The 57,671-nt window shown below is 55.6% G+C and carries 52 protein-coding genes and 1 tRNA gene (1 of these 53 running past the window's edge); 31 read left to right on the forward strand and 22 right to left on the reverse strand.

Translation table 11 applies throughout. The annotated features are described in order from the left end of the window. Nucleotides 1-818: 818 nt before the first annotated feature. The 5 genes from rho to JRF57_02095 all read left to right on the forward strand — a co-directional run bounded on the left by rho (nt 819) and on the right by JRF57_02095 (nt 5,880). The gene (gene rho, locus JRF57_02075; protein MBW2302480.1) at nt 819-2,066 is read left to right on the forward strand and encodes a transcription termination factor Rho; all 1,248 of its coding nucleotides are present in this window, start codon (nt 819-821) and stop codon (nt 2,064-2,066) included. Nucleotides 2,067-2,080: 14 nt separating this feature from the next. Then, nucleotides 2,081-2,317, forward strand: a complete 237-nt coding sequence (gene rpmE / locus JRF57_02080; protein MBW2302481.1) for a 50S ribosomal protein L31 — start codon at nt 2,081-2,083, stop codon at nt 2,315-2,317. A 608-nt stretch (nt 2,318-2,925) separates the two neighbouring features. Further along, nucleotides 2,926-3,993, forward strand: coding sequence for a peptide chain release factor 1 (prfA, locus tag JRF57_02085; GenBank protein ID MBW2302482.1), 1,068 nt, complete (start codon nt 2,926-2,928; stop codon nt 3,991-3,993). Nucleotides 3,994-4,051: 58 nt separating this feature from the next. Beyond that, nucleotides 4,052-4,948 (forward strand): peptide chain release factor N(5)-glutamine methyltransferase, encoded by an 897-nt coding sequence (gene prmC / locus JRF57_02090; protein ID MBW2302483.1) that lies wholly within the window; start codon nt 4,052-4,054, stop codon nt 4,946-4,948. 14 nt (nt 4,949-4,962) lie between these two features. Then, nucleotides 4,963-5,880, forward strand: a complete 918-nt coding sequence (locus JRF57_02095; GenBank protein ID MBW2302484.1) for a TIGR01212 family radical SAM protein — start codon at nt 4,963-4,965, stop codon at nt 5,878-5,880. A gap of 32 nt (nt 5,881-5,912) precedes the next feature. On the opposite strand, the gene fabD is transcribed toward JRF57_02095, so the two are convergent. The 5 genes from fabD to JRF57_02120 all read right to left on the reverse strand — a co-directional run bounded on the left by fabD (nt 5,913) and on the right by JRF57_02120 (nt 8,746). After that, nucleotides 5,913-6,857 (reverse strand): ACP S-malonyltransferase, encoded by a 945-nt coding sequence (gene fabD, locus JRF57_02100; protein ID MBW2302485.1) that lies wholly within the window; start codon nt 6,855-6,857, stop codon nt 5,913-5,915. A 230-nt stretch (nt 6,858-7,087) separates the two neighbouring features. Then, nucleotides 7,088-7,636, reverse strand: a complete 549-nt coding sequence (locus tag JRF57_02105) for a DUF507 family protein (GenBank protein MBW2302486.1) — start codon at nt 7,634-7,636, stop codon at nt 7,088-7,090. An 88-nt stretch (nt 7,637-7,724) separates the two neighbouring features. Next, complete coding sequence (locus tag JRF57_02110; GenBank protein ID MBW2302487.1) at nt 7,725-8,033, reverse strand: zinc ribbon domain-containing protein; 309 nt, start codon at nt 8,031-8,033, stop codon at nt 7,725-7,727. 12 nt (nt 8,034-8,045) lie between these two features. Continuing rightward, nucleotides 8,046-8,576, reverse strand: a complete 531-nt coding sequence (locus JRF57_02115) for a hypothetical protein (protein ID MBW2302488.1) — start codon at nt 8,574-8,576, stop codon at nt 8,046-8,048. A 93-nt stretch (nt 8,577-8,669) separates the two neighbouring features. Further along, nucleotides 8,670-8,746, reverse strand: a tRNA-Met gene (locus JRF57_02120). A gap of 235 nt (nt 8,747-8,981) precedes the next feature. On the opposite strand from JRF57_02120, the gene JRF57_02125 reads away from it, so the two are divergent. Continuing rightward, the gene (locus JRF57_02125) at nt 8,982-9,677 is read left to right on the forward strand and encodes a hypothetical protein (protein MBW2302489.1); all 696 of its coding nucleotides are present in this window, start codon (nt 8,982-8,984) and stop codon (nt 9,675-9,677) included. A gap of 100 nt (nt 9,678-9,777) precedes the next feature. Here JRF57_02125 and JRF57_02130 read toward each other — a convergent pair whose 3' ends face one another. Both JRF57_02130 and JRF57_02135 read right to left on the reverse strand, forming a co-directional pair. After that, complete coding sequence (locus JRF57_02130; protein MBW2302490.1) at nt 9,778-10,761, reverse strand: electron transfer flavoprotein subunit alpha/FixB family protein; 984 nt, start codon at nt 10,759-10,761, stop codon at nt 9,778-9,780. Between the two features lie 95 nt (nt 10,762-10,856). Then, nucleotides 10,857-11,651: an electron transfer flavoprotein subunit beta/FixA family protein gene (locus JRF57_02135; protein MBW2302491.1), complete on the reverse strand. Its 795-nt coding sequence runs from the start codon at nt 11,649-11,651 to the stop codon at nt 10,857-10,859. A gap of 440 nt (nt 11,652-12,091) precedes the next feature. Here JRF57_02135 and cobS point away from each other — a divergent pair, with 440 nt between their 5' ends. From cobS to cobD, 3 genes are read left to right on the forward strand one after another with little or no spacing between them, the layout of a single operon-like run. Next, entirely contained in the window at nt 12,092-12,865 is a 774-nt protein-coding gene (cobS, locus tag JRF57_02140) for an adenosylcobinamide-GDP ribazoletransferase (protein ID MBW2302492.1), read from the forward strand. Then, nucleotides 12,862-13,938, forward strand: coding sequence for a threonine-phosphate decarboxylase (locus JRF57_02145; protein ID MBW2302493.1), 1,077 nt, complete (start codon nt 12,862-12,864; stop codon nt 13,936-13,938). Before cobS ends, JRF57_02145 begins: the two co-directional genes overlap by 4 nt. Beyond that, nucleotides 13,931-14,920, forward strand: a complete 990-nt coding sequence (gene cobD, locus JRF57_02150) for a cobalamin biosynthesis protein CobD (protein MBW2302494.1) — start codon at nt 13,931-13,933, stop codon at nt 14,918-14,920. The genes JRF57_02145 and cobD overlap by 8 nt, the downstream gene beginning before the upstream one ends. 290 nt (nt 14,921-15,210) lie before the next feature. On the opposite strand, the gene JRF57_02155 is transcribed toward cobD, so the two are convergent. Then, the gene (locus JRF57_02155; protein ID MBW2302495.1) at nt 15,211-15,672 is read right to left on the reverse strand and encodes a Mut7-C RNAse domain-containing protein; all 462 of its coding nucleotides are present in this window, start codon (nt 15,670-15,672) and stop codon (nt 15,211-15,213) included. Between the two features lie 265 nt (nt 15,673-15,937). Here JRF57_02155 and murA point away from each other — a divergent pair, with 265 nt between their 5' ends. Together murA and JRF57_02165 are read left to right on the forward strand one after the other, a co-directional pair. Further along, the gene (gene murA, locus JRF57_02160; GenBank protein ID MBW2302496.1) at nt 15,938-17,197 is read left to right on the forward strand and encodes a UDP-N-acetylglucosamine 1-carboxyvinyltransferase; all 1,260 of its coding nucleotides are present in this window, start codon (nt 15,938-15,940) and stop codon (nt 17,195-17,197) included. 1 nt (nt 17,198) lies between these two features. Then, the gene (locus JRF57_02165) at nt 17,199-19,664 is read left to right on the forward strand and encodes a DNA internalization-related competence protein ComEC/Rec2 (protein ID MBW2302497.1); all 2,466 of its coding nucleotides are present in this window, start codon (nt 17,199-17,201) and stop codon (nt 19,662-19,664) included. A gap of 37 nt (nt 19,665-19,701) precedes the next feature. Here JRF57_02165 and JRF57_02170 read toward each other — a convergent pair whose 3' ends face one another. The 14 genes from JRF57_02170 to JRF57_02235 form a co-directional block, all read right to left on the reverse strand. Next, a complete protein-coding gene (locus JRF57_02170) occupies nt 19,702-20,331 on the reverse strand; it encodes a nucleotidyltransferase family protein (GenBank protein ID MBW2302498.1) in 630 nt (209 codons plus the stop codon). Then, nucleotides 20,328-20,897, reverse strand: a complete 570-nt coding sequence (locus JRF57_02175; protein ID MBW2302499.1) for an indolepyruvate oxidoreductase subunit beta — start codon at nt 20,895-20,897, stop codon at nt 20,328-20,330. Before JRF57_02175 ends, JRF57_02170 begins: the two co-directional genes overlap by 4 nt. Next, on the reverse strand, nt 20,897-22,762 hold the full coding sequence (iorA, locus tag JRF57_02180) for an indolepyruvate ferredoxin oxidoreductase subunit alpha (GenBank protein MBW2302500.1): 1,866 nt from the start codon (nt 22,760-22,762) through the stop codon (nt 20,897-20,899). Before iorA ends, JRF57_02175 begins: the two co-directional genes overlap by 1 nt. Further along, nucleotides 22,759-23,040: a hypothetical protein gene (locus JRF57_02185; GenBank protein MBW2302501.1), complete on the reverse strand. Its 282-nt coding sequence runs from the start codon at nt 23,038-23,040 to the stop codon at nt 22,759-22,761. Before JRF57_02185 ends, iorA begins: the two co-directional genes overlap by 4 nt. A gap of 312 nt (nt 23,041-23,352) precedes the next feature. Next, nucleotides 23,353-24,738 carry a TrpB-like pyridoxal phosphate-dependent enzyme gene (locus JRF57_02190; GenBank protein MBW2302502.1) on the reverse strand — a complete coding sequence of 462 codons (1,386 nt, stop codon included), beginning with the start codon at nt 24,736-24,738 and terminating at the stop codon, nt 23,353-23,355. A 750-nt stretch (nt 24,739-25,488) separates the two neighbouring features. Continuing rightward, nucleotides 25,489-25,872 (reverse strand): S-adenosylmethionine decarboxylase, encoded by a 384-nt coding sequence (locus JRF57_02195; GenBank protein MBW2302503.1) that lies wholly within the window; start codon nt 25,870-25,872, stop codon nt 25,489-25,491. 263 nt (nt 25,873-26,135) lie between these two features. Next, nucleotides 26,136-27,056 (reverse strand): hypothetical protein, encoded by a 921-nt coding sequence (locus tag JRF57_02200; GenBank protein ID MBW2302504.1) that lies wholly within the window; start codon nt 27,054-27,056, stop codon nt 26,136-26,138. A gap of 644 nt (nt 27,057-27,700) precedes the next feature. Continuing rightward, nucleotides 27,701-29,680 (reverse strand): PAS domain S-box protein, encoded by a 1,980-nt coding sequence (locus tag JRF57_02205; protein ID MBW2302505.1) that lies wholly within the window; start codon nt 29,678-29,680, stop codon nt 27,701-27,703. 163 nt (nt 29,681-29,843) lie between these two features. Continuing rightward, on the reverse strand, nt 29,844-30,563 hold the full coding sequence (locus JRF57_02210; protein MBW2302506.1) for an SPOR domain-containing protein: 720 nt from the start codon (nt 30,561-30,563) through the stop codon (nt 29,844-29,846). 283 nt (nt 30,564-30,846) lie between these two features. Beyond that, the gene (locus tag JRF57_02215; GenBank protein ID MBW2302507.1) at nt 30,847-31,602 is read right to left on the reverse strand and encodes a 1-acyl-sn-glycerol-3-phosphate acyltransferase; all 756 of its coding nucleotides are present in this window, start codon (nt 31,600-31,602) and stop codon (nt 30,847-30,849) included. A gap of 532 nt (nt 31,603-32,134) precedes the next feature. Continuing rightward, the gene (locus JRF57_02220; GenBank protein MBW2302508.1) at nt 32,135-34,351 is read right to left on the reverse strand and encodes a PAS domain S-box protein; all 2,217 of its coding nucleotides are present in this window, start codon (nt 34,349-34,351) and stop codon (nt 32,135-32,137) included. A gap of 10 nt (nt 34,352-34,361) precedes the next feature. Further along, entirely contained in the window at nt 34,362-35,138 is a 777-nt protein-coding gene (gene mtgA, locus JRF57_02225; GenBank protein MBW2302509.1) for a monofunctional biosynthetic peptidoglycan transglycosylase, read from the reverse strand. 21 nt (nt 35,139-35,159) lie between these two features. Further along, on the reverse strand, nt 35,160-35,888 hold the full coding sequence (gene mazG, locus JRF57_02230) for a nucleoside triphosphate pyrophosphohydrolase (protein ID MBW2302510.1): 729 nt from the start codon (nt 35,886-35,888) through the stop codon (nt 35,160-35,162). Continuing rightward, nucleotides 35,885-36,445 carry a CvpA family protein gene (locus JRF57_02235; GenBank protein MBW2302511.1) on the reverse strand — a complete coding sequence of 187 codons (561 nt, stop codon included), beginning with the start codon at nt 36,443-36,445 and terminating at the stop codon, nt 35,885-35,887. The genes mazG and JRF57_02235 overlap by 4 nt, the downstream gene beginning before the upstream one ends. A gap of 237 nt (nt 36,446-36,682) precedes the next feature. On the opposite strand from JRF57_02235, the gene JRF57_02240 reads away from it, so the two are divergent. From JRF57_02240 to ahcY, 20 genes are all read left to right on the forward strand, one after another. Then, nucleotides 36,683-37,951, forward strand: a complete 1,269-nt coding sequence (locus tag JRF57_02240; protein ID MBW2302512.1) for an HD-GYP domain-containing protein — start codon at nt 36,683-36,685, stop codon at nt 37,949-37,951. Then, nucleotides 37,908-39,386, forward strand: coding sequence for an MFS transporter (locus tag JRF57_02245; GenBank protein ID MBW2302513.1), 1,479 nt, complete (start codon nt 37,908-37,910; stop codon nt 39,384-39,386). Before JRF57_02240 ends, JRF57_02245 begins: the two co-directional genes overlap by 44 nt. 240 nt (nt 39,387-39,626) lie before the next feature. Continuing rightward, entirely contained in the window at nt 39,627-40,049 is a 423-nt protein-coding gene (locus tag JRF57_02250) for a YjbQ family protein (protein MBW2302514.1), read from the forward strand. Between the two features lie 123 nt (nt 40,050-40,172). Next, nucleotides 40,173-41,048, forward strand: a complete 876-nt coding sequence (locus JRF57_02255) for a PhoH family protein (protein MBW2302515.1) — start codon at nt 40,173-40,175, stop codon at nt 41,046-41,048. Nucleotides 41,049-41,103: 55 nt separating this feature from the next. Beyond that, on the forward strand, nt 41,104-43,578 hold the full coding sequence (locus tag JRF57_02260) for an HDIG domain-containing protein (GenBank protein MBW2302516.1): 2,475 nt from the start codon (nt 41,104-41,106) through the stop codon (nt 43,576-43,578). Next, complete coding sequence (gene ybeY, locus JRF57_02265; GenBank protein ID MBW2302517.1) at nt 43,523-43,924, forward strand: rRNA maturation RNase YbeY; 402 nt, start codon at nt 43,523-43,525, stop codon at nt 43,922-43,924. The genes JRF57_02260 and ybeY overlap by 56 nt, the downstream gene beginning before the upstream one ends. 2 nt (nt 43,925-43,926) lie before the next feature. Then, the gene (locus JRF57_02270) at nt 43,927-44,646 is read left to right on the forward strand and encodes a pyridoxine 5'-phosphate synthase (protein MBW2302518.1); all 720 of its coding nucleotides are present in this window, start codon (nt 43,927-43,929) and stop codon (nt 44,644-44,646) included. A 117-nt stretch (nt 44,647-44,763) separates the two neighbouring features. Further along, nucleotides 44,764-45,174 carry a holo-ACP synthase gene (locus tag JRF57_02275; protein MBW2302519.1) on the forward strand — a complete coding sequence of 137 codons (411 nt, stop codon included), beginning with the start codon at nt 44,764-44,766 and terminating at the stop codon, nt 45,172-45,174. A gap of 8 nt (nt 45,175-45,182) precedes the next feature. After that, complete coding sequence (tsaE, locus tag JRF57_02280) at nt 45,183-45,659, forward strand: tRNA (adenosine(37)-N6)-threonylcarbamoyltransferase complex ATPase subunit type 1 TsaE (protein ID MBW2302520.1); 477 nt, start codon at nt 45,183-45,185, stop codon at nt 45,657-45,659. 2 nt (nt 45,660-45,661) lie between these two features. Then, nucleotides 45,662-46,900, forward strand: a complete 1,239-nt coding sequence (locus JRF57_02285; protein ID MBW2302521.1) for an aspartate kinase — start codon at nt 45,662-45,664, stop codon at nt 46,898-46,900. Then, nucleotides 46,875-47,432, forward strand: a complete 558-nt coding sequence (locus tag JRF57_02290; GenBank protein MBW2302522.1) for a helix-hairpin-helix domain-containing protein — start codon at nt 46,875-46,877, stop codon at nt 47,430-47,432. Before JRF57_02285 ends, JRF57_02290 begins: the two co-directional genes overlap by 26 nt. A 60-nt stretch (nt 47,433-47,492) precedes the next feature. Then, the gene (locus JRF57_02295; protein ID MBW2302523.1) at nt 47,493-50,090 is read left to right on the forward strand and encodes a CHASE2 domain-containing protein; all 2,598 of its coding nucleotides are present in this window, start codon (nt 47,493-47,495) and stop codon (nt 50,088-50,090) included. Nucleotides 50,091-50,122: 32 nt separating this feature from the next. Beyond that, nucleotides 50,123-50,932 carry a serine/threonine-protein phosphatase gene (locus tag JRF57_02300; protein MBW2302524.1) on the forward strand — a complete coding sequence of 270 codons (810 nt, stop codon included), beginning with the start codon at nt 50,123-50,125 and terminating at the stop codon, nt 50,930-50,932. Nucleotides 50,933-50,998: 66 nt separating this feature from the next. Then, nucleotides 50,999-52,024 (forward strand): tRNA (adenosine(37)-N6)-threonylcarbamoyltransferase complex transferase subunit TsaD, encoded by a 1,026-nt coding sequence (tsaD, locus tag JRF57_02305; protein MBW2302525.1) that lies wholly within the window; start codon nt 50,999-51,001, stop codon nt 52,022-52,024. An 81-nt stretch (nt 52,025-52,105) separates the two neighbouring features. Continuing rightward, nucleotides 52,106-52,597 carry a DUF2062 domain-containing protein gene (locus JRF57_02310; GenBank protein ID MBW2302526.1) on the forward strand — a complete coding sequence of 164 codons (492 nt, stop codon included), beginning with the start codon at nt 52,106-52,108 and terminating at the stop codon, nt 52,595-52,597. Nucleotides 52,598-52,600: 3 nt separating this feature from the next. Next, the gene (gene rsmA / locus JRF57_02315) at nt 52,601-53,446 is read left to right on the forward strand and encodes a ribosomal RNA small subunit methyltransferase A (GenBank protein ID MBW2302527.1); all 846 of its coding nucleotides are present in this window, start codon (nt 52,601-52,603) and stop codon (nt 53,444-53,446) included. Nucleotides 53,447-53,566: 120 nt separating this feature from the next. Continuing rightward, nucleotides 53,567-54,211 (forward strand): deoxynucleoside kinase, encoded by a 645-nt coding sequence (locus JRF57_02320; GenBank protein MBW2302528.1) that lies wholly within the window; start codon nt 53,567-53,569, stop codon nt 54,209-54,211. Between the two features lie 51 nt (nt 54,212-54,262). Next, on the forward strand, nt 54,263-55,111 hold the full coding sequence (locus tag JRF57_02325; GenBank protein MBW2302529.1) for a pantoate--beta-alanine ligase: 849 nt from the start codon (nt 54,263-54,265) through the stop codon (nt 55,109-55,111). 214 nt (nt 55,112-55,325) lie between these two features. Beyond that, nucleotides 55,326-56,492, forward strand: a complete 1,167-nt coding sequence (locus tag JRF57_02330; protein ID MBW2302530.1) for a methionine adenosyltransferase — start codon at nt 55,326-55,328, stop codon at nt 56,490-56,492. Between the two features lie 43 nt (nt 56,493-56,535). Continuing rightward, a protein-coding gene (ahcY, locus tag JRF57_02335) for an adenosylhomocysteinase (protein ID MBW2302531.1) crosses the window boundary here: on the forward strand, nt 56,536-57,671 show its 5' portion. 190 nt of this gene lie beyond the right edge of the window; only the first 1,136 of its 1,326 coding nucleotides appear in the window; the start codon lies at nt 56,536-56,538; its stop codon lies beyond the right edge, outside the window.

A 57,671-nucleotide genomic window follows, 5' to 3' on the forward strand; every position in this document is an offset into this window, starting at 1 on the left:
CAAAATTTGTCATGCATAATCTGGGATAATGTTTCCCGGAGGAATGGATCCAATCCATCTAAAAGTGCTTACCCCAACCCGCAGTTTCTTTATTCAGAGTCATTTTTGGAGAAAAGGATAAGATGAAAACAAGAAAAAAGCTTGACTTTATTCGTATTTGACTTATAAGAATGGCAAGATAGAATGTATTCCTGCCTTATAGAGGATTCGGCCGTGCCGAATATCACTACTGGCTTCACGGGAAATCTGCTGCGCTATCTCCTAACATTCAAATGCCGGGTGATGAATGCTCATCTAGAAGCCTCCTTATGGTGAAATAGGGAATCCGCCAATAACTACTCTTCCAAATTCACTCAATCTGGAAGAACGGAGTTGATGAAACAAGCGGGGGTGGTGTCTATGGGGGCTAGCGGTTTTTGGTGTCCATGAGGACCAGCCTTTTATCGAGAGACCTTTGATTTGAAAACGTTCGATTTTGTTCAAGGTCAAGGAAAAGGAAGACGAAAATTTCAACCAATGGAATACCTTGAGTATCTCCTGGATTGAAATTTGTCGCGCTTCGCTTGTACTCCCCACCCTTAGGGCGGGTCCCTGGTTTGACTCTGGTGCAGCCTGTCCGCTGTTGTCTGGCGGACTTGCCCCGCCGTAGCCGTGTCAAAGGCGAAAGATCGGGCAAAAGTGGGGGTTTTGTAAAGGTCTCAGTGACGACCCATCCAAGAAATGGAATATCCCGGCCTATTTGAACATCCAGCGACAGAGGATTTCCTTAAAACGGCATTCTATCCAGCCGTTAAATTCTTAGGGAACGGAGTGACACGATGAATTTAGTTGAACTAAAGAAAATGAAGATCAGTGAATTGACCACCATGGCCAAAGACTTCGATATTGAAGGGGCCTCAGGGATGCCGAAGCAGGAATTGATTTTCGCCCTGCTCCAGGCCCATTCCGAAAAAAACGGGTTGATTTACGGGGAAGGGGTGCTCGAAACCCTGCCCGACGGGTTCGGATTTCTCAGGGCCCCTGATTCCAATTACCTTCCGGGGCCGGACGATATCTATATTTCCCCTTCCCAGATCCGTCGGTTCAATCTGAGGACCGGGGACACCGTATCGGGTCAAATCAGACCCCCCAAAGACACGGAAAGATATTTCGCATTACTCAAGGTGGAACAGGTAAACCACGAAGATCCTGAAATCTCAAGGGAAAAAATACTTTTCGACAACCTCACGCCCCTTTATCCCCAAGAAAGGATCAAGCTGGAAACCACCCCGGATAACTATTCCGCACGAATCATGGATATGATGACCCCCATCGGGAAGGGCCAAAGAGGGCTGATCGTCGCACCTCCACGAACCGGGAAGACCATGCTCCTGCAAAACATCGCCAACAGCGTCTCCGCCAACCACAAGGAAATTCACAAAATAGTGCTCCTCATCGATGAAAGACCGGAAGAGGTTACGGACATGCAGCGAAACGTGGACGCCGAGGTGATCAGTTCCACCTTTGATGAGCCCCAGCAAAGACATGTTCAGGTGGCAGAGATGGTCATCGAGAAGGCCAAGCGGCTTGTTGAGCACAAAAGGGATGTACTCATCCTGCTGGACAGTATCACCCGACTGGCAAGGGCTTATAACGCCACGGTGCCCCCGAGCGGGAAAATCCTGTCAGGCGGCCTGGACTCCAACGCCCTTCATAAGCCGAAACGCTTTTTCGGGGCGGCCAGAAATGTCGAGGAAGGGGGGAGCCTCACCATCATCGCAACGGCCCTTATCGACACTGGAAGCCGAATGGACGAGGTGATTTTCGAAGAGTTCAAGGGTACCGGAAACATGGAAATCCATCTGGACAGGAAACTCAGCGACCGGCGCGTCTTTCCCTCCATCGACATCAATCGCTCAGGTACCCGTAAAGAGGAACTCCTTGTAGACAAAGATGATCTGAACCGCATCTGGATCCTTCGTAAACTCCTGGCCTCCCTGACACCTGTTGACAGCATGGAATTTTTACTGGACAAAGTGAAAGGAACGAAGGATAATAAAAGTTTTCTAGCTTCAATGAGTGAGTAATGGTGAGGTGTAAAATGAAAAAAGACATCCATCCGGAATACCACGATACCATTGTACATTGCGCCTGCGGGAACGAATTTGAGACGGGTTCCACCTTGAAAGAGATCAAGGTGGAAATCTGCTCCAAATGTCACCCTTTTTTCACCGGCAAACAGAAACTGGTGGATTCCGCCGGGAGAGTGGAACGTTTTAAGAACAAGTATGCCCGCTTTGAAAAGATGAAGGCTTCGGAGAAGAAAAAAAAGGCTTAACAGCATGTTGAAACAGTAACGAGCGCAGTTGAGACAAGGCAAAGTGAGGCTAAATAGCGCAGTTTACATCCAGTAAATGAGCATTTTGAGCTTCAATTTAACCTAAGCATCAGCAAGCGCAGTAGTTTTTCAACAGCCTGTTAAACGGAAACAAGGCCCCATAGCGTTGCGAAACTCCAGGGCATCGAAGGGTCGGTCCATATCCCTTTCGAATCCCCATACTTTTAGGGGAGTTTTCCAGGATGGGTCCTGGGTACCGGCATTTTACAAAGGAGACCCTTCCAGCAGGCCCGCTTTCCCCGGTTTTTTTCCACTTTATCATCCCGTTGAGCCTGCCCTTTGACAAGGGAAGCCTGTTACCGGGGCGCCCCCTGGAAACAAAGCCCCCGATCGACTGAGACACCCGGCAGCGCGGCCGGGCCGATCCGGTTCGAGTACGAGGAGACCTTTGAAAAATGTTCAATTTTGTCCAAGGGTCAAGGAAGGCGAAAATTTTAACCGCAGGAATACATTGGAGTATTTCGAGGATTAAAATTTGAGCCTGACGCAGAGATTGGGCAAAAGGGGGCGTTTTTCAAAGGTCTCTACGAGGGGGAAACGGCTAAGGAATGTTTGGAAAAATCAAGGAAATCGAAGACCGCTACAATGTGCTTGAAAACGAGTTGGCCCGCCCGGAAATCATCCGCGACCAAAAGACCTATCAACAGTACTTGAAGGAACACGCACGCCTCTCCCCCATCGTTCAAACCTTTCGAGACCTGAATCGCCTGCGGGAGGAAATCGACGACAACAAGGCCCTCTTGGAAGATCCGGATCCTGAAATGCGGGCCCTTGCCAAGGAAGAGATCGAAGCCCTGAAATGTAAATCCGCAGAACTCGAAAAGGAACTCAAGGTCTTGCTCCTTCCCAAGGACCCCAATGACGAAAAAAACATCCTGCTCGAAATCAGGGCCGGCACGGGAGGAGAAGAAGCGGGGCTCTTTGCGCAGGAGCTCCTTAGGATGTATCTGCGTTACGCGGAAAGCAAGGGCTGGAAAACGGATATTCTCAACCAGAGCAACACGGGAATGGGCGGACTGAAGGAAGTGATCCTGCTCATCGAGGGAGAAGGAGTATACAGCCGCCTGAAGCATGAGAGCGGGGTGCACCGGGTCCAGCGGGTCCCGGAAACTGAGACCCAGGGGAGGATCCATACCTCCGCCGTCACAGTTGCTGTGCTTCCCGAAGCGGAAGAGGTGGATGTGGAAATCAACCCCGAGGATCTTCGCATCGATGTATACCGATCTTCCGGCCATGGAGGCCAGCATGTCAACGTGACGGATTCAGCGGTGCGGATCACCCATCTCCCCACCGGGCTGGTGGTTACCTGCCAGGATGAAAAATCCCAGCACAAAAACAAGGCCAAGGCCATGAAGGTGCTCAGATCCCGGTTGCTGAACATGGAACAGGAAGAGCAGCGCCGGAAAATATCAGCGGAGCGGCGGAGTATGGTGGGTTCAGGGGACAGGAGTGAAAAAATCCGGACCTACAACTTTCCTCAGGGGCGGGTTACAGATCACCGGATAGGGTTGACCCTTTACAGGCTGGAAGACATTCTCCAGGGTGAACTGGACCAGCTCATTGATCCGCTCACGACCCATTTCCAGGCAGAAGCCCTCAAAGAGGGCCGCCTTTGATCCTCGACCTCCTTGCCCGCTCTCCCTCCACAACCCTCCTTCCTTTAATCGAGGAACCATGAATGAAAAAACCTGGACCATCCAGGAACTACTGAAGGTCGCCTCAGATTTTCTTCAGAAAAAAGGGATCGAAAGCCCCCGCCTGAGCGCGGAGATTCTCCTTGCCCATCAACTGGGCATGAATCGGGTGGAAGTGTATCTCAACTTCGACCGGCCCCTCGATCCCTCGGAAATCTCCGGTTACAGATCCCTCGTCAAACGGCGATTGGAAAGGGAACCCATCCAGTACATCACGGGGGTCCAGGAATTCTGGTCCCTGGATTTTCTTGTGGAACCGGGGGTCCTTATTCCGCGGCCCGAAAGCGAATTATTGGTGGATAAACTCCATTCCTTGCACTCCGAAGGCCGGGTTCCCGGGAGCCCATCACCTAGGCTTCTTGACCTGGGCACCGGATCCGGTGCCCTGGCGGTCGCCCTTGCCCGTGAGATTCCGGGGGCTTTCCTGGTGGCAAGCGACGTGAGCTTAAAGGCCTTGCGGGTCGCCGGAAAAAACGCCAAGAGGCATGCTGTAGAAAACCGTATTCATTTCGTGGGGGGAGACCTGTTCCGCCCCTTCAAGGTCGGCTTGTCTACCTTTGATGCGATCGTGTCCAATCCTCCTTACATTCCTCATGAGACCTTTGATTCCCTTCCCCCGGAAGTCCGTGACCATGAACCCCGCCTGGCCCTTGACGGTGGAGAGGGGGGGATGATGTATATACGGAAGATCATCAACGAGGCTCCGGATTACCTGAGCCCTGGCGGATGGCTCCTCGTTGAAATGGACCCGGAACAGACCCGAGAGGCCCTTCGGATGATCGAAGAGGATCCCCGATACGAGGAGGTGATGCGTACGACGGATTACAGCCATCGTTTCCGGGTGGTATGGGCTTCCCGGAGAAGAGAAGATCCTTAGGAGGGGCAGGATAGGTGTCGGATAAGGCCTATTACGATTACAACACTTATCTCCGATCCATCTTCGGGGAACGGGTCCAAAAGATCCCCCTGGACGCAGGGATGGGCTGCCCGAATCGGGACGGGACGATCTCTGAAAAGGGGTGTATATATTGCGATTCCCGGGGATCGGGTACCGGAGCCTGGATCCGCCACGGCCTCTCCATCCCCGAGCAGGTTCGCCGGGGACGGGAGTTCGCCCTGAGAAGGTACGGAGCGAAAAAGTATATCGCCTATTTTCAGTCGTTTACAAACACCTATGCATCTCCGGACCGCCTGCGGGATCTCTATGATCAGGCCCTCGAATTTCCGGGCATGGTGGGTCTTTCCGTGGCGACGCGGGCCGATTGTGTCAACCGGGAGGTCCTTGAACTTCTCCGATCTTACCAGAAAGACTACCTGGTCTGGGTGGAATACGGCCTGCAATCGGCCCACGATGAGACCCTCTTGAGGATCAACAGGGGGCATGACCTGGCCTGCTTCGAACAGGCCCTTGCCCTTACGGCTGAGTTCGGCATACCCGTCTGCGTGCATGTCATTCTCGGTCTGCCGGGGGAAGACAAGGAGATGATGCAGGCAACCGCCCTTTATCTGTCACGGCAGCCCGTCCACGGGGTGAAAATCCATTCCCTTTACGTGGTCAAGGGGACCCCTCTGGCCCAGGCTTACGAGGCCGGGGAATACAGATGCCTGGAGAGGGATGAATACGTTGATCTTGTGGTGGATTTCATTGAGAGGCTCCCGGCCGGCATCGTGATCCAGAGGCTTACCGGAGATCCGATAAAAGCCGAGTTGGTCGCCCCAAAGTGGACCCTGGAAAAATCCATCACCCTCCAGCTTATCAGGGACGCCTTTGTGCGACGCCGCACCCGGCAGGGTCGGTTTTTCAGGTGATCAAAGACTTCGCTGCTTCCCCGTCAAAACCGCTATTTCAGTGCATCAAGGAGGGAATGAAGTCCTTTCGGGTCCCCCACGTTGTGGAGGAGGATGTCTTCCTGGTCAGGGGGAAGGATTTTCTTCACCAGCCCGGAGAGGACATTCTTGGGACCCACTTCAACGAAGGCGTCGATCCCCTCCCTGTGCATCCGGAGGATGATATCGTACCACCGGACCGGGCTTATGAGTTGATTGGCCATGAGGTCTTTGATTTTCCGGGGATCGGTCTCCTCTTCCGCGGTTGCATTGAAAAGAACAGGGCACCTCGGCTCGGAAAAAGAGACATCCTCCATGAAGCTCCGAAAATCCTTTACTGCATTTTCCATCAAGCGGCTGTGCCATGCACCGCTCACCTTCAGAGGAACGGCCCTGGCCTTCCTTTCCTTCGCCAGGACGACGGCGCGGGATACCGGGTCCCGTTCACCTGTGATCACGATCTGCTCAGCCGTATTGTGGTTGGCGATTCCCAGGACCCCCGTGTCCCTGGCCTCATCCACGATCATCCGGACCTCTTCGATGGGCAAGCCTATGATAGCTGCCATGGCCCCCGGATGGGCGAGGGCCTCCCGGTGCATCAACTCTCCCCGCTTCTGAACCAGGGCAAGGGCACCTTCTCGGGAGAGGACCCCGGCCGCCACGAGAGCAGCATACTCCCCCAGGCTGTGTCCAGCCACCACTTCAGGTCGGATTCCGGCTTGCAGGAGAGCGGCAAGGCAGGAAAGGCTCACGGCGGTAACGGCGGGTTGAAGGTTCACGGTGAGGGTCAGTTCTTCCATGGGTCCTTCGAAGCAGAACCTGGAGATCGGTTTCCGGCAAATTTCGTCCGCCTGCTCAAATACTTCCTTGGCCTCCTGAAAGGTCTCGGCCATATGAAGACCCATCCCGACATACTGGGAACCCTGGCCTGGAAAAAGAAATGCGATCTTTCGGGTCACGGGTTGTTTCCTTTCTTTTTATTGAGGGATATCGTTCTAAAAAAAAGAAGATATGCTCAATCATAAGTACTTAGGCGGGCCGGGGACCATCCAAGTAAATTTCCGGCAATTGCACATGAGGTTTCCTTGAAAAGCCCCGCTTCGGCGTCATGTCCCAACCCGGGGGGAATCCCTCGTGGCTCCAAACCTGGAGGTTGCATAAGGGACTGTATCGCCTTCTCCTCGAACATTCATCCCTGCTGGGGATCTCCCATCTTCTTTCGGAAAAGTTGCTCCAGGGCGATATCATAATCCTTGGAACCGGGGGTAAGGGCCTTGTTCCGGGCCAGGTGCTGGAGAATCTCGTTTTCGGTCCTTTCGAATTTCAGATTGATCTGCGTCACCACATTGTTAACCGTCTTGTAGATTTCGATGTCAGTTCCATAGACATCCACCACATTCGGATCGTTAATGACTACTTCCAAAATGTATTGGGTCAGGAAAAGGGAGATGGGGTTGGGACGGGGAATGAGGTTTCGAATAGGGGCCGTGAAATACTTGTAATCAAATTCATTGATCCTCAAATACTTCTTGAGGCCCTGACCCAGAAGCTCCGACAGGGCGCCTGGGTTGCTGGTCTCGACGATCTTTTCCATGAGCAGGGCCTGGGTCAACCTGCTCTGAATCTCCGGCAATTTGAATTTAAAGAACCTGTCCCGCTGAAAGGCCTCCTGTTTCTCTTTTCTCTCAAGACGGTTCAGGAGCTTATCCTGCACCCTCCCACTGTCGAATCTTCTCATAAGCCTTGATGTCCAAAACCAAACAGGGGGTCCTTCAGGTAAAAAAGGGCCCCCTCATTGAAAGAAACATTGGACTCCACCGAAAAAATCACTCCCCTGCGCCGGTGGAGGATGAAGGGTTCTTCGATGGCGAATTGCCGGAACCCTCTTTGGTCTTTGCCGTTGACGATGAGTGGTCCCCGGAGGAACTCTTTTTTCTCGTCTCGCCTCCCTTGTTTTTTGAGGCATAGTCGGTCACATACCATCCCGTCCCCTTCAGGTGAAACGTGCTCTGGGAAATCAGTTTCTTGAGTCTTCCGTTGCACGCTTCACATTTCGTGATGGGTGGATCGGATATCTTCTGAAACACCTCCAATTGAGCGCCGCACTTGGTGCATTCGTATTCATATACCGGCATTTGTAACCTCCTTTAACAGAGCGCTACGTCACAGATTCTATGGTGCCTGTAAGCCTCCAGCACATAATCCAAGCGGGGGAGGGACAAGCCCTTTAACACCCTGAAGGTGGTTTCATGAACAACGCTCTCTTCTTTTTCCCTGCCTTTGACCGGGAAGGTGAATCGCTGGCTGAAATTGCAAAACCGGACGATATGGACCAGTTCGTGCGTGAAAACATAGACCAGGAGGGGCAGCAACGTCAGCCTCTTATCCCTTCGTAACGCCCGCTGTATGATGTGGTCCTGAAGACAGATAAAATAAAAATCGCGCTCCTTGGTCTTCAGTTCATAGTGGCTCAGGGATCGCGATCCCTTCCTGAGCAAGGCAAAGGCATCGGGTGTGATCTCTTCGTCGCGCAAGGACCGGAGGGTCTTGACGTCGTAAGGGTGTCTTTTCCACTGCCCCAGTGAAAACTTGTAGAAATTCGTCACCCGGTCTTCGGCGATCTCGTGGGCCTCATTGACCCATTTCATGTCCTTGCTGTCAAAGGGCGAAAGATCCATCTTCTATGCCCCGACCTTTTGAACCCTTTTTTCACGGACAAGAATTTACGCCAGTGCTCCGTATCTTCTGTCTTCGGCCGAAAAAAATATACTTGGTGGCGGTGACTGGATTCGAACCAGTGACTCTGCGGATATGAGCCGCATGCTCTGACCAACTGAGCTACACCGCCAACGGCCCCTTAATGTATTCAAAACACCCTGTTTGTCAACGAAAAATCGCGGATTGCCAAGGAAACCTCTCTAAAAAAATAATGACGGATTTTACCCTTGTCAACGCCCCATATTCGGATCCCCGGAGGATGGGGAAAAGGTCCTTGACATGAATCGTCGAGAATTGTTAGGCATTCTTTCATACGGTTTTGCGGTCCGTGTACGAATCTTCTGGAGAAAAAAGGTGGAGCTATCATGGAAAAAAGAGGGATCATCACTGCCAGGACCTGCCCCCGTTGCGGTCACCACGAGATCGGCTACACGACAAGGGATGGGAACTTTCATCCTCTGCAACCGGGAATGATGATCGAGGTATTGGATCCCTCCGGAAAACCGGATTCCACTCTCCCTCCGACCCCGGACCCCTATCCCGCCGGCCTGATGAAGGACCCGGGGGGCGATGTCCTTCAGGGTTCCGAACCGATTCCCCCGGGGAAAGATTTTCGATCCTATTCTCCATGGTGCCCAGAGGAGATCAGGGGAGAGGCAAGGCTCCGGAAAAAGTACGGGATCCTGGTTCCATCAGATACCGCTATTGATGAGATCTCGCCTGAAAAATACCGAATGGTCTATCTTGAAAAACTCCGGTATCTCATCGAGAAAGAAATCTTCGTCCCCATTGCTGTTTTGCTCGACCGCTACTTCACCGCCCCCCACCTGGCCTCCGGAACACCGAAACAGATCTCTGAAGCCATGTGGAATGAACTTTCCGAAGTGCAGGAGCCTGTAAACCGAATGAGTGACTGGTTGATCCACGGAGACGAGGAAAGCTTCGTCCGCTTGATCCACCCCCTCTCGAAAGCTGAGCTGGGTAATGAACCGATCGACGACCATGGATTGAAGCTGGAACTGGAGGGCCTGACCCTGGAGGAATTCCTGGAACTACTTTAGCGGAAACCAGGTGACCTTGGGAGATACTAAAAAAGGAGCGGGGAAGTATCCCGCTCCTTTTTTATCAGCTTCTACCCCCCGGATGGGGAGCTAAACAGGATCAGAGGTATTTTTTCACCTCTTCAGTAAGCGGGGGAAGGACCTTGAAAAGATCGTCCACCACACCGTAGTCGGATTTCTGGAAGATGGGTGCATCGGGATCCTTATTGATGGCCACGATCACCTTGGATGTGCTCATACCTGCCAGGTGCTGAATGGCCCCTGAAATGCCGCAGGCGATGTACAGATTGGGCGAGACGACCTTTCCCGTCTGGCCGACCTGGTCCGTATGGTCCCTCCAGCCCGCATCCACAGCCGAGCGGGAAGCGCCGACGGACGCGCCGATCACGGCGGCCAGGTCTTCAAGGACCTTGAAGCCCTCGGGGCCCTTGACTCCCCTGCCACCGGAAACAATCTTGTCGGCTTCGGTGAGATCGATCTTGCCGCTCTCATCCCTGATAACTTCCACCACCTTGGTCTTCAGGGCGGCATCATCAAGGGTGACGGCCGCTTCCTGGATTTCAGCCGACCTGGATGAATCGGGCTCGTTAACGGCCATGACATTGGGCCTGGCGGTGGCCATCTGTGGGTAACCGTCCTTGAAGGTTACCTTGGCATAGGCCTTTCCGGCATAGATGGGTCGTACGGCGACCAGGTTGCCGTCTTCGATGGAAAATGCGGTGCAATCCTGTGCCATACCCACACCGAGACGTGCGGAGAGCCGACCTGCAAGATCCTTACCCTGTACCGAGGCTCCCATGATCAACACGGCCGGATCGTTGGCCTTGACCACTTCGGCCAGAACCGCCGTATAGGCATCCGTGGTATAGGGGTCCAGACGCGGATCCTCAGCCACAATGACCTTGTCGGCTCCGTATTGACCGAGTTCCCCTGCCTTGTCCTTTACATTGGCACCCAAAAGGACGGCAATCACCTCCTGTCCCAGGGCGTCCGCGAGCCGTCTTGCTTCGCTCACTACTTCATATGATATTTTACGGAGTTCTCCGTCTCTTTGTTCAGCTATCGCCATTACTCCTTGTGCCATTTTTCCGTCTCCTTGTATCACTTGAAATAAAGGTTGGAATTCCCGAGTTTACTGGGTCTTAAAACCTCTCTCGACCAGGAAAACCCACGGCTCTCTTAGATGACCTTGGCCTCCTCGTGAAGCAACTTTGCCAGTTCCGCCGCCTTGGCCTCCGGTGAATCGCCGTCAATGATCTTGCCGGCCTGTCTGGCCGGGGGAGGAGTCAGCTCAAGGATCTGTAGTTTCCTGGCTCCCTCGCCGAATTCAGAGGCATCCAGGCCGAGGTCCGCAAGGGTTTTCTCCTCAAGAGGTTTCTTCTTGGCTTTCATGATCCCGGGCAGGGAAGCATATCTGGGCTCATTCAGACCTTTCTGGGCGGTAATAAGGGCCGGGAGGGATGACTCGATGACCAGGGTCTGTCCTTCTACGGGCCTTTGCACCTTGACGCTCTTTCCGTCTTCGGCCACCTCCACCTTCGTAATGATGGAAAACTGGGGAATATCCAGGAATTCGGCCAGGGCGGCGCCCACCAATCCGTTGTCCTCATCCACGCCCCGCTGGCCCGTAAAGATGATGTCAAACTCAAGCCCCTTGATGGCGGCCGCAAGGGCCTTGGCCGTGGCGATGGAATCGCTCCCCTCAAGGGCGGGATCGCTGATCAGTACGGCCTTGTCGGCCCCCATGGCCAGCGCGGTACGAAGGGATTCCGTTACCCTCTTGGGGCCCAATCCGATCACCGTGACTTCCCCTCCGAATTTTTCTTTGATTTTCAAAGCTTCTTCGACGCCGAATTCATCATAGGGGTTCATCACCCACTTGATATCGCTTTGGTCAATGCTTTTTCCATCCGAAGCGATCTTGATCTGGGTCTCCGTATCCGGAACTTGTTTTATACATACGATGATGTTCACTTTCGTCTCCTTTCCTTCCTGTTGGGTTTATGGATTGACCCTTCCAACGCTGTCTGGCGAGGGTACCCGCCCCGAAAAGAGGCAGGCCTGAAAACCGTTAAAAATCCAGCGGCGAAGGCATATCACATTTTTCCACTGTTGGCAATACCCAAAATCCGGAATGCCTGTGGTTCCTCCACCACCCACCTCTCACCACAGACGCCCGGAACGATCCCGTCCCATGCCCCACACTTCATTAAAGGGACCCTCTTTACCCGGCCCTTCAATGGAGCTTTACTTTGCCCTCCTCCTTGTTATAAATAGTGTCCATCCATAAATGGCCCTTTTCCCCAATCTCTGCGTCAGGCTCAGATTTTAATCCTCGAAATACTTCAATGTATTCCTGCGGTTAAAATCTTCGCCTTCCTTGACCTTTTTTCCCTTGAGAGGAACACCTGTTTATGCGCGGCCTCGTTACGGCCCTCCGAACCCTGACGGTAATACCCGTACCGGGGAAGGAGGGCGAGCATCTCTCCGATTCCCTGCCTTGGTTTCCGGTTGCAGGCTTGGCTCTGGGCGCCCTTTTTTATCTTCTCGCCCGCCTTTGGCTGGAGATATTGGGTGATTCCTGGTCCTCCGGAGGCGGTGCGCTCATCCTGTTTGAAACCATAATCCTTACAAGGGGACTCCACCTCGACGGACTGGCGGATTGGGCCGACGCCCTGGGCATCCGTAAAGGAAGAAAGCAAAGACTCGCCGTCATGAAAGATCCCCATCTGGGAAGCTTCGGGGTCCTGGCCCTCATCAGTCTTCTTCTCTTGAAATGGGCCGCTCTTTCGAGGTTGCTTGCCTCAGGGTCGATCCTCTGGCTGTTGGCGATCGGAACCGTTTCAAGGGGCATGATGGTCGAGTTGATCACCACCCTTCCCTATGCGCGTTCGGGGGAAGGCACGGCTCGTCCCTTCCTGGAGGGTGCGCGCCCCAAGCACAGGTTCCTGGCCTTCTCTATCACCCTTGCCCTTTGCCTGTGGCCGGGTCCGGTGGGTTTGGTGCTCTTCGGAGCGGGATGGATCGTCACCCACATCATGAGATACTTCTATAAAAAGGGATTCGGGGGAATCACGGGAGATCTACTTGGTGCCAACTGCGAAATCGTTGAGACGGTCCTCCTTTTCCTTTGCGCATTGCCCGGGGAACGACTGCTTCCCGTGACAGGCTGGAGTTGGCTGCAATGATGGAAACGATAAAACCCCACAAGCATGGGGGGCTGGAAGGTCTCTGCCTGGAGAACCCGGTGCTTGATTTCAGCGTAAACCTCAACCCCTTGGGGCCGCCGGAGATCATCCGCCGATGCTGGAAGGAATTGATCCACGGCATTGAGGGTTACCCGAGCCTGGAAGGCCGGGGAGTGAACGACTACTTCGAGAAGAAGTTCCAGCTCGATCCCGAAGGCGTTCTGGCCGGGAACGGCTCGACGGAGATAATCTACCTCACCGCCCGCGTCCTGGGCGTCAAGCGGACCCTGGTTGTCGTGCCCTCCTATTACGACTACCAGCGGGCATCCCTCCTGGCGGGAACCCGGGTCCACCTGTTTCCGCTCCGGGCCGATGAGCATTTCTCCCCGGACCCGGAGGCCCTTTCCGCGGCCCTCCAAGAAGCCGACGCCCTTTGGTTGGGGCACCCGAACAATCCCACGGGGAGTCTTTTCCCTGAAAATCTGCTCCATGAGCTTGCCGGGGCCTACCCGGAAAAGTGGATCATCGTGGACGAGGCCTTCATGCCCTTTGCGGAGAACGGGAAGGTTCGGAGCCTGATTCGGGGACACCTGGAGAAAAACATCCTGGTGATCCAGTCCCTCACGAAATTTTACGCCCTCGCCGGGTTGCGTCTCGGGGCGATCGTGGCCCACCCTGAGGTCATCTCCCGCCTGAGGGCGGCCAAGGAACCCTGGACCGTGAACGGCCTTGCGGAGCGAATCGCCCCCTTGCTCCTCCGATGCCCGAAGTACGAGGAAAGGACCCGTGTCCTCGTAGGCAGGGAGCGCCGCCGCCTCTTGAGGCACCTTTCCTCCCTGCCCGGCCTTGAGGTTTATCCTTCCGCTGCAAATTACCTCCTGTGCCGGTGGAAAAGTACCCCGGGATTCGAGGACCTGCTCAAGCACCTCCTTGAGCGGGGAATCTACGTGCGGGATTGCAGGAACTTCACCGGGCTCGAAGACCGATACTTCCGTATCGCAGTCCGCCAACCAGGGGACAACGACCGACTGATCTCCGCCCTTTCTTCCTTCCCCGGGATGGAAAATGGCTGAAACGATCGCGGTTCTTTTCTCGGCCTACCTGCTGGATCTTGTTATCGGAGATCCCGTGTATTCCGCTCATCCCATTCGGCTCCTGGGATACGGTATTTCACGCATGGAACGGGTATTGCGGGGTCTCGGTTTGGGGGGAAGGGGGGGAGGGATTCTGCTCGCAGGAATTATGGGGATCTTCTTTCCCGGAGCCTGTATCGGTCTCGAAAGACTTTTCTCTTGCCTCGACCCATGGATCGGTGCCCTGTTTAAGGTATACCTCTGTTATTCATTCCTGGCCCTGGGCGACCTATTCCGCCATGTCAGGCCGGTTATCGGTCACCTTTCCCTGGATCACCTTCTTCTTGCCAGAAAGCAAATCAGTCTCGTGGTAGGGCGGGAGGTGGACCGGCTGGACAAGTTCGCCGTCGCGCGGGCGGCCGTGGAAACGCTGGCCGAAAATTTCGTGGACGGGTTCCTTTCCCCACTGTTCTGGTACCTGGCAGGAGCCCACATTTCCCTTCTCACCCGCACCCCTCCCTGCACGACCGCCCTTTTTTTCATGGCCTTGTTCAAGACGGCCAGCACGCTGGATTCCATGGTCGGGTACCGGAATGAACGTTACCGGCATTTCGGATGGGCCGGGGCAAAGTTGGACGATGCCATGAATTTCCTGCCCGCCAGGATCTCCCTGGGTCTGCTCTTTGCGGGTGCGGTGTTTTCGGGAGCGCGACCTGTCAAGGGATTGAAAACAGCCCTTCGAGACCGGTTGAAGCATGATTCTCCCAATTCCGCCCACGCGGAAAGTTTCCTGGCCGGAGCCCTGGAGATCCGCCTGGGCGGCCCAACCCGGTACCCGGGAGGTGTCAAAAACCGGCCTTGGCTGGGAACCGGGACGGAAAAGGTCCAACCCGCTCATATAAAAAAGACATTGACCCTCCTGACCTTTTCCGCCTGGATATCCATTTGTATCGGCATGGTTCCTTTTCTCTTGGTGTATTGAAGTAGCCACTCCCTGGGGAGGCAAGTGAATCCCACCGTTGTCGGGATCTCTTCCTGAGCAGCGGTTTTTCAGCCCCGGGGCGTGATGTTTATTCCCCCGGCTCACTCCGAGACCTTTGAAAAACGTTCAATTTTGTTCAAGGTCAAGGAAGGCGAAAATTTTAACCGCAGGAATACATTGAGGTATTTTGAGGATTAAAATTTGAGCCTGACGTAGAGATTGGGCAAAAGGGGACGTTTTTCAAAGGTCTCACTCCCTCTCTCACAAGCAAGATAGAACCCGGGTGAAAATCATAGTCCCCAACGGCGGAGGGTCTCCAACATCCGTTGCCTATGGGTTCCGGGCCAGAAATAACGGCCGCAGGATGGACAATGGCGGAGATCGTCCGTGTATGTATGGAATACATATTCCGGAACACTTGCGCTGGCCGCCTCGGGATCGGCCCGCTCCAAAGGCGCGTTACAGGCCAGGCACCGGGTGAACCTACTCGAAGGGGCCAGAGCAAGCAAACCCGACGCCTTCATCTCCCTGAGCTGTTCTCCCACGTGATTTGACCTGATCAGGAAAGCGCCGGGGAACCTTTCCAAGATCACCAAACGCCGGGAAAGAAGAGTCCTCCCCTCTCGGATGCATTCCAAGGATAGCTTCTCTTCAAGACGGCCGTAACGGGTATCGTAGCCCAGGACCCGCAGCCACTTGGCCAGCTTTCCCAGCATGACGTCCGCCACAAACCGTGGTGCTTCAGTCTGCATCGATCCCACCTCTCTCCCTCCAAATCCGTTGACGGGGATCCCGGATTCCTATAGATTACTTCTTCCTAAACTGAGGGTTTCAAAATTTTGATGATTTGAAAAAGATACATATGGCATGCTCTTGACTTTACAGGTTGAGACCTTTGAAAAACGTTCAATTTTTGTTGGTTCCTCGACGTTTTGTGTGGATTTGATCCTTCTATAATCAAATCCACACAAAACGTCGAGGAACCCTTCAAGAAAACCGGGGGAGTTAAGCGATCCAATGGACAAGATACTCATAGAGGGAGGGATCTCCCTCCACGGAACCGTACGGGTCAGCGGCGCGAAGAACGCGGCCCTCCCCGTCATCGCCGCCTGTATCCTGAGCGGCGGATGGCATCGGCTTCTCAACATCCCCCGGCTGAGGGATATCAACACGATCAAACGGATTATGGCGGAGATGGGGGTCGAGTTCAAGGAAGAAGACGGCGCCCTTTGCGTGAATACCGACAACATCCGGGAATGCGAGGCCTCTTACGACCTGGTGAAAACCATGAGGGCGTCGATCCTCTTGCTCGGCCCGCTCCTGGCCCGCCTGGGAAGGGCGAGAATATCCATGCCGGGGGGCTGCGCCATAGGGGCCCGGCCTGTAAACCTCCATCTAAAGGCCCTGGAGGCCATGGGTGTAGAAATGTTCCTGGAGCACGGGTACATCAACGCCAGGGTGGAGAAGCTCAAGGGGGCCAATATCCTCTTCGACATTCCCACCGTTACCGGGACCGAGAACATCATGATGGCCGCAGTCAAGGCAGAGGGGGAAAGCGTGTTGGAAAACGCCGCCAGGGAACCCGAGGTGCAGGACCTGGCCGATATGTTGCGGCGAATGGGTGCCCGGATCCAAGGAGACGGAACCGACACCATCGTAATCCAGGGCGTGAAGGAATTGAAGCCGGTTGACAGCCACAGGATTATTCCGGACCGGATCGAGGCCGGCACCTTCATGATCGCCTCGGCATTGACGAAGGGGGATATCCTTATTGAAGGATGCCGCCAAGAACACCTGATGGCCGTCATGGAAAAACTTAGGGCGGTCGGAGCCGAAATCGAGGTTTTGAAAGAGGGGCTGCGGGTCAAGGGGCCCGAAACCATCGAGAGCGTGGATATCCGAACCATGCCCTTCCCCGGTTATCCGACTGATCTTCAGGCCCAGTTCATGGCCCTCATGTGCGTGGCCCGGGGATCCAGCATAATCAAGGAGACCATTTTCGAAAACAGGTTCATCCATGTGAGCGAATTGCGAAGGATGGGGGGGGACATTGAAATCAACGGCAACCAGGCCCTTGTAAGGGGCAGGAACCATCTTCTCGCAGCCCCTGTGATGGCGACCGATTTGCGGGCGAGTGCATCCCTTGTGCTGGCTGGTCTGGTTGCAAGGGGAGGGCGAACCGAGATCAACAGGATATACCATCTGGACCGGGGCTACGAGGCCCTGGAAAAGAAGTTCCAGAATCTAGGTGCCAGGATTTGGCGAGTAAGGGCCTGATATGGCTCGACGTCCCCTGGTTCCGCTGCTGGCGGCCTTCCTCGGAGGAATTCTCACCGCCCACTCATTCCCCGCCAAAGGCGATTTCACCACCCTTGCTGCAGCGGGGATCTTTACCATAACCCTGGCAGGCCTTCTCTTTCTGCGCTCTTCCCTGAAATTTCCCGCCTTCCTCGTGCTCTTCTATCTCGCGGGCATGATCCTGGATCTCCAACAGCACCGGGAATCCGTGCTTGCCGGCTTTGCGAAAGGCCGTCCAAGGATCATACTGGAAGGCGTCGTCCTGGAACCTCCCAGGTGCGATGATAAAACATCGAAATTCCCCCTAATGGTCGAGCAGATTATTTTCCCCCGGACCACTCCGCTGACCCTCCATGAAAAGGTTCTCGTCACCATTTACCGGGACCCTCCCGGCCTGGCCCCGGGGGACAGGATACGCTTTCCCGCCGGCCTGAGATCTTTCAGAAATTTCAACAACCCGGGCGGATTCGATTATGTATCCTATATGGAAAATCGGGGTTTTGCCTGCAGCGCCTCGGTGAGCAACGGCCGATTCGTAGTCCCGATGGGCCGGGGATCGCTCGGATTCGTCGGGGACGTGGCCGAGTGGGCCCGAAGACCCCTCCGGGAATTTTTCCGGGCACACCTTCTCGAAGAACAACAAGTCCTTTTTCGGGCCCTCATCCTTGGGGAGCGTCAAGATCTTACCGCCGAGGTGCGGGAACCGTTCATTCGATCCGGCCTCGGACATGTCCTGGCGGTTTCCGGTCTCCATATCGGGCTGATCGCCTGGCTGTTTTTCAAGTTGACCATACGGGTTCTCTCTTTTTCCTATCGTCTCACCCTGAAATGGGATCTGCGCAGGGCCGCCGCCCTCATGACAGCGCTGCCTGTCATCCTGTACGGGGGCCTGGCCGGCTTCCAGGTCTCGGCCCAAAGGGCCATGATCATGGTCCTGGCCTATCTTTTTTCCCTGGTCATAAAGAGAGAAAAAGAGGTCTGGTCCACCTTGGCCCTGGCGGCTATGGTAGTCCTGGCCATCAATCCTCACGCCCTTTTCAGCATCTCTTTCCAGTTCTCCTTCGGGGCCGTCGTCGGTATCCTATGGCTGGGCCCCCGCCTCCATGAACGGCTGAACCCGTTCCAAGTGTCGGAAGGCAAGTCCCCGAAGATCCGGTCCTTTTTCGCCTCCATCTCTTTGCATTTCATCGGATTGACCGCCGTATCGATCGCCGCGACCCTTTTCCTGGCTCCCCTCACGGTTTTCTATTTTCACCGGATCTCTCTTGTGGCGATCCCCGCGAATCTTACGGTGGTCCCTCTCCTGGGATTCTGGATCCTCCCCTCGGGCCTTCTGGCCGCTCTGTTTTTCCCCTTTCTGCCCTCCGTCTCCATCCTGTTCCTTGCACTCGCCTCCCGGGGAATAGATTGGGCAATGAGGATCACGGAATTCTGGGCACGATTTTCCTGGGCCGATCTTTGGGTCATCACCCCGAACCTCTTCGAATTGGCCGTCCTCTATGGCTTTCTGTTCTGCCTCTTTTCCATAAAAGGCCGGAAATGGGCAAAGGTAAGTCTTGTGGCCCTTGGGCTCCTCCTCGTGGCGGACGCTGGTTACTGGATCCACCGGACCCGTTTCAACCCGGACCTGAAGATCACCTTCCTTGACGTCGGGCAGGGAAACGCCGCCCTGATCCAGTTTCCGGGAAAGGAAAGAATGCTCATCGACGGCGGTGGTTTTCCCAGGAGCTCTTTCAACATAGGGAAAATGGTCCTGGCGCCTTTCCTGCTCCGCTCCAAGATCCGCCGGATCGATTACCTCGTTCTGAGTCATCCTCAATCGGATCACATGAACGGTTTGCGCTTCATAGCCTCTCATTTCCACCCGCGGGAATTCTGGTACAACGGGGACCGGGTGAAAACCCCGTCCTTCGCCGAACTGATGGAAATCATCAGCAAAAGGAGAATCCCTATAAGACTGCCCTCGGATCTCACAAGCCCCAGAAACATCTCCGGGGTACGGACAGAAATCCTCCACCCCGAACCCGAAGGCCAACAGAACCAAGCGTCCTTCCCCCCTTCGAGGGATCTGAACAACCGGTCCCTGGTCGTAAAACTGTCCTACGAAGGAATCTCCTGCCTGTTTCCAGGAGACATTGAGGAGGAGGGCGAGAAGGTGCTGGTTTCCCGCCGGGGATCCCGCCTTCGAAGCGATATTCTTCTCGTGCCCCACCACGGAAGCAGGGCTTCTTGCACCGATGGATTTCTCAGGGAGGTAAATCCCAGGGTCTGCGTCATTTCTTGTGGAAGCGGCAATTTTTTTGGTTTTCCACACCCCGAACTCCTCCGGAGACTGATGAGGGCGGGTTGCCGTATACTGCGAACCGACTGCTCCGGGGCCATCGTCCTTGAGACGGCCGGCGGCAGGATTCAGGCAATGCTTCAGAAGGGTATGGATGAGAAATGACAGGCAGCGCTTCGCAGGGGGAAGGGAAGAGGTGTGATCACCTCTCGGGGGGCGGGCCACCCCCTTTCAAGCATTGAAGGTAATCAGTATAATCCTCCGGGGTGTCGATATCCAGATCCCGGTAATCAGCTCCCACCTCTACCAAGCAAATCCGGCCGGCGGACTTCCTGAAGAGTTCCCGGGCCCCCCGGTCTCCCGTGAGTCGGTGGAGTTCGGGAAAAAACCTTCGACCGATGATCACGGGATGGGACCACCTCTCACCGATGCGGACGGCCCCCAGGGATCTGGGGGAGGCGGAGTAGCCTTGGAGGAGCTTGTTGATGACACCTGCGGTGATATAAGGCATGTCCGCCAGGAGGATCATGACGTGGTCGGCCGTCTTTTCCGCCCTCTCTAAACCCGCCCGGATGGAGCTGCTGAGCCCCTCCCGCCAGCAAGGATTCTCAACGACCGTGATTTTGGGATGGTTCAAATCAGTGACCAGGCTTTTCTGAATGAGCCGGGCACGGTCCCCCAGTACCAGGAAAACGGAATGAAGATCCGAGAGGAGAGCCTCCCGCAACATTCGATCAAGCAGGAAGTCCCCTTCAACGGGGAGCAATTGTTTGGGGTCTCCCATCCGACGGGAGCCCCCTGCAGCGAGGAGAAGACCTGCAACCTTTTTCAACGGCCCGCTTCCTCACGCCCCCGCCCGAGACCCCCGGCAAAGACCCTGAGATTGGTTTCCTTGAACCTATCGGGACTGATTCTTTCCACCGTTTGCCGTAATTCCTCTTCGCTTAAGGGATCTTCTTCGTAAGCCGCGAAATATCCCAGAAGGGCCAGGTTGGTGGATAGGGGGGCATTGCATTCCCCGGCGATGGCCGTGGCCGGAACTGCCCGGAAAAGGATTCCCTGCCTCTCCAGGTAATCCGTGACCTCTTTCCTGAGCCCTTTGCGGGGATCCGCATTGATATAGAGCCGGGCACCCGGCGAGAGAAAAGGAAGGTTGCGGTAACCCTCGATCTCGTCAAGGGCCAAAACGAAGTGGGCGGATCCGGTCCGGACCAGCGAACCTTTCACGTCCCCCAGCCTGAGGTGGGAAACGACGGATCCCCCCCGTTGAGCCATTCCATGGGTCTCGGCCCCCATGACCTTCAACCCCTTATGTAGTGCGCACTCCGCAAGCACCTTGGTCATGAAAAGGATGCCCTGGCCGCCCAAACCGCACAATACAAAATTTGTTCTATCCATTACTGCTCCTTGACCTCCACGATAGCCCCCTTGGGGCAGACATCGAGACACACACCGCATCCGGAACACAACTGATAGTTGATACTGGCGCGTCCCAGTTCCTCGTCGTGAAAAATGGCCGGGCACTCGAATCGCTCGATGCAAAGGTTGCATTCCACGCAATCCTCCGTGATCGCAACCTTCTTCGGCTCAGGGATCGCTTCTCCCCTGTAAGCGATAAGACAGGGATGCCTCGCAATGATGACCGCGATTCCCCCTTCGGGTTCCCGGATATAATCGGCCGCCTTTTTCAGGGTTTCCGTCGTGTGCTCCAGATCATAGGGATCCACCACCTGGATGAAATCCACGCCGCACCCGGCAACCACCCTCTCAAGGGGGATGGTTTTCCCTTCACTCCCATCCGCGCGGATTCCCAGGGCGGGAGTGGGCTGCATCCCTGTCATGGCGGTCGTTAGATTGTCGAGGATGACGAGGATGAAGCGGGCCCCGTTATAAACGGCGTTGAGCAAACCCGCTGTCCCGGAATGGAAAAAGGTGGAGTCCCCTATGGTGGCGACGATCGGTTGATCCACCTTGTCCTGGTTAAAGGCCTGGTAAAATCCTGACGCCATGGTAATGGCGGCACCCATATCCAGGCATGTGTCAACGGCGCCCAGGTTGAGACCCAGAGTGTAGCATCCGATGTCAGAGGTGAAGATGGCCTTGGGCCTGGTTTTCCTAATCGCGAAAAAGGAGGCCCGGTGGGGACATCCGGGGCATAGGGTGGGTCTTCGACCGGGAAGATCGAGGTTCTCCACGAGCTTGAGGGGTTCCGGGTCACCTCCGGCTTGAAGGAGAGGAAGCCCCGACTCTTCCAGGGCCCGGTTCAGGACCCCATGAACCACCTGAGGCACCAGTTCCCCCTCAAGGGGAACATGGCCCGAAAGGCGGCCCCAGACCTTCTCCCGATTTCCAATAAGGTATTCGATGAGGGTGTCGGTCTCCTCGATCACGATGACCCTGTCGCATGCCTCGAGGAAAGGGGTGACCAGGCCTTCCGGGAAAGGATAAGGAGCTCCAAGTTTGAGCACCGGGATATCCGGACGCCCTTCTTCATCCAATAGATCCCGTACAACGGCATAGGGCACCCCACCCGTGATAATTCCCAAGGGGTAATGCCGGCCCTCTTCCAGGGTATGAAAATTGACCTCCGAAAGGGTCTCGAACCGCTTCCCTATCTCCGCCAACTTCCCGTTCAACTCCGCGTGGAGCCGAAGTCGAAATTTGGGAGTGGCGGCCCACCTTGAAGGATCCTTTTCGAAATTCGCCTTCCGGTCGTTGTTTTCCAGGACCCCGTAAGTGATATCCTGCCTGGCGTGACAGACCCGTATGGCGGGCCGCAGGATCACCGGGACCCGATACTCCTCGGACAGGGCCAGGCCCAGTCCGACCATCTCCCGGGCTTCCTGGGGATTCGATGGATCCAGGACCGGCACCTTGGCAAAGCGGGCCATGAACCGGGTGTCCTGTTCCGTCTGGGAGGAATGGGGTCCGGGATCGTCGCAGGAAATAATGAGGAGTCCCCCCACGGTGCCCTGGTAAGCCGCGCTCATCAAGGAATCGGCGGCCACGTTCAATCCCACCTGTTTCATGCAGCAAGCAGCCCGCTTTCCCGCGATGGAGGCTGCAAAGGCATTGTCCAGGGCCACTTTTTCGTTGGTGGACCATTCCACGTAAGTATTGAGGTCGAATTTTTTGACCAGCCTGACAACCTCAGGAAGGATCTCCGAACTGGGGGTTCCAGGGTAGGATGTCACGATCTGACAGCCGGATTCCACCAGTCCCAGGGCGATCGCGCCATTTCCTAAAAATATTTCACGGTTCATAAGTTTTCTTCCCTTCTCCTCTTGGCCTCCTGGATCAATTCCACCAGGGAAAGCAGCTTCGCGTTCTTGGGTCTTTGAAAGGCCTTCTCCCACTGTTCGGGGCTCAGTTTTTCCTGGAAATATGCCTCCACAGCAAAATGGGGAAACCAGCAATCCAGGCTTTTGAAACATGGCAGCCCCTTGTTCTCGGAACGGCAGTAGGAGAAGGAGATCTGGTGTCCGAGCCGCGGACAACGGATCATGGTCTCTTCGCCGGGGGGGGTTTTTGAACTATTCATGTTCCGCCTCACCTTGTACCTGGTGCCCATCCATAAATGGCCAATTTCCGCAATCTCTGCGTCAGGCTCAAATTTTAATCCTCGAAATACTTCAATGTATTCCTGCGGTTAAAATTTTCGCCTTCCTTGACCTTGCACAAAAAATTTTCGCCTTCCTTGACCTTGCACAAATTTTCTCATTTATGGATGGACACTACCTGGTAAAATCGGGGGGAGATTATCCTAAATCAAGGTTGGAATCAAGGGAAAAATGCCCGCAGACCGGGCAGTTACCCGGTCTGCAGTGTATCTGGAAAAAACAATGGGAGGAGATCAAATACCCGAGGGCTTGAACTGACGGGGTTTGGGCAAAGGCTCGATGTCGTTCAGGGCCCTGTGAACCTCCTCTTCCGGGAGGGCGTGATCTGCAAGCTTTCCATGGAGGTAAGCCTCGTAAGCGGCCATGTCCACCAGTCCGTGTCCACTCCAGTTGAACAGGATGACCTTCTCCTTTCCCTCCTCTTTTGCCTTGAGGGCCTCACGGATAACCACCGCCACGGCGTGGTCCGTTTCAGGAGCGCTGATGAACCCTTCAGTCCTGGCCATGGTGATACCTGCCTGGAAGGTCTCCAGTTGGGGAACGGCCACAGGCCGGATCAGACCGTCCAGAATGAGCTGGCTGACGATGGGAGCCATCCCATGATACCTCAGGCCTCCCGCATGGATCGGCTCGGGGACAAAGGTATGACCCAGGGTGTGCATGGGGAGCAGGGGGGTCATCTGAACCGTGTCGCCGAAATCATAGGCAAAGGGTCCCTTGGTCATGGTGGGGCAGGAGGTCGGTTCCACGGCGATGATATCGATATCCTTCCCGTTGATCTTGTCCCTTACAAAGGGGAAACTCAATCCCGCAAAATTGCTTCCTCCTCCTGCACATCCGATAATCACGTCCGGGTATTCCCCTATGAGCGCCATCTGCTTCAAGCATTCCTGGCCGTTGATAGTCTGATGCAGCATCACGTGGTTCAACACGCTCCCAAGTGAATATTTCGTCGACTCATCCATAACCGCCGCCTCTACGGCCTCGCTTATGGCGATTCCGAGGCTTCCCGGGGATTCGGGGTCTTCCTCCAGGATCTTCTGTCCCGCCTTGGTCTCAGGGCTGGGGCTGGGAACACAGTTGGCCCCCCAGGTCTCCATCATGACCCGCCGGTATGGTTTCTGATTGTAACTGATCTTGACCATGAAGACCTTGCATTCCAGGCCGAAAAAGACGCAGGCCATGGCAAGGGCGCTTCCCCACTGCCCGGCGCCCGTCTCTGTCGTGATCCTCTTGGTCCCCGAGATCTTGTTGTAGTAAGCCTGGGGGACTGAGGTATTGGGTTTGTGGCTTCCGGCCGGGCTTACTCCTTCGTTCTTGAAATAGATCCTGGCAGGTGTCCCAAGGAACTTTTCAAGGTTCCGGGCCCTGTATAGGGGCGTGGGGCGCCATATCAGGTATTTTTCCAGCACCTCTTCGGGAATATCGATATAGGACGACTGGCTGACCTCCTGTTCAATCAAGGGCATGGGGAAAATAGGGGCCAGATCGTCGGGTCCCAGGGGTTGCCCAGTGCCGGGGTGAAGAGGGGGTTCGAGGGGGGTAGGCATATCCGGAAGGATATTGTACCACTGCCGGGGCAATTCCGATTCTGGTAAAAACACCTTTTTCGTTTCCATGGCTCCTCCTTTCAGAAAGGGTTTCCGGGATGGCCCACGGAGAAAAACCCCAGAGGGCTCGCCTTATGGCCAAAGCCGTCCCTGATGGAACGAAATACCACGCTACCGGGCGGACAAATTTTAATCCTTGAAGTCCTTAAAACTCCTATAGAATTTATCGCTTCAAGCAGGATCTGACATGTTCTCCTCGCTACATTCCCGCCAGAAAGCCGGCGGGCAGGCGCTCCGCCATCCATGGCTCCGCTCCCGCCAGACAGCGGCGGACAGGCACTGCGGATTTCGTCCCTTCATCTATCCTGACTCAGGGCCGAAATACGCCCGCTCCGGAGAAAATGTCAGCCCCTGCTTTCCGCTGCCTCCGGGAAATCTGAACCCTCGAAATACTTCAATGTATGGTGCCTCTGCCGCTTGGTATCCCAAAACGGGGCGTAGGCCTTACGGGCCGGAGGCTTGATCTTGAACAAAATAGAACGTTTTTCAAAGGTTTCGACACCCTGAATCCTGAAAGTGACGAGGATCTTCTGGAGGACGAGAGGAAGATGTCACCAAGGGGTGAAGGAGCTGGAGCGGGGGAATTGGAGGCCTGAAATGTATCAATTTATTCAATAGTTATTGTATATGGGAGAGTGTGTCAAGCCCTTTGGTCGGCATCGGGCGTTTACCGCGGCAGGAGAGCCCTTCTCTCTCCCCGAAACCCGCACCGCCGGTCTGCTGGTGCGGATTCGGGGAGTAAAGGGGGGGGTTCTGAAATCACATCCTCTTTACGGTATGAATGGACAGAGACGAGGCCTTGAAATAATCCTTGGAAAACCGGGCGACCTCATCAGGCTCGTAGGGCTTGCAACTGAAAATGTCGATATAGGCCGCATTGGTGAGGTTGGCGAAATGACCTGAAATCAGTGAGGTTTCGATGAGTTGGACCATGGAATATCCCTGGACCCGTTCATCTTTTCCAAAATGAACCACCTGGCATTCCCCGAATCGTTTCATCTCGATCAGGTCGCACAGCTCAATAACGTAGTTTCGGATCTTTTCGGCATCTCGAATGGTATCAGGGTCACAATCGTAGAGGTCAAGACTCGTCAACAGACCCCAGGGAGCCGTTTCCTTATTGAGTGCTAGTTGTGTCCTCATGGCTCTCTCCCTCCATATCGCCGAAAACTTAATCGCCCTTGAGTCCCGGGGGCGGTACATGCCCAGGCCCCACGGGCAAAATACGATAATCTAGGGTTTTTTTAGGGTTTGTCAACGGAAATCGGATGAAAAATTCACACCGTCTGGTTTGGTGGAAAGGAAACTCCTTTCCCGTCCTTTGCGATATTGAAAATCCGCGAGGAAACGACCTCTTTCAATGACACGCCTCCTCCCAAATCCCGGGTAAGCGAATCGATCCGGGCTCAGTGATCTACATCGATTCCTTCTTCCATTTTTATCTTCTGAAGCACACCTGTGATGATTTCTTTCAATCCGGTGTCCTTTGGGACTCTTTCATGGAGCATTCTCAGGAGGACCAATCCCTTGTGATTGAGACCGTAAGAAAGATAAAGGGCGGCCTTTAAGAAAATACGGTCTTTTTCATCCAGGGGATCCATCCGATCAAGCCTCTTCAGCTCCATATCAAGGGCCTGGGCCGTCCTTTCCCCCGCAATGGCGAACCAAGAAAACCTCGAGGATATGACCCGGTTCTCGTCTCGTAAAAAACCCTTTACCTTCCAATAGTACCGGGTTTCGGGAAGGAGAGGAGGAAATCCGGGCGGAAGCCCTTTCTCTCCATCACCCTCCTTGACCGAAGGGGTGAAGACATGTTGAAAGGGGGGAGAAGGGGATCGTATGGAAACCTCGACATCTTCCAAACCAACCGGGCCTTTCCATTCAAACCGAAGCTCCCCTGGCAACAAATTGGAATCACAGGGGTACAGCAGAAAAATTTTACCGGCATCCGCTTCCGCAGCTCGCGAAATCGATCGCGATCCCCGTGAAGTCATCTCCCTGACCGTATCCATGAGGGCGGTAACCATCCCATCCACCCCTCCCGCTTCCTCTCCCTCGGGAACTATCACCTGACGGCCGGCGTCTACCGGCAGCACGGTGCCATCCGATAGAAGAATCGTGGCCCTTCCGCCCTGGCTCGCAACGATCATTCCCGATTGCAGCCTGGTACCGGTCCTTGCCGGAACCGGCATCCCATGCCGAATCACATCCACCCGGCCATCCACCGGGAGAAGAAGGGCGGGGTTTGAATAAACAGGGCTGGAGGCCAATATCACGAATAAAAAGCACGGCCAGAAAAACGGCGAACAGATCCTTGAGATTCCCATGACTCCACTCTCCATTAAAGTATCGCACGGACCGAAAAAAGACTCGGGTCCCGATCTTTTTCCCATCCTAGTATGGCAATATTCCAGGAATCAATATCTTTTCAGTGAAGGGCTATGGAAGGGCGGAAACCTGTGCGGGATGGAAGGGGCCTATTTCTGCCTGCTTATCGGGTCAAAAACTGATTGAAAATATACCGTTCGTAAAGGGAACAAAGGTAATGGGCCTTACCCTTGCTCATCCCCATGTCACGAAGGCGGCAATAAATGTGCAATGGATTCAGATAATGCTTGAATGCAGCTCTCATGAAACGTGAGCCTCAGTATCCACTCGTTTTTTCGTAATCCAGATCCCGGTCGCCGGCCGGACTAGAGGGCACGGATTTTGATGTTTCCCGTCCGAATGCCGGATAAATAAAGCAAGGGGAATGCCAGAGGGGCCCCAAAAATCCTCTTTTGATTCCAGCATGTTGAAAGAGAATCCACGGAAAGAAATAAAAGGTATGTAAAACCTTGCCACTTATTCAGGTAATTTTGGTGAAAAGAACGGTAAAATTTTTCAGGATGACGGACCAACGGATCTGCGATGAAAGGTCTCGAATAGGAAGGTGGCTGTTTGACGGAGGGATACCCGAACCATTCTCTGCTCACCCTTTTTCCATGATTTCCTTCATCTTTCGGGAAAGCTCCTCCAGCCTGAAGGGCTTCTGGATGAAGCCGTCTCCCCCTTGTTCAAGGATACTCGAGGCCAGCCCTTCAATGCTGAACCCGCTGGAGAGGAGGACCTTGACCGAGGGATTGATCTCTTTCAACTTTTCAAAAGTCATGGCCCCGTTCATTTCCGGCATGACCACGTCCAGGATCACCAGGTCTATCTCATCAAATCCGTCCCGGTAAACCTCAACGGCCTCAAAGCCGCTCCTGGCCGTCAAGACACGATATCCCAAGTGTTCAATCAGTTTGGACGTAGAATACAAGACCCTTTCTTCGTCGTCTACCAGGAGGATGTTGCCCCTTCCTTCTACAGGCCCTATGTGCTGTACGGGCCGGACAATACTTTTCCGGGATGCAGGGAAAAAGAGGCAAAAGGTGCTCCCCTTGCCCTGTTCGGATTCGACGTCAATGTATCCCCCGTGTCCCTTCACGATCCCGTATACAGACGCCAGGCCCAGGCCTGATCCACGGCCCTTTTCCTTGGTTGTAAAAAAGGGTTCAAAAAGGTGTTCAAGGGTTTCGTTATCCATGCCCGTACCCGTATCAGTGATCCTGAACCGCACATAAGATCCAGGCTTTGGGTCATAAGGAGAGCCCTGCATGTCCCTGTGGGTCACATTACTGGTCTCAAGGAAAAGCTCCCCCCCGCCGGGCATGGCGTCTCCTGCGTTGATGAAAAGATTCCACAGGACCTGTTCCATCTGGCCCTGATCCGCCTCAAGGAAATTCAAGTCCGGGCAGAGCCGCTGATGGATGATGATATCCTTTCGGGTCCGACCAAAGGTCCGGGCTGTCTCCGCCACGAGGTCGTTGAAATTCACCGGCCTGACTTCATATTTTCCCTGTCTGGCATATCCCAGCAGTTGGCGGGTCAACCTCGCCCCGCTTTGGACCTGCTTCTCGATGTCCTTGAGCATCGGATAGTGGGGATGATCGGAATTCATGGTCAAAAGGACAAGGGAGAGGTTTCCCATAATCGCCATGAGCAGATTATTGAAGTCATGGGCGATCCCCCCGGCAAGGTTTCCCAGGGCCTTCAATCTTTGGGCCTGCACGAGTTGGGCCTGCAACCGTCGGCTCTCTGAAACGTCCCACAGGACCGAGAGTACACAGACCTGGCTGGCGATCCGGATCACCTTCGAGAAGACGAGAACAGTGATCCGATTGCCGCTCTTGGTCCCGAATTCTATTTCCATTCCCTGGATCTCCCCGGAGGTGAACAACTGCCCGAAACGAACATCCCGCTCGTCCTCCGAGAGAAATCCCAAATCGAAGACCGTACTCCCCAGGACCTCCTCCTTCTTGTAGCCCGACAGCTCACAAAATCGGCTGTTCACATCTATGAATACCCCGGTCCTGTGCTCTGTGAGGCAAATGGCCTGGGGGGAGAGTTCGAAGAGGCTCCGGAATTTGAACTCGCTCTCCTTCAAGGCCTCTTCCATCCGGATCCTCTCATCGATATTGCGCAGGATACCCTGGGTCCCGATGGGACGTCCCTCATGGTCATAGACGAAACTGACCTTCAATTCCCCCCAAAAGGTGGACCCATCCTTCCGGATGTATTCATATCTCATGAGGGGAATTTCCGGATTCAGCCCCTTCCTGGCCTGGGATGCGGCCTCCTCAAAACTGGCAAGGGCCCTCGAAAGGGAATCCGGGGTCATGATGTCCTCTAGCTTCAGGGCCTGGACTTCCTCCAGGCTGTATCCGAAAAGAGAGGTTACGGAGGGGCTGACGTAAGTGACATCGAGATCCATGTCCTGGAGGAAGAGGACGTCGGTAACGTTTTCCGCCAGAAACCGGTATTTCTTTTCTCTTTCCCGGTGGGCCTCGATCCTTTCTCGTAGGCGGCGGTTTTCATCTTCCAAGGCCGTGAGCCTCTGCCGGAGTTCCTCGATAGCCGTAAAATTCATGGGGGCGACCTCCAAATGACTGAGGGGAAATCCCGGCAGCCGAAAGACGTTCCCCTGTTTTCTACCCCGGCCCTGGAGAAGTTCTCCCTGACCATGGCCAGAAGGGCATCTCCACCGCTCTTCCTGTTTTTGGACATCCAAGGAATCTTTATTCCGGGTATCGTCATGGTGATGCTCCCAAAGGATAGCGCCGAACCAGAAACGGCCGGAAACCGAAATCCCTTTCCACCGCCTTTTTTATCCCCTCCGCCTCTTCCTCATCCCTGTAAGGCCCGAGATAAAGTCTGTGCCAACGGCGCCCCCCCAGGATCACCGTCTCAATCCGGGGACGGTACCCCTTCTTTTCAAGACTTTTAAGCGCCCCGAGGGCCCGTTCCCCGTCCAGGAATGAAGCGATCTGTATGTCCACCCCCCGTGGTGCCACAAGGCAGGGCGAAGGATCGGGAATATCTTTGACAAGTTCGCGGGTGAGACGATCCACGAGGGCGACGGTTCGTTCTTCCCTCATGTGCAACCCGGAACGAAGGGAGGCTGGAATGATACCGAACAGGCTGAAAGGAACCCCTCCATCATGTGAGCGCCTGAGAAGGGTCTTGCTCCAAACTTCTTCGCCCCCCTTTGTCTTGACCATTTTCAGTTCCACTTCAAGGGCGATCTGGGAGTAGATACCCAGAAAATACTTCCGGAAATCATTGACCTTTCCATAAAGAAGAAAGTCCGCATGGAGAAGCTCTCCCAGGTTTTCCGGGGGTAAATCCTTCCAAGGTCTCCGGCTGATCTTTTCATGGGCCTGAAGGATTCGGTCAACCTCCTCGAGTTCCAGATCTCTATAGTTCTTGGTGCTGAAATGGCCGTAAAAGGTCCTTCTTACGAGCCTGCCCAAACTCTTCTCCCCTGTTCGGTTTTCAAAAGGGAGAACTGCAACGGTGATTTCACGCTTATAACTCTTCAACAATGAAAGAAGGGATGATGAGATCCCGCGGTCTTTCGCCGCCATGGTGGAACACGAAACGGCCAAGAAAAAAAGGAGAGCGCAAAATGAGGTGGACTTTGAATTCCTGCAGGTAAAACGCAATGGTCTTCCTTCAGATGCCTGGTATCTGGATGTCCCGGGTCAGGCATACCCCTGATCGTCTCAGGGAGTATAGGGTAAAGACGTTGGGGTGTCAACAACCGCCCCCCCCGGAGGACGAAGATCCGGGGTCTTCCCCGGCTTCTTCTCCCATGGCCTGAAGCATCACCTCTCTCACGCAGGCCATGAGTTTTTCCTGGTCCCGCTTTCTCCCGGCATTTACAGGAACTGGGTTACAAACCTTCAGGGTGATTTCTCCACGGTTGATCCTCATGCTCCCTTTGGGAACGATATTAATGCTGTTGAATATGACGATGGGCACGATCTCGACACCCGCCTTGGAGGCCAGGTGAAAACCACCCTTTTTGAAGACCTGAAGACGGCCGTCCTTGCTGCGGGTCCCTTCGGGAAAGATGAGTACCGAGGCCCCCTGCTTGATCCTTTCGGCAGCGCGGTTGATGCTCAATATCGCCCTCCTGGGATCCCCTCGGTCAATGGAGATATAACCGGCCCGCCTCATTGCGGGGCCCAGGATCGGGATCTTCATCAATTCCTGCTTCAGTATGAACTTGAAGTCCACCGGCAACCCCGCAAGGAGGGCGAAGATATCAAAGGCGCTCTGGTGGTTGGCCATGTAGATCCTGGGGACCTCCCAGTTCAATCCCTCCCCGCCCTCCCTGATCACCCGCACGCCGCTTACCCAGAGGATGGCCTTTGCCCAGGGAACCGCGGCCCAGAAATGAACGCGCCTGCCGCCGTCCTTCGTGAAAAGGGCCAAGAGTGCGCTCCACATGCACATCAGGATGGTATAGAAAGCAATAAAGGCATTCACTAAAAAGAATCGAACCATGGAAAAAACCTTCTAATTCAGGGAAGCTCCAGGCGAGACCTTTGAAAAACGCCCCCTTTTGCCCAATCTTCCGCCTTCGCTATGGCTACGGTGTGACAAGTCCGCCAGACAACGGCGGACAAGCAGCGTTAGACTTAGATTTTAATGTGCCTGTCTGTGAATAGGAGAACCTTGGACTTTCCAGGCGAAAATTTTAGTTGGATCGTTTTTTTAATAAGGTCAAGGATTCAAGGGGCCCAGGGTTCGAGTGAGAAACCGGGATTTAAATAAAGATGTTTTCCACTTGACCCCTTGAACCCTCGGCCCCTTGGCCCCTAAGCTTACGGCTTCAGCCGATAGCAGTTTAATCCTCGAAATACTCAATGTATTCCTGTGGTTAAAATTTTCGTCTTCCTTGACCTTGAAAAAATTGAACGTTTTTCAATGGTCTCCAGGCCTTCTGGAGCCAGCCGCGCCCTTTCTGAAACCTGAAAAAACCATCACCATGCTCTTTACTCGCCCACAGGGGGAAGAAAAAAGACTGGGAGGCCCATCAGCCGCTATCCCCCATCACAGGAAATTCAATTCTCATGATCAAGACCCATTTACCTTCACGCTCCAGGTTCACCGTGCCCCCGTGCCGGTGTATCACGATCCTTGCGAAGGGCAGGTCCGGCACGCTCCGCTCCCTTTCCTGGTCGATGTGAGGGAAGAAGAATTTCTCCAGATCATCCTCGGAGAGGCGGTGAACCCGATGTTTCAGGGTTATGAAGAGGCGGTCGGTCGTGCCCCGGGTGGAGAGATAAAGCTTTTCTCCCCTGGGGGTAGAGACAATAGCATGCCTGAGCAGGCTTTCAAAGGCCTTGTTCAATTTTTCCTCGTCCCCCTGAATCCAGGGTGTGGAGTGGGGCAGATGCTTGATGAGTTCGAGGCCCTTTTCCCGCAGGAGCACCTGCAGCCTGTCCAGGAGGGATTCCAGAAGTTCCTCCACATTCACCTCAGTGAGGACCAGATCAAAGGGTTGGATCAGGGAGACCAGGATCTTCATGTAATTCTCCAGGCGGGCCACCTCCTCCACAATGATATGGGCCAATTGCCGCTTTGGATCCTCCTCCGGCAGGGAGTCCCGAAGGCGCCTGGCGAAGCCGCCCGCCGAAATGAGAGGATTCCTGATTTCATGGGCCATGTGGGCCGAAATCTCTCCCAGGAGTCGTATTTCCTCGGTGCGAAGGGCCTTTTCCTGGAGCCGTTTGATCTCCGTGATGTCCATCATGATCCCATCAATCCACCGGATCCTCCCCCCGGCATCCTTGGCCGGGATGGCATGGTCGATGAAGGTGAGGAAACGGCCGTCTCGGTGTTTGACGATCCTTTCGATCCGGCACTCCTCCCCGGTCTTGAAGCAGGTCTCACAGATATCCCGGTACATCTCCGTCCCGTATCCACAGATCTTGTCCCGCCAAAAATCTCTGTCTCCCACGGCCTCCTCTATGTCGTAACCCAGGAACTCCGTCAAACGGGAGTTGATGAATTCAGTGGTCCCGTCAGGAAGGATCCGATAGACGATGAGGGGAACGTTTTCCACCAGGGTCCTGTACTTCTCTTCCGATTCAACGAGGTCGAGGGTTCGCTCCCTGACCCGTTGTTCCAGTATCGCGGCATACTGCTCGATCTCCCTGCGCCTTTGGACCAGGGCCTCCAGCATAACGTTTAGGGCCTGGGTCAAAGCCCCGATCTCATCCATGGGCCGCAGCTCAAGCTTGCTCTCCCTCTTTTCCTGGGCGATTTCCTGAGCATGCCGCACGATATCCTTGATGGGCCTGGTGAACAGGATGGTGACCAGGAAGGTGATAAGGAAAGAGACGGCCGTTCCCGTAAGGCCCACCACGACCATGATATTGCGGGTTCGTATAAGCCTCGCCCGGATATGGGAGCGATCCATGTTGATCTCCACCAGGGCGGCGATCTGTCCTCCATAGGCCCTGACAGGACCTATCAGGATAGAACGGTCCGGGAACCGCTTCGGAGCGATCAGGATCGTCGGCTTCCCCGTCACGGCCTGCTCAAGGGTCCGCGCGTCGAAGGACTTCGTCCATTTCCCCGCCCTCCCCATGGTGCTGAATGAAGAGGGTCCGCCCACGCGGTAAAGGGTGAGATCCACCCCCCAACTCTTGTGAAAATCGTCCAGAAAGGCCTCCCCGAAACTGTGGCCGATCTCCACGCTCCCCACGATCTTTCCAAACCGGTAAACGGGAACGACGCCCCTTATGCCGAAACCCGTATCCCCCCACTCCAGACCCGCCGTAGGTTCACCCGTTCGGATGGCATCCACGATGGTCTTCCTATAGGCGGACATGTCCTCCCCGAAACGTTCCAGGTAATGGAGTCTCAGGAAAGAAGTGGCCGGAGGGATATGAAAATGAAACTGCTCGATCTCAAAATCCATCTTGAGCCTTACGTAGGTATAAAGCAGCAGTTCGATGAGGGCCTGGCGGTTCCGTTCTTCAAGATATTGCTGGACTTCAGGGATTTCCGCCACCATGGTGGCCAGGGAAAGGGCCTGGAGGCTTTTCTGATGGATACTGTTCAAAAACTGAAGGTAGTGGTGGAGAAGGACCTTCTTTTCTTCTTCCCGGATGAGCCGTTGCTGGGAGGTCAACCCAATGTAACTCAGGCTCAGGGTTCCGATAAGGGCCAGGGAAAGAAAGGGAATCAACAGCTTCCACTTAATGCTCAGGCTCTGGATCTTTTCAACCACTGAGATTTTCATGGTCGATCGCTCATTGAAAAGAGGGTCTTCCCGGGCGGGAATCGGCACCCCGGGAAAGCCTCACCGGAAGTCCCCCGGGAAAGAGGCTCTTCATGTCCCGAAGAATCCTCCTTTTCCTCTCCAAGACCCTCCTGTTGGGATCCACCGGCGACCACCGATGGGGACTCGGCAGGACGGCGGCCAGGGCGGCGGCCTGCCCCAGGGTCAGGCGATCCGCTGATCTCCGGAAATATTTCCGGCTGGCGGCCTCCGCCCCCACGGCACCTTCACCCCAGTCCACAGTATTCAGGTAGACCTCGAGGATACGGCGCTTTTCCCAGAAAAGCTCAATGAGAATCGTGTAGTAGGCCTCCAAGGCCTTGCGGACCAGGCTTCTTCCCGGCCATAGGAAAAGGGAGCGAGCGGTTTGCATCGTGATGGTACTCGCTCCCCTGACCCGCCCCGAATGCAACAGGTCCCGCACCGCCTCCTCCAACTCCACGAAATCAAAGCCATGATGTCGGAAGAACCTCTGATCTTCTCCCGCCAACACGGCTCTGAGCAAGTGAGGTGAAATCTTCTCCAATGGGCGCCAGCGGTACCCCGGCCAGGCGTAAGGCTTACCCCCGGCCGCTCCCTTTGCCCAACCCCACAACATGGGAACGGTAACAGGGGGATCGACAAAGCGGAACAGCAGGACCTGGAGGGCCGAGAAAAAAACGAGGCACAAAAAAATCTTCAGGCAGGTGATCCAAACTCGGGTGAGAAACCGCCTCGAACTCCTGTTCTTCTTTTTTTTCCCACCCAAGGTTCCTCCCGCTTGAATCCTTCAATCCACGGAATCTTTTCCGGCCCCGCACGTCCGTTCAAACTGCCGCACGAAATCCCGGTTGGTCATTCTGAGGAGGTGTTCCGCATTCAATCCCAAGGTTCCTGCGAGGTGCGCCAGCAGGAACATGAGGCTCCCGATCCGCCTTCCGGCCTTTTCCTTGTCCCCGGCTGCACAGAAAGCCTTAATGTCCTTCAGTTCCCTGTTCAGGGCTTCCCACACCCCGCCTCCGGGCCCCCGCCATCCCTCCCTTGAAGCCCGCTCGGTCAGGCGATGGGCGGCCTGAAGCGCCGGCAAGGCCGCGGGAACCGAGTCGAGAGAGTTGGCGGTGGAGGGAAGATCGGCCTTTTCCTTCTTCTTTATCCTGGCCCAGTTCTCCGCCACTTCCTCCGGGCTCTCCAGCTCAAGGGTCCCGAATACGTGGGGATGCCGGACCCTCATCTTCCGGGTGATCCCCTGCAGGACGTCGAGAAGATCGAATTCCCCGCGCTCCTCCGCCAGCCGGGCAAGAAAAAGGATCTGGAAAAGGAGGTCTCCCAGTTCTCCGCAAAGCTCCCCTGAATCCCCTTTTTCAACGGCGTCGAGGACCTCGTAGGCCTCTTCCAGGAGATACATTTTCACCGTGTCATCGGTCTGGCGGGCATCCCATGGACATCCTCCGGGGGACCGCAGGGTTTCGAGCAGTTCTGATAGGGCGATGAAGGCCCTGGATAGCTCCTCTTTTTTCATTGCTTCTCGGTAATGCGGGAGGCTTTCCCCTGGATTCCACCGCCTACCTCCAGGGCAGTTTCCACGAATTTTTTCTTGAAGTGCCGGTAATGTTCAGGGGAAATCAGGCGGGTAAGGGTTTGATAGGAGGAAACGATCAGGGGCCCCAGCCTGGAACGGGCCAGGAGGGGCGTCCGGGCGGGGAGAAAAAAGGTGAGAAGAACGATTCCCAAGTAAACAATGAGGATCCCCTTGAGGGCGGCAAGCCCGACCCCGAGCGTCTTATCCACCCACCCGAGAAGGGCCTTGCGGAAAAGCCACTTCATGGCCCATCCCAGGAGGTTGCAGACGAGGAGAACAGAGAAAAAAACCCCGGCAAAAGCGATCAGGTTAAGGAAGCGTGTCCGGGGCAGGAAGGTCTGGAGGAGTGCGGATGCTTCAGGTTGAAAACGGAGCGCCAGTAAAATACCCAGGATCACGCCGGCCAGTGAGGCGATCTCCTTGAAGAAACCCCTCATGAGGCCCCTCACGATGAGAAAGGTCATCACGGCGATGATAATGATGTCCAGCACATTCATGGAAAACTTCTACCAAAGTTTGCTCGTGACCGTCAAGGCGAAACTGGGCGCCCGGGCGGACCCCGTCCCTCCCGGAGGTGACGGGGAAAGGTTAGGAAATCACTTGACAGCAAAGAAGGCGGGGCCCCATAATCCCTTCCGGTTCCCTGAAAACGGAATGCGGTCATTTCCTAAAAGTCCTTCCAGGGTTCCTTTTCAGCTCCATACACCATCCCGGAATAGAGAGATGAATTGAAAATGCTGAGTGAACGAGAAAAAATCGACCTTATCAACCAGATCAGTCTGGACTTCAACCAGACGAAGGACATCGATCTTCTTCTTGAAAAAATCCTTGCCAACGTCCGCAAACTCCTCGACGCAGACGCCGGGTCCATCTACCTCAAGCGCGGGGATTCCCTTACTTTCAGCCATACCCAGAACGATACGCTTCGAAAACGCCTCAAGCCCAACGAGAAGCTTGTCTTCAACACCCACTCCGTTCCAATCAACAATGCCTCCATCGCTGGATTCGTGGCGAAAAACAAACAGGCGCTAAATATCCCCGACGTCTACCGGTTGAACAGCTCGGTGCCTTACATCTTCGACTCCCACTTCGACCGCCTCACCGACTACCGAACCCGGTCCGTCCTGGCGGTCCCCATGACCAACCAGAGGGGGGAGGTCCTGGGAGTCATGCAGATCATCAATGCCCTGGACGAGAACGGTCGGCCGATCCCCTTCTCTCCCACCGACGAGGCCCTTTGCATGCATTTCGCCACCAGCGCGGCCCTGGCCGTGGAACGCGCCCAGATGACCCGCAACATCATCCTGCGGATGATCAGCATGGCCTCCCTGCGGGATCCAAGGGAAACCGCGGGCCACGTGAACCGGGTCGCTGCTTACTCCGTGGAGATTTACGAACGATGGGCTACGGCCCAGGGAATCACTCCTGAAGAAATCGAGCGACAAAAGGACGTATTGCGCCTGGCGGCCATGCTCCACGATGTGGGCAAGATCGCCATCAGTGACCTCATTCTCAAGAAACCCGACAGACTGAGCGTGGACGAATTCGAAATCATGAAAAGCCACACGTATCTCGGAGCACGCCTCTTCCACGACGTGCAGTCGGATTTCGAGGAAATGGCCGCCACGGTGGCTCTCAACCATCATGAAAAGTGGGACGGCACAGGCTATCCGGGGCATATCGACCCCGTCTCCGGGCATCCCGTTCCCGGCCGTATCCTGCCTGACGGCCGGCCGGAACCCAAGCGGGGGGAGGAAATTCCCCTGTTCGGAAGGATCGTGGCCGTGGCCGACGTCTACGACGCCCTCTGCTCGCACCGTTCTTACAAGGAAGCGTGGAACGAGGACCGGGTCCTGGAGGAGATGCATCAATCCTCGGGAAAGCACTTTGACCCGGAAATCCTGGAGGCCTTTTTCTCATGCCTCGAAATCCTTAAATCCATTTCATCCCGGTATCCCGATGAAAACAACGAAAAAGAATCCATGCCCCAGTGCCTCCCCTAAGGCTTCTCCCCCCGGAGATCCCGCCTTGCGGAGGCCCGCCCTGATCGTGGCGACGATCAGTTCCTTCATGACCCCCTTCATGGGATCCTCCATCAACCTGGCCCTTCCCGCCATATCCAAACAATTTCAGATCGGAGCGGTCCTCCTGAGCTGGGTGGCGACCTCCTACCTCCTGGCCTCGGCCGTCTCCCTGGTCCCCTTCGGGCGGATCGCGGACATTCACGGAAGAAAACTGGTCTTTTCATGGGGTATCCTCCTCTTTACCCTTTCCTCCCTCCTTTGCGCCTTATCCTTTTCGGCATCTGCACTGATTCTTTTCAGAATCTTCCAGGGAATCGGGAGCGCCATGGTCTTTTCAACGGGCATAGCCATCCTCACTTCGGTATTTCCTCCCTGGGAGCGGGGTAAAGTGCTCGGGATCAACGTCGCTGCAGTCTATGTGGGTCTCGCCCTCGGCCCCTCTCTGGGCGGTTTCCTGACCCAACACCTGACCTGGAGGAGCGTTTTTCTGGCCAACATTCCCTTCGGCCTGATCGTCATCTTCCTGGTGTGGTGGAGACTTCCCGGCGAATGGGCCGAGGCCCGTGGAGAATCCTTCGACGTTCCCGGCTCACTCCTATACACCCTGGCCGTTTTCGGCGCCATGTACGGATTGTCTCTTCTCCCCGAAGTGAAAGGGGCCCTGATCCTTCTGGGAGGATTGGTGTGCCTGACCATTTTCATCATCTGGGAAGAGCGGACGGAAAATCCCGTGTTCGAGTTGAGGCTTTTCAGGACCAACAGGGTCTTCGCCTTCTCCAGCCTGGCCGCGCTCATCAATTACAGCGCCACCTTTGCTGTGACCTTCCTGTTGAGCCTCTTCCTGCAGCATATCAAGGGACTCAGCCCCCAAAAGGCCGGGATGGTCCTGATGGCCCAGCCGGTCGTGATGGCCATCTTTTCACCCCTGGCGGGCAGAATCTCTGACAGGGTGGAGCCGAGGGTCGTGGCCTCCCTTGGAATGGCCCTTACCACCGCAGGTCTCCTCTTTTTCACCTTTGCCGATTCTTCCATCTCCCTGGCCGGGCTGACAGGAGGTCTGGTGTTACTGGGTCTGGGATTTGCGGTCTTTTCCTCCCCCAATACCAATGCCATCATGGGTTCGGTGGAAAAGAGGTTTTACGGGATCGCTTCAGGCGCCGTGGGCACCATGCGCCTCCTCGGGATGCTCATCAGCATGGCCGTCGTAACCTTCCTCTTCAGCCTGCTTATCGGGCATGCCCGGATCACACCCCAAAACCATTCCCTTTTCCTGAAAAGTATGAAGGCGTCCTTCCTGGTCTTTTCCCTGCTCTGTTTCGGTGGAATCTTCGCCTCCATGACCAGGGGCAGGTTGAGGGACGGGGAATCCCTCGCACCACCTCCCGCGGGCCCGAAAAAGGATCCCCCGAGCTGAACCATCCCGGGGTTCCCCGTCCTTTGGAAGACCCGATCCCTTGCCATTTCCATCGTAGGCCTTATGTTGGGACCAGGGATGCCGGCAGGTAAGCCCACTCTATGAGTTTTTCTTGCATGTCACCCGGCCCTGTGATAGGAGATCTCTATCAATGCAGGGTATATCAGGCCGTTACGGTATTCGGCCCCATGGGACAGCCCCAAGAATAAGGGCCGAAGTGTTCGGAAAATCTGGTTCGATATGAAATTTGAAACCCTGGATATTTTCACCAGGACCTCCTCGGGCACGGACATTATCGACCTCACTCCTCAAGTGATGGATAGGTTGCGCCGATCAGGGATACAGATGGGGGCGGTGACCCTCTTCATCCCCGGATCCACCGCAGCCCTTACGACCATCGAGTACGAGAGCGGAGTGATCAATGATCTCAAGAAGGCTATCGAGAGGATGGCCCCCAAAGATCTCCATTACGAACACAACGAAAGGTGGGGGGACGGAAATGGTTACGCCCATGTCCGGGCCGCCCTCCTGGGGCCTTCCCTCCACATCCCCGTGGTGGAGGGAAGACTCACCCTCGGGACCTGGCAACAGATCGTCCTCCTGGACTTTGACAACAGGCCGAGGGAGCGCCATATTATCATGCAGGTTTCAGGAGAAAAGTGAGTGGGACGCCGTCCGGCCGACAATCCGGGTTACGAGAGCAAGAAGGTGACCTTTTCGGACCCCGGTCTTTTCGCCTCTCTCTGTGGGGAGCGCAACGCCAACCTTCAGCTCCTGGAAAAAAAGATGGGCGTGACCGTCCATGCAAGGGGAAACCAGGTAACCTTAAAGGGCGGTTACTGGGACGTGGAACTGGCAGAAAAGGTTCTCACACAACTCTACCAACTCCTAAAAAGCGGTCACCCCCTTTTCCCCAACGACGTAGGATACGCTATCAGGATCCTCAGCAGCGATCCCTCGGCGGACCTACAGAAAATCTTCCTGGACAAGGTTTACATCTCACCCGGAAAGACGGTCATCAACCCCAAAAGCATCAACCAGAAGGCTTATATCGATTCCATCAGGAAGTACGATATCGTCTTCGGCATCGGCCCGGCCGGCACCGGCAAAACCTACCTGGCCATGGCCATGGCCGTGGCCACCCTGCAGAGAAAGGAAGTCAAGCGGGTGGTGTTGGCCAGGCCTGCGGTCGAGGCGGGAGAACACCTGGGTTTCCTGCCGGGAGATCTCTATGAAAAAGTGAACCCGTACCTGCGGCCCCTTTATGATGCCCTTCATGACATGATGGACTTCGAGGACGCCTCCCGGCTCATTCAGAGGGGCGTAATCGAGGTGGCTCCCCTGGCCTTCATGAGGGGGAGGACGCTGAACGATTCCTTCGTGATCCTCGACGAGGCCCAGAACGCGACGAGCGAACAAATGAAGATGTTCTTGACCCGTCTGGGTTTTAGTTCCAAGGCCGTGATCACCGGCGACGTCACCCAGACCGACCTCCCGGAAGGAAAAGTTTCAGGCCTCATAGAGGCCAGGGAGATCCTCTCCGGGATCAAAGGAATCAAATTCATCTATTTTTCCAGGGAGGATGTTGTCAGGCACCCGTTGGTTCAAGAGATCATAGACGCCTATGAAAGACGGGAGGCCGGACAGGGAACGGGAAACTGAATGGGCGGGAAAAACGCCAGGTCGCCCGGACCATCGGCCGCAAAAAGGTTCAACCATGAACGATAGAACCAAAACGAATCCTTCGGGGAGGAAAAAATCCCCGAAACAAAAGGGAAGGGGGCGTCCTTTCACTAAGGCCATTATTGGGTCCTTGAAAGGCCTCTCCGAGCCCGAACGCCTTAAATGGCTGGTTTTCACCCTTTTGAGCCTGGTTGTTTCCCTGGCCCTTTACCCCGGGATCCTGAGCAGGCCGGCGGCTTACAGATTGGGTGACATAGCAAGCAGAGACATTAAGGCCTCCGAGGACTTCCTCATCGAGAACAAGGAGTTGACGGAAAAAAACCGGGAGCAGGCCGTCAAAGCAGTTCTGGCGGTCTACGACTTCGACCGGTCCTCTTCCAACCTTGTGGCCGCCATCCGCGAGGCCTTCAAGGCCGGAAGGGAATACGCAAGCCGGTTCCCGCCCGGGAAGATCAGGGGCCCGGAGCCCTATCCCGTTCAGGAGCCGATTCCCCGGGAACAGGCTGAGAACCGGGAGGAAATCTTCAACACCTTTTTCGGCACCCTGGGCATTCCACCGGAACGTGAAATCTTCGATACCCTGCTTGAAGCCGGCTTCCCTCCGCAGGTGGAAGAAAGAATCATAACACTCGTCACCCGTGTTTCCGAGAGGGGAATCGTGGGTAACTGGCCCATGCTCAAAAAGCACATGGAAAAGGGCGGCATCATCCTTCACGAAATCGCCTCCAAGCAGGAAAGAAAGGTGACGGATCTTCGCCTCTTCTACGACCTCGAAGGGGCAAGGGAGTACGTGGCAAGCCGGATGGAGTCCGTACAGGAGTCGATTCCATCCCCTGAACTGGCCCGGGTGACCGTAAGATTGACACAACTTCTTTTGAGACCGAACCTCACCTTCAACCAGCGGGAAACCGAGGTAAGAAAAGACGAATCCAGTGCATCCGTCCATCCGGTTTACTTCAAGGTCAAGAAAGGCGAGATGCTCGTCAGAGAAGGGGAACGCATCGGCCCTGAACACCTCCTTAAGCTTTCGGCCGAAATGCGAGCCAAAAATCGCCTCGACTCCGTGGGTCGGGTTCCCGCCATGGCCCTCCTGGTGGGGACGCTCCTGCTGGTCATTTACCTGACGGGCTCCAGGGAGGCCAGGGCCTTCAGGGGAGACCGAAGAGATCTCCTCTTCAACGCCCTTACCCTTTTGGGCCTTTTCATCTTCGCCTGGGTTTACGGGTTCATCGCCGAAGAGGTGGCCAGGGGGTTCAGCTACTTCTCCGCCACGGCCCTGCTCTTCGCCCTACCCATCGCCTTCGGCTCCATGGTGATTTCCATCTTCCAGGGAATGGCCATCGCCTGGGCCTTTTCTCTGGTGATCTCGGTCCTCGTCTCCCTGGTCACGGGCGGCCGGGTGGAATTTTTCATCTACTATTTCATCAGCAGTCTCTTGGCCGCTTACGGAGTAAAGAATTGCAAGGAGAGAGGCATACTCATCAAAACCGGCCTCATGGTGGGACTCGTCAATATGGTCCTGGCCCTGGCCATCGAAATGATTTACGGGACCTTCTATTCCCTTGAATCCATCATTGCGGCCGCTTCGGGATTTGCGGGGGGAATCCTTTCCGGGGTCATCGCAACGGGGATTCTTCCCCTGGTGGAGATGGCTTTCGGTTTCACAAGCGACATCAAGCTGCTGGAGCTGGCCAGCCTGGATCAGCCGCTCTTGAGGGAACTGATGGTCCGCGCCCCGGGGACATATCACCACAGCGTGATCACCAGCAATATGGTGGAGGCCACGGCCAAGGCCGTGGATGCAAACCCACTCCTGGCCAAGGTCAGCGCCTATTACCACGATATCGGAAAGATGAAAAAACCCCTCTATTTCATCGAAAACCAGCTGGGAGGAGAAAACCGCCATGAAAAACTGGCCCCTTCCATGAGCAGTTTGATCCTCATCTCCCATGTGAAAGACGGGGTTGAACTCGCCAGGGAACACAGGCTGGGGAAGGAAATCATCGACATCATTCAACAGCACCACGGCACCAGCCTGATCTCCTTTTTCTATCACAAGGCCAAGGAACGAATGCTTACCAAAGGAACCAAGTGCGGCGAGATCAAGGAAGAGGATTTCCGCTATCCGGGCCCGAAACCCCAAACAAAGGAGGCCGGCCTTGTCATGCTGGCCGATATGGTGGAGGCCGCATCACGCTCCCTCGTGGACCCGACTCCCGCCAGGATCCAGGGAATGGTCCAGAAAATCATCAACAAGGTCTTCTCGGACGGCCAGTTGAACGAGTGTGAACTCACCCTCAAGGACCTTAACGAAATCGCCAAAAGTTTCAACAAGACCCTGAGCGGGATCTTCCATCACCGCGTGGAGTACCCGGAGACGGCGTCAAGGGCCGGCAAAAAGACGAAAAATGGATATCCTGATCAAGTCCCGAAAGAAGATTCCGGGCTTAAAAATGCAAACGGTAAAGAAGAATCTGGAGAAGGTCTTAAGCGCCTTGGGCTGTCATGACCGGGAACTGAGCGTTCTCTTTACCGATAACAAACACATCGCCGAACTCAACGAGCAATATCTCCACAGGACCGGACCCACGGATGTCCTGTCTTTCCCCATGTCAGGAGGTCTTCCACCGGAAGTTGAAACCCCGATGATGGGAGACGTGGTGGTTTCTGTAGATACGGCTCTGGAGGAGTCCAGGCGCCTTGATGAACCCCTTGATAAAACCATCTATCGCTTGTTGATTCATGGAATCCTGCATCTCCTGGGTTACGATCATGAGGTCTCGGAGGAAGAAGAGGTCCGAATGGAGCGGGAACAGGAGAGGCTTTTGCGCTACATCGAGGAGGAGGAATCTTAATCATGGCACGTTTGGCAGTAAATGTGGATCACGTGGCCACGGTCAGACAGGCCCGAGGTGGACTCCAGCCTGATCCCGTGCTGGCCGCGGGGATTGTGGAGCTGGCGGGTGCGGATGGAATCATCTGCCACTTAAGAGAAGACCGCCGCCACATCAACGACCGGGACCTGGAGCTGCTGCGGGCGACTGTCAAGACGAGGCTCAACCTGGAAATGGCCGCGGTGGAAGAAATGGTGGAGATTGCATGCAGGGTCAAGCCCGATCTTGTAACCCTGGTTCCCGAAAAGAGGCAGGAATTGACTACCGAAGGCGGATTGAATGTACTGGCCGATCCCGGACTTTACGCCCGTGTGGTGGATCGGCTGAAAAAAAACGAAATCCCTGTAAGCTTTTTCGTCGACCCCGATCCGCGCCAGATCGAGGCGGCCCATGGGGCCGGAGCAGAGGTGGTGGAAATCCATACCGGCCACTACTCGGAGGCGAGGGGAGAGGACGAGGCCGAGGAACGGTTCCGGCGGATATCCGAGGCCGTCAAGCGGGCGGCGGAAATGAAACTGAAAGTGAGCGCCGGCCATGGACTGGACTACACCAACATCAAGCGGTTCAAGGCCCTTCCCGAAGTCGAGGAGTACAGCATCGGTCACAGTATCATCTCCCGGGCCGTTCTGGTCGGTCTTGATCGGGCGGTAAGGGACATGATCGCCCTCGTGAAAAACTTCTGATCCAGAGACCCTTCACTTCATGAAACTCTCCCGGAGGAAAACTTCTTGTCAAGCCCTCCAGGAAAAGGGTAGTCTTGGCCACGGTCCCGGCCCTTGAAAGGATGGAGATTTCTCCCGATGATTTATGGGATCGGCGTGGATCTTGCGAATATCCGGCGAATCGAAAAGGTGCTTATCCGTTGGAAGGACCGTTTCATCAAGAGGGTTTATACCCCGGAGGAAGCGGCCCTCTGCCTCGGCAGGCCTTTTCCACCCTCGGCCTTCGCTCTTCGCTTCGCTGCTAAAGAGGCCTTCTCCAAGGCCCTTGGACTCGGGATGAAAAAAGGGGTGCGATGGAGAGACATCGAAGTCTATCACGCCCCCAGTGGAAAACCGGAGTTGAGGCTCCATGGGCGAAGCCTGGAGATCTGCCGGCGCAACGGGATCGAAAGGGTTCACCTGAGCCTGTCCGATGACGGCGAATACGGCGTGGCCATGGTGGTCCTGGAAACCGGTGCTTGGAAGCCGGGAGGTGTGTCTGCTTCGTGACTGAGAAGATCCTGATATGCCATTCCAATTCCGACAGTGAAACGGTGGAGTGGGGGGAAAGGATCGCCGCCTTTCTCAAGGAGGGGGATGTCCTGGCCCTCGTGGGAGAACTCGGGAGCGGAAAGACCTGGTTCACCAAAGGCATCGCCCGTGGACTGGGAACCGCTCCGGACCTGATTGTGACAAGCCCGTCCTTCGCCCTCGTAAATGAATACGAGGGCAGGTGTCCCATCTATCATATGGACCTTTTCCGCCTCCAGGGACCGGCGGAATTCTTCTCCTCCGGCCTGGAGGAATATCTTGATGCGGGTGGAGTCACGGTGGTGGAGTGGGCGGACCGCTGGCCGGAAATATTTCCGGAGTACGCCTTGAGAGTGACCTTTCGGATCATCGACGATCACCGGCGGGAGATCACCCTCTGGGGAAATCACCCGCGGTCCGTTTTAATCATCGAAAAAGTTGAAAAGGAGATGAACAGGGGATAGGCATGGCTCTCATCGTACAGAAATACGGCGGAACTTCGGTGGGGAGTATAGAAAAGATCAGGAAAGTGGCCGAGAGGGTCATCGAGTATTACAAGCAAGGGAACCGAATGGTCGTGGTCCTATCGGCCATGGCCGGGCAGACCGACGGCCTCATCAACCTGGCCCACGAAATGACCCCGGAACCGGACCCCAGGGAACTGGACGTATTAATGTCTACCGGAGAGCAGGTCAGCGTGGCTCTCTTCTCCATGGCGGTCAGGTCCATGGGTTACGAAGCCCGGTCCCTCCTGGGTTTCCAGGTGCCCATACACACGGACCCTGCTTATGGAAGGGCGCGAATCCAGGAGATCGACACGGAACGCATCCTCCGCGAAATCGAAAAAGGAACGATCGTGACGGTCGCCGGATTTCAGGGGCTGGACGAATACAATAACATCACCACTCTCGGACGGGGGGGGTCGGATACCACGGCCGTGGCCCTGGCAGCCGCCCTCAAGGCCGACGTGTGCGAGATCTTCACCGACGTTAACGGGGTTTATACGACCGATCCCAACGTCTGCCCAAAGGCCAGGAAGATGTCCATCATCTCCTATGACGAGATGCTGGAGATGGCCAGTATGGGGGCCAAGGTTCTTGAGATCAGGGCGGTCGAATTTGCAAAGAAGTTCAACGTACCCATTCATGTCAGATCAACCTTTACCAAGGAAAGGGGAACCATGGTAGTCGCAGAGACGAAAGATATGGAAAAAGTCCTGGTGTCCGCCGTGGCTTACAACAAAAACGAAGCGCGGGTCACCATAACCAAGGTGCCCGACAGGCCGGGCATTGCGGCCAAAATCTTCGAGCCTGTCGTGGAGTCCGGGATAGTCGTGGACATGATCGTCCAGAATACCAGTGTGGAGGAAGGAAAGACAGACCTCACCTTCACGGTTCCTAAGACGGACTTTTCCCAGACCATGAAGCTGGTGAAGGGGATAGCGGAGGATATCGGAGCGGAGAGGGTTCTCGGGGACGAGAATATTTCCAAGGTCTCCATTATTGGGGTAGGCATGAGGAACCACGCGGGCGTCGCCCAAAAGATGTTCAAGACCCTGGCCCGGGAAAATATCAACATCATCATGATCAGCACTTCGGAGATCAAGGTCTCCTGCGCCATCGAGGAAAAATACACCGAGCTGGCCGTCCGCGTTCTTCATGAGGTCTTCGGTCTCGAAAATGAGGACATCTGCGAGGAATCCTGAGGGCCGGGAAGGCCCCCTGCTCCTCCTGCTCCTTGTCCTGGCCCTCTGCTGCATCGAGAGTCTTTGCGGGCCGGGAGGATCCCCGGCCGGCAGGCGGGGATCCGTAATCGTCCAGCTCCGGGGCGAGATCGGGCGACCGGGTGTCTACTTTTTCGAAAACCCCCCTTCCTTGAAAGACCTGCTGAAGGCAGCTGGAATCGGGGAGATCCCGATCTCTTCCCCTGAATCCCAGAAAATCAGGCTCCTCTCTTCAGGGACACGGATCTTCCTCCGGGCCGAAGCCGGGGGTGTAATTTTCGAACAGGAAAAGATGTCGGCCTTTCACAGGGTCACCCTGGGGATTCCATTGTCTTTGAATCGGGAATCGGCTTATGGGCTTGCGGCCGTTCCGGGAATCGGTCCGGCGCTGGCCCGGGCCATCGTCATTGAGCGGAAGAAGAAGGGCGGATTTGCGGATCCGGAAGAGCTCAGGGAAGTTCCCGGCATCGACCGAAGGCTCCTTAAAAAGATCAAACCCTACCTCGGCCGATGATCACCGCTGGTGGAAAGATCGGTCAGAGGGATTACACATATTCCGAAACAGGGTACATCTGTGAAAAGGATCCAAGAAAAAATCCCTGACTGGGTGATGGGTCTCGGTATCACCCTTTTTTTCATCTTCATGGCGCTTACCGGGATTTTTGACTTCACGGAGCCTCTGGAGCTGAAAACCTTTGACCTAAGGGCACATCTCGCCGCCTCCGGGGAAAGGAATCCGGATATCGAACTGGTGGTCATTTCCGATGATGACCTGGACGACCTGGGACGCTTTCCATGGCCCCGGAACATCCTGGCCCGGGGAATCCGAAACCTTGCGCGGGCAGGGGCACGGGTCATCGCCCTCAACATCCTTTTCAGCGAACCCGAGGAAAGTGCCGGCCTTAGGGCGGTCCGGAAATTGAAAGAACAATACGAGGCCCTGGGACTGGCCCAGGAAGGGCCGGGGCTTTCTTTTTACGGGGCGTTGTCCAGCGCACTGGTCGATCTGAACAACGACAATAAACTATACCGGGCCATGAAAGAGGCGGGAAACGTGGTCCTCCCCGTCTACTTCGACACCGTAAGCGGCGGGATCGACGAGGAACCACCGCCCTTCATACTCCACCATGCCTTAAAGGAGATCAAGATTTCCGGGGATCCGGAGGCCCTCTCCTACATGATCCGCTTCCACAAGGTCAAACCCCTCCTTCCCGCCTTTGGGGAGGTGGCCGCGGGGATCGGGCATTTCAACCTTTTTCAGGACCGGGACGGATATGTCCGCCACCAGGTCCCTGTGGTGAGATACCTGGATCAATACACCTTCCCCTCCCTCGCCGTCGCCATAGTGCGTGTCTTCAAGGGTGTCCGTGACGGCGGGATCACCCTGATCCCCGGCCGGGGGATCCGCATGAAGGTGGGTCCTGAATCTATAACCTTTCCGGTGGTCGATTCCCGGATGCGCTGTCTGATCCGCTGGAGGAAAGGGCCGGGAGTCGCCTTTCACCGCACCCCCTTTTCCAGGGTGTATCGAAACGAGTTCCGGAAGGATCTATTCCGCGGCAAGATCGTCATCATCGGTCTCACTGCCCAAGGGCTTGAGCCCAAGCTGGTGACCCCCGTAGCGGCCACCCTTCCGGGCCTGGAAGTGGTGGCCAATTCGGTGGCCGATATCCTTGAGCGGCGATTCTTCACCCGGCCGGCCTGGGCGCCCCTCTTGGAACTCTTCGTCCTCCTGGTCTTCGGGCTTCATATCAGTTTCGTACTGCCAAGGATGAAGGCGGGAATGGGTGCGATTACAACCTTCACCCTTTTCCTGCTTTACGGCCTCCTGGGGAGCCTGCTCTTTTTCTCCCGGGACCTCTGGCTCAAGATCACCTCCCCCATGTTGCTTCTTTTGGTGGGTTATCTCCTCGTAGTATCCAAAAGATTCCTGGTGACCGAAAGGGCCAAAGACAAGGTGGAAGCGGACTCTATTGAAACCAACAAGATGCTCGGACTCTCCTTTCAGCAACAGGGGATGCTGGATCTGGCCCTTGAAAAATTCCGGAAACTTCCCCTGGAAGAAGAAGGGGTGAAGGACCTGCTCTACAACCTGGGCCTCGACTTCGAGCGCAAACGCCAATTCTCCAAGGCCTTGGCCACTTATCGCTTGATCGTAGGGGACGGCAAGGCTTTCAAGGACCTTGCCGAGAGAATACCCAGGCTGAAGGGGGCCGAGGCCACCTTGATTTTCGGAACCGGGGGCGTTTCTCATCCCGGGGATATCGGCGCGGACCTCACGGATTCCGGGGCCCGTCCCACCCTCGGGCGGTACGAAATCGTGGACGAACTCGGACGGGGTGCTATGGGGGTCGTGTACAAGGGTGAAGACCCCAAGATCCACCGCACCGTGGCCATCAAGACCCTGCGGCTTTCCGATTTCGAAGACAACGTGGTGGAGGAGGTAAAGGAGCGATTCTTTCGGGAGGCGGAATCCGCCGGACTCCTGACCCATCCGAACATCGTTACGATTTACGACTGCGGGGAAGAACAGGACCTGGCTTACATCGCCATGGAGTACCTTGATGGGGAAACCCTGGAAGAATTCGCCCGGAAAGACCGGCTCCTCCCCGTCAGGGAAACCCTTTCCATCGTGGCCCAGGTGGCTGAGGCCCTGGATTACGCTCACGGGCGTGGAGTAGTGCATAGGGACGTCAAACCGGCCAATATCATGCGCCTCAGGGATCACGGGTTCATAAAGGTTACGGATTTCGGCATCGCCCGCATCACCTCTTCCTCTAAGACCAAGACGGGTGTTGTCCTGGGGACTCCTTCATACATGTCGCCCGAGCAGATCTCGGGCAAGAAGGTGGACGGCCGGTCAGACATCTTTTCCCTCGGGATCGTCCTTTTCGAGATGCTCACGGGACAAAAGCCCTTTGAGGGTGAGGACCTGACCGCCCTCATGTACCAAATCGCCAGGGAACCCCACCCCGGTCCCCGCTCCATAAACCCCAGGATTCCGCCTGTGGTGGAGAAAATCATCGGTAAGGCACTGAAAAAGGACCCGGCTGAACGCTATCAGAGGGCGTCTCAAATGGCGGCCCATCTCTTGAAGGTTATCGCCAAGATGGACGAAATCGCGGCCAAGAAGGAAGGAGGACCCACAACCCGAAAACCAACGGGACCCTAGACCGGTTCCGGCCCCCTGGAGTGGAGGGACCCATGAGGCACCATGCCGCAGGGAAAACACATGTAGGCCTCGCGAGGAAGACCAACGAAGACAGTCTTCTCCTCGCTCCCGAATTGGGTCTATATGTGGTGGCCGACGGGCTGGGGGGACATATTGCCGGCGAGGTGGCGAGCCGGATGGTAATTGAAACCATGGCCGAATACTGGCGGAGGGTCAGGCACCACGAAGCTCCCGCACTCCAGGAAGACCTCGGTCCGGACCTGCCCAAGGAAGCCAGGCATCTCCTCAACTCCATCGCCATGAGCAACACCGTGGTCCATGAGGCCCAAAAGAGGGCCGAGTACCGCGGGATGGGTTCCACGGTCGCTGCCGTACTCGTGGAAAAAGACACTGTATGGTTGGCCAATGTGGGTGATAGCCCCATCTATCTTTTTGATCAGGGCCGGCTGATCCGGCTGTCGGAAGAGCATTCCGTGGAGGCCGAGGAGACCAACAAGGGTATGACCTATGGTCTCCAAATTCCCAGCCCTCTGCTCAAAAATATCCTGACAAGGGCCCTGGGCCTGAAGCCCGAGGTCCAGGCCTATATTCAACCTGTTCGTCCTGAGGCCGGCGACATGCTTCTGATCTGCTCGGACGGTCTGACCGACTACGTTACGGAGAAGGACATCCAGAAGACCCTTGCTGAGGAAGGACTGGACCCTGAGCAAAAGGTGGCGCGGCTTATCGATCTGGGGCTTGAAGGTGGAGGAGGAGACAACATCTCAGTGATTCTCCTGGTAATTCTCGAAGAGGGGAAATGGGGAAGATTCAAGAGGCGATTCTTGACCGGCACAAGATGAATCTTGCATAAACAATTTTGAATCAGTTAAAAAATTTAATGGAAATTCAACCATAAAAACATATTTATGAAGATACTTGGAATCGACACCTCCTGTGACGACACTTCCGCCGCCGTGGTGGAGGACGGGCGAGAGGTCCGCTCATGCGTGGTCCATTCCCAGGTCAGGCTCCATCACCCTTATGGCGGCGTGGTCCCGGAATTGGCCTCCCGGGAGCATCTCCGTAACCTGGTGCCGGTGGTGGAGGAGGCCCTCGCGAGGGCCGGGATCACTCCCGGGAACCTGGACGGCATTGCCGTGACCGTGGGACCCGGCCTGATCGGTTCACTGCTTGTAGGTCTTTACCATGCCAAGGCCCTGGCATACACCCATGGAATCCCGGTGGCGGGGATCAATCACCTGGAGGGGCACATCCTCTCCATCTTTCTGGAAAAACGGGCCCCCCGATTCCCCTTTGTGGCCCTCACAGTCTCCGGAGGACACACCTCGCTCTATTTCGTGGAGGGGTACGGGAGGTACCGTCAGATGGGCCAGACCCTGGACGATGCCGCTGGGGAAGCCTTTGACAAGGTGGCCAAAATCCTCGGTCTCGGATATCCCGGGGGCGTCGTGATCGAAAGGCTGGCACAGGAGGGTGACAGGGATCGGATACCTTTTCCAAGGGCTGTTTTGGGCCCCGACTCCCTCGATTTCAGCTTCAGCGGATTGAAAACCGCCGTATCCCTGTACGTGAAAGACTGGAAGGCAGAGGCCGGAAGAGACCGAGTTTCTATGGCCGACATCGCCGCCTCTTTCCAGGAAGCCGTCATCGACGTGCTGGCCATAAAGGCCCTGAGGGCCCTCCGGAAGACCGGGGCCCCTTCCTTGGTGATCGCAGGGGGCGTGGCCTGCAACCAGGCCTTGCGGGAACAAATTAAGAATCGGATTTCAGAAGCAGGGGCGGAGCTTTACTACCCCCGCCCATTGTACTGCACCGACAACGGGGCCATGATCGCCGCAGCCGGATACCACCGAATTCTGCACGGCGAGCGGGCCGGCCTGGAAGAAGACGTAAAGTCCAGATTCCCCATTGACAGCCTTCCACCGATATGAGGCTATAAGATGTCAGGGTTCAACATTCAACTATTATGTTGAATGTTGAACCCTGACTTTAAAACAAAAGGATTTAAATCTTTGAACTACCCCAGATGGCTCAGGTATTATTATCTTCGGTTCATCCGGCTGAGGGGAGATCCCCATGAACTCGCCCTGGGCACGGCCCTCGGCATATTCGCCGGCCTGATGCCCATCATGCCTTTTCAGACAGCACTGTCGGTGACCCTTGCCCTCTTTTTCAAGGGGAGCAAGATAACGGCGGCCCTGGGGACCTGGGTCAGCAACCCCTTGAACTGGTACTTTCTCTACCATTACAGTTACAAGATCGGCACATTCTTGCTCGGGTTCTCCAGCGAAAACGCCATCCACTCTTCGCTAATGGCCGCCATTCGCAGGGGAGACGAACCCCTGGCGATCATTGGGAAAATGATCGAATCGGGAAGCGCCATAATGGCCTCCTTCTTAGCAGGCGGTCTCCTGATCGCCATCCTGGGAGCCACTCCTTCCTACTTTCTTTTTCTGTGGATCTTCAAACACGTCCACCAGTGGCGCCTAAAGAGAAGGACCTGAAAATTGAGAAGATCCAAAACCATTCGGAAGGGGAGAGCCTTTCACCCCAAGAAACGGCTTGCCCAGCATTTCCTGAGGGACGAGCACATCATCAAACAGATCCTCTCCTGTGCAGGGTTCTCCTCTTCCGACCACGTCCTGGAAGTGGGTCCGGGCCTGGGGGCACTGACCATTCCCCTGGCCCGGTCGGTCCGCAGGGTCATCGCGGTCGAGAAGGACCTGCAACTCGTAGAAATGCTCGAAAAGAGGCTCCTGGTAGCCGGAGTGACCAACGTCACCTTGATCCACCGGGATATCCTATCCTTCGATTTCGAAGAAACAGAGACACCTGAGACGAACAAAATCCAAGTGATTGGAAATCTGCCCTATAACATTTCCTCTCCCCTCCTGGAAAAGCTTGTCACCCACCGGGACCGCCTGGAGCAGGCCGTCCTCATGTTCCAGAAGGAATTCGCCGAGCGCCTGCTCTCCGATCCTGGAGGCAGGGAGTACGGGGCCATCACCGTGGTCACGCGGTATTTCTCCCGGATCTCTCCACTCCTGGAGGTCTCCAGGGAGGCCTTTCGTCCCCGCCCCAAGGTGGGTTCCATGGTGCTTAACCTGAACTTCTCGCTTCCTTATCCACGAAGGGCCCGAGATGAAAGATTTTTCAGGAGGCTCGTCAAGGGGGCCTTCGCCCAACGCCGCAAGACCCTGCTTAACGCCTTGAGCGCCGCCTTTCCGGAAAAAGACAGGTCGGGCATCTTGGAGGCCTTGGGCCGGTGCGGCATCGATCCCAGCCGCAGGGCCGAAACCCTGGATATCGAAGAATACCTCTCTCTGAGTGAAGCCATGGCAGCCCTTTCTTGACAAACTCCAGGCCCGGTGGTAAGGGGAGACCACTTGGTCACCGGCGGGCGATCCCGCTGAAAACCCCGGGACCAAGCGGGCGTTCGGGAGGGATTACACAAACCGGGAGACCGATACCCCATGCACCACTACATCGTAATTGAAGGTCCCCTTGGAGTAGGAAAGACGAGCCTGGCCGTCAAGCTTGCCGAGAGGCTCAATGCCCATACCCTTTTGGAAGACGTGGAGGAGAATCCCTTTTTGTTCAATTTCTACCAGGATCCGCAAAAATACGCCTTCCAGACCCAGATCTACTTCCTTCTGCGCCGCTACAAGCAAGCCCTTGATGCCGGCCAGATCGGCCTGTTCAAAAGGGCCACCGTTTCCGACTATCTTTTTGACAAGGACAGGATCTTCGCCCGGGCAAATCTGGACGACAACGAGTTCTGGCTCTATGAACAGCTCTTTCGGATCTTGAAGAAAAGGATTCCCCTTCCAGACCTGGTGATCTTTCTCCAGGCCAAAACCGAAGTGCTTTTGGAGAGGATAAAGGGAAGGAACAGGAAATACGAGAAGTCCATCGGCTTCAAATACCTTGATAAAATCAACCGGGCCTTTAATGACTTCTTCTTCCATTTTTCCGACTGCCCCCTGTTGGTGGTGAATGCTTCCGAGATCGACTTTGTTCATATCCCGGAGGACTTCGAAGACCTGGTGATCCAGGTGAAAAAAATGGAATCAGGCACCCGGTATTACGTGCCCATGAGTTCGAAAGACAAGGCCTGAGGAAACCGCTCATAGGCCGTCCAGGCCTTCACCAAGGAAGGGATTATATCCATGGAAGTCATTGAAACAGTTCAAGCGATGCATGCCAGGGCTGAAGCCCTACGTCTTTCCGGCAAGAGCATCGCCCTCGTACCGACCATGGGTTTTTTTCACGAGGGACACCTTGAACTCATGAGGGTAGGGAAGAGACATGCGGACGTTCTGGTGATCAGTATCTTTGTGAACCCGACCCAGTTTGGCCCCAGCGAGGACTACGAGACCTACCCGCGGGATACCGAGGGAGACCTCGCAAAGGCTGAATCCGTTGGGGTGGACATCGTCTTTCTGCCCAAGGTGGAGGAAATGTATCCCCAGGGGTACCAGACCACGGTAAGCGTCCGAGATCTCACCCGGCACCTTTGCGGGTTGTCGCGGCCTGGCCACTTCGACGGAGTGACCACCATCGTAGCCAAGCTCTTCCATGCCACGAAGCCCCATATCGCCATCTTCGGCCAGAAGGATTACCAGCAGCTCACAGTGGTCAGCCGGATGGTTCAGGACCTGAACATGGATATCAAGATCGTGGGTGTCCCAACGGTGAGGGAGCCCGACGGCCTCGCCATGAGTTCCCGGAACAGCTACCTGAGCCCCGAGGAAAGGAAGTCGGGCCTGTGCCTCAAGAAATCCCTGGATCTGGCCGATGAGCTCTTCAAAAAAGGAGAACGAAAAGCTGAAACCATCCGAAAGGAAATCGAAAAACTCATTCTCAGTCACCCCCACACCCGGATCGAGTACGTAACATTCTGTGACCCAACAAGCCTGGAGGAGTTGGAGATCCTGGAAGACGAAAGCCTGCTGGCCCTTGCCGTCAGGGTGGGGAACACCCGGCTCATCGACAACGCCGTGATCGGAAGATCCTGAGGAAAGAATTCCGATCGGACGGTGGCACACGGAGACCTTTGAAAAACGTTCAGTTTTGTCCAAGGTCAAGGAAGACGAAAATTTTAACCGCAGGAATACTTAAAGTATTTCGAGGATTAAACTTTGAGTCTGACGCAGAGATTGGGCAAAAGGGGACGTTTTTCAGAGGTGTCACACGGGTCGATTCAGAAATAGAAAGGAGAAAGGGACAACCATGTCAGCATCCAACTTTTTGTTTACATCCGAGAGCGTCACCGAAGGTCATCCCGACAAGGTGGCGGACCAGATCTCCGATCATGTCCTGGACGAAATGCTGAAGCAAGACCCCCAGGCCAGGGTAGCCTGCGAAACCCTGGTCACCACAGGAATGGCCATTGTGGCCGGGGAGATCACCACCTCCGCCTACGTGGACATCCCTGAAATCGTCAGGGAAACCATCCGGGACATCGGTTATCATAACTCTTCCATGGGTTTTGACTGGGAGACCTGTGCCGTGCTCACCACCATCGACAAGCAGTCCCCTGATATCGCTGTAGGCGTGAACGAGGGGGCCGGTCTCTTCAAGGAGCAAGGAGCCGGCGACCAGGGACTCATGTTCGGTTACGCCTGCACCGATACCCCGACCCTCATGCCCATGCCCATCTACCTCGCCCATGGGCTTACCCGGCGGCTCGCCCATGTCCGAAAGTCCGAGAAACTTCCCTGGCTCCGACCGGACGGGAAATCCCAGGTCACGGTCGAATACGCCCAGAAAAAACCCATCAGGGTCCATTCGGTGGTGATCGCCGCCCAGCACGAACCCGACGTGGACTATGACACCCTGCGGGAGGCCATCATCGAAGAAGTGGTAAAAAAGGTTATCCCCTCAGAGATGCTGGACCGGGACACCCAGTTCTTCATCAACACCACGGGCCGTTTCGTGGTGGGAGGCCCCATGGGGGACTGCGGACTTACGGGACGGAAAATCATCATGGACACTTACGGAGGATTCGGCTATCACGGCGGCGGAGCCTTCTCAGGCAAGGATCCCAGCAAGGTGGACCGCAGTTCCTCTTACATGTGCCGTTACATAGCCAAGAACATCGTGGCCGCCGGGCTCGCCTCCAAGTGTGAAATCCAGGTGGCCTATACTATCGGCAGGGCACAGCCTGTATCCGTGCTCGTGCGGGATTACGGGACCAGCGAGATCCCGAGCAGAGAACTTACCGAAATCGTGAAAAAAACCTTCGATCTAAGGCCAAGGGCCATTATCGAGCGCCTGGATCTTCAGCGCCCGATCTATCGAAAAACGACCAACTACGGGCACTTCGGACGGGAACTCCCGGAATTCACCTGGGAAAAGACGGATGCTGTGGACGAAATCAAGGGGGCCGTTAAATAGTGCCCGGGCGTCAATCGTAAAAAGAGAAGAAAGGAACGAATGAATGGAATATCATATCAAGGACATCGGCCTGGCAGAGAAAGGCCGCTTGAGGATCGAGTGGGCGGAGAAAAGCATGCCCGTCCTCCGGAAAATCCGTGAACGTTTCCAGGCCGAAAAGCCCCTGGAAGGAATCCGGCTCTCCGCCTGCCTTCACGTGACCACGGAAACAGCCGCCCTGGTCAAGACCCTTAATGCCGGCGGCGCGGACGTGGTCCTTTGCGCCTCCAACCCCCTCTCTACCCAGGACGACGTGGCCGCCTCCCTGGTAGCCGACAGCGGGATCCCCGTGTTCGCCATCAAGGGAGAAGACAACGCCACTTACTACGACCACATCCTTTCAGCCCTCAAGCACCGCCCCCACCTTACCATGGACGACGGGGCCGACTTGGTAAGCTGCCTTCATTTCATCGCCCTGGGCAAGTGGGACGAAATGGACCACGGGATCAGCGAGTGGGCCAGGGGCCTTTCGGATGATGAAAGGAAAGAACTGCTCTCCGCCGTGGTGGGGGGCACGGAAGAGACCACCACCGGTGTGATCCGGCTGAGAAGCATGGAGAAGGATGGAGTCCTCCAGTTCCCCATCGTAGCGGTGAACGACGCCGACACCAAGCACCTCTTCGATAACCGTTACGGAACGGGCCAGAGCACCATTGACGGCATCATCCGCGCCACCAACCGGCTCCTTGCCGGAAGCACCTTCGTGGTGAGCGGATATGGATGGTGCGGCAAGGGCGTGGCCGCCAAGGCGAAAGGTCATGGGGCCCACACAATCGTGTGCGAAGTGGATCCCCTGCGGGCCCTTGAGGCCGTAATGGACGGATTCAGGGTCATGCCCATTGCCCAGGCCGCCCCCATCGGGGATATCTTTTGCACACTTACCGGGGATATCAACGTAATCAGGAAAGAGCACTTCCAGACCATGAAGGACGGGGCTATTGTCTGTAATTCCGGCCACTTCGATGTGGAACTGGATCTTCCTGGGCTGGAGGAGATTTCCGTCTCCCGCCGGCAGATCCGGGAATTCACGGAGGAGTTCACCCTTAGTGACGGCCGCCGGATTTACGTCCTGGGTCAGGGACGGCTCATCAACCTGGCCGCAGCCGAGGGCCATCCTTCAAGCGTCATGGACATGAGTTT

The sequence above is a fragment of the Deltaproteobacteria bacterium genome, from assembly GCA_019310525.1.
Taxonomy (GTDB): domain Bacteria; phylum Desulfobacterota; class DSM-4660; order Desulfatiglandales; family HGW-15; genus JAFDEE01.

Bases quoted from the DNA above. Each gene is read 5' to 3' on its own strand.
- rho (MBW2302480.1), top strand. From the start codon at position 819: ATGAATTTAGTTGAACTAAAGAAAATGAAGATCAGTGAATTGACCACC.
- rpmE (MBW2302481.1), top strand. From the start codon at position 2,081: ATGAAAAAAGACATCCATCCGGAATACCACGATACCATTGTACATTGC.
- prfA (MBW2302482.1), top strand. From the start codon at position 2,926: ATGTTTGGAAAAATCAAGGAAATCGAAGACCGCTACAATGTGCTTGAA.
- prmC (MBW2302483.1), top strand. From the start codon at position 4,052: ATGAATGAAAAAACCTGGACCATCCAGGAACTACTGAAGGTCGCCTCA.
- JRF57_02105 (MBW2302486.1), bottom strand. From the start codon at position 7,636: ATGAGAAGATTCGACAGTGGGAGGGTGCAGGATAAGCTCCTGAACCGT.
- JRF57_02110 (MBW2302487.1), bottom strand. From the start codon at position 8,033: ATGCCGGTATATGAATACGAATGCACCAAGTGCGGCGCTCAATTGGAG.
- JRF57_02115 (MBW2302488.1), bottom strand. From the start codon at position 8,576: ATGGATCTTTCGCCCTTTGACAGCAAGGACATGAAATGGGTCAATGAG.
- JRF57_02125 (MBW2302489.1), top strand. From the start codon at position 8,982: ATGGAAAAAAGAGGGATCATCACTGCCAGGACCTGCCCCCGTTGCGGT.
- JRF57_02130 (MBW2302490.1), bottom strand. From the start codon at position 10,761: ATGGCACAAGGAGTAATGGCGATAGCTGAACAAAGAGACGGAGAACTC.
- cobS (MBW2302492.1), top strand. From the start codon at position 12,092: ATGCGCGGCCTCGTTACGGCCCTCCGAACCCTGACGGTAATACCCGTA.
- JRF57_02145 (MBW2302493.1), top strand. From the start codon at position 12,862: ATGATGGAAACGATAAAACCCCACAAGCATGGGGGGCTGGAAGGTCTC.
- cobD (MBW2302494.1), top strand. From the start codon at position 13,931: ATGGCTGAAACGATCGCGGTTCTTTTCTCGGCCTACCTGCTGGATCTT.
- JRF57_02155 (MBW2302495.1), bottom strand. From the start codon at position 15,672: ATGCAGACTGAAGCACCACGGTTTGTGGCGGACGTCATGCTGGGAAAG.
- murA (MBW2302496.1), top strand. From the start codon at position 15,938: ATGGACAAGATACTCATAGAGGGAGGGATCTCCCTCCACGGAACCGTA.
- JRF57_02165 (MBW2302497.1), top strand. From the start codon at position 17,199: ATGGCTCGACGTCCCCTGGTTCCGCTGCTGGCGGCCTTCCTCGGAGGA.
- JRF57_02175 (MBW2302499.1), bottom strand. From the start codon at position 20,897: ATGGATAGAACAAATTTTGTATTGTGCGGTTTGGGCGGCCAGGGCATC.
- iorA (MBW2302500.1), bottom strand. From the start codon at position 22,762: ATGAACCGTGAAATATTTTTAGGAAATGGCGCGATCGCCCTGGGACTG.
- JRF57_02185 (MBW2302501.1), bottom strand. From the start codon at position 23,040: ATGAATAGTTCAAAAACCCCCCCCGGCGAAGAGACCATGATCCGTTGT.
- JRF57_02190 (MBW2302502.1), bottom strand. From the start codon at position 24,738: ATGGAAACGAAAAAGGTGTTTTTACCAGAATCGGAATTGCCCCGGCAG.
- JRF57_02195 (MBW2302503.1), bottom strand. From the start codon at position 25,872: ATGAGGACACAACTAGCACTCAATAAGGAAACGGCTCCCTGGGGTCTG.
- JRF57_02200 (MBW2302504.1), bottom strand. From the start codon at position 27,056: ATGGGAATCTCAAGGATCTGTTCGCCGTTTTTCTGGCCGTGCTTTTTA.
- JRF57_02205 (MBW2302505.1), bottom strand. From the start codon at position 29,680: ATGAATTTTACGGCTATCGAGGAACTCCGGCAGAGGCTCACGGCCTTG.
- JRF57_02215 (MBW2302507.1), bottom strand. From the start codon at position 31,602: ATGGTTCGATTCTTTTTAGTGAATGCCTTTATTGCTTTCTATACCATC.
- JRF57_02220 (MBW2302508.1), bottom strand. From the start codon at position 34,351: ATGAAAATCTCAGTGGTTGAAAAGATCCAGAGCCTGAGCATTAAGTGG.
- mazG (MBW2302510.1), bottom strand. From the start codon at position 35,888: ATGAAAAAAGAGGAGCTATCCAGGGCCTTCATCGCCCTATCAGAACTG.
- JRF57_02235 (MBW2302511.1), bottom strand. From the start codon at position 36,445: ATGAATGTGCTGGACATCATTATCATCGCCGTGATGACCTTTCTCATC.
- JRF57_02240 (MBW2302512.1), top strand. From the start codon at position 36,683: ATGCTGAGTGAACGAGAAAAAATCGACCTTATCAACCAGATCAGTCTG.
- JRF57_02245 (MBW2302513.1), top strand. From the start codon at position 37,908: ATGAAAACAACGAAAAAGAATCCATGCCCCAGTGCCTCCCCTAAGGCT.
- JRF57_02250 (MBW2302514.1), top strand. From the start codon at position 39,627: ATGAAATTTGAAACCCTGGATATTTTCACCAGGACCTCCTCGGGCACG.
- JRF57_02255 (MBW2302515.1), top strand. From the start codon at position 40,173: ATGGGCGTGACCGTCCATGCAAGGGGAAACCAGGTAACCTTAAAGGGC.
- JRF57_02260 (MBW2302516.1), top strand. From the start codon at position 41,104: ATGAACGATAGAACCAAAACGAATCCTTCGGGGAGGAAAAAATCCCCG.
- ybeY (MBW2302517.1), top strand. From the start codon at position 43,523: ATGCAAACGGTAAAGAAGAATCTGGAGAAGGTCTTAAGCGCCTTGGGC.
- JRF57_02270 (MBW2302518.1), top strand. From the start codon at position 43,927: ATGGCACGTTTGGCAGTAAATGTGGATCACGTGGCCACGGTCAGACAG.
- JRF57_02275 (MBW2302519.1), top strand. From the start codon at position 44,764: ATGATTTATGGGATCGGCGTGGATCTTGCGAATATCCGGCGAATCGAA.
- JRF57_02285 (MBW2302521.1), top strand. From the start codon at position 45,662: ATGGCTCTCATCGTACAGAAATACGGCGGAACTTCGGTGGGGAGTATA.
- JRF57_02290 (MBW2302522.1), top strand. From the start codon at position 46,875: ATGAGGACATCTGCGAGGAATCCTGAGGGCCGGGAAGGCCCCCTGCTC.
- JRF57_02300 (MBW2302524.1), top strand. From the start codon at position 50,123: ATGAGGCACCATGCCGCAGGGAAAACACATGTAGGCCTCGCGAGGAAG.
- tsaD (MBW2302525.1), top strand. From the start codon at position 50,999: ATGAAGATACTTGGAATCGACACCTCCTGTGACGACACTTCCGCCGCC.
- JRF57_02320 (MBW2302528.1), top strand. From the start codon at position 53,567: ATGCACCACTACATCGTAATTGAAGGTCCCCTTGGAGTAGGAAAGACG.
- JRF57_02325 (MBW2302529.1), top strand. From the start codon at position 54,263: ATGGAAGTCATTGAAACAGTTCAAGCGATGCATGCCAGGGCTGAAGCC.
- JRF57_02330 (MBW2302530.1), top strand. From the start codon at position 55,326: ATGTCAGCATCCAACTTTTTGTTTACATCCGAGAGCGTCACCGAAGGT.